The sequence below is a fragment of the Lentzea alba genome (assembly GCF_011067745.1).
GTDB lineage: Bacteria > Actinomycetota > Actinomycetes > Mycobacteriales > Pseudonocardiaceae > Lentzea > Lentzea alba.
Map to the genome: position 1 here is coordinate 559828 of NZ_JAAMPJ010000005.1, position 57671 is coordinate 617498.

Here is a 57671-nt window from a genome sequence, read left to right on the forward strand (position 1 = left end):
TCGCCTCTCGTCAGCACCGAAATTTCGCTTCGATCAGTCGCCGTGCGGGTTCTGGATCGAGACGTGCACGTGGTCGTAGTGGCCAGCGGTCACACCGGTGCCCGCGGTGTAGTTGCGCCAGCCCTCGGAGGCGCGGGCGACGCTCCAGATCTTGCCCTGCCAGATCACGTACCGGACGTCGAGCCGGTTCGCGTGCTTCTGCAGCCAGCGGGCCAGCTTCCAGCCCTGCTCCTTCTGCGCCGCGGACGGGTAGGACCCGATCCGGTTCGAGATCGTGCAGTCGAGCGCGTTGCCGGTGTTGTGGTTGCTCGTCGACGACTCGCCGCTGCGGTAGTCGCCCACCCAGCAGTCCTTCTCGCCGGTCTTCGCCCGGATCTGGTCGTCCACGTGCTGCGTGCGCTTCGTGGCCTGCGGCGCACGGGCGGTCGCCGACGGGTGCGGGTTGGTGACCGGCACGCCGTAGTCGCCGTCCGACGGCGGCGGGCTGCCACCGTCAGCCAGCTTGTGCGAGGCGTTCTCGTTCTTGAGGTCCGAGTTCAGGTTGGCCTTGGCACCGGCCGCGATCGTCTGGTTCGGGCCGGAGTGGCCGCTGTTGAAGTACACCGTGACCGGGCCGCTGGTGCGGTTCCAGACGGCGGCGGCGTTGTTCTTCACGCACTGGCCCTGACCGTTGCCCGCGCTCTTGAACTCGTAGCAGCTCGGCTGGTCGTCGCCGTAGTCGGAAATGGACGTGCCGAAGTCCGAAACCGACCCTTCCTGATTGCTGTTGAAGTACAGGCAGAACTCGCCTGCCTCACAGGATCCGTTTCGGTCCGTCGCCGCGGAGGCGGTGGCCGCACCGAAGGACACGCTGATCAGCGCGCCCATCATGGCCACGAGGGTGAATTTCTTGAGCACGGTGTGTCCTTCGCCTATTCGATCTTTATTCGATTTCCGTTGATCGAAGGATTGCGAGGGTCACTGACAGTTCGCTGACACTCGCCGTCACCGCCAAGTCAGCGCACAAAAGGAGTAGCGCGGGTGCGCGATGATTGATCGCGATGTCCATCCAGCTGGCGTTCGGAGTGACGGCCGGACCTGGGTTGAGCTGCTGGCTCCCCACGTCGGGCGGCAGAGCCGTGCCGGGCGGCGGTGCGCACCCGCCGGGCGCGCCGGTCGCCGTCGGCCCCGCTGACGCGGACCCCGAAGCCGTGCGGGAGGCGACGAGGCAGCTCGCCCTGTTGAGCACCGAGGCGGCCGGAGCGGGTGTCGATCTCGGTGGCGGCTTCACGTCGGCACGCCTGGCGGGTGCCCACGGCGACCGGCGGGACGCGGTGCTCGCCGCCTTGCAGGACCTCGGTGCCGACGGCGCGCACCGGCTGGGCGACCGAACCGCCGGTCTGGTGGCGATGTTCGGGCCTTCCGCGACCAAGCGGGTCGGTGCGGCCGCGCACACCGCGGTCGAAGAACAGCGCTGGGCGGCGTTGCGGCTGGCCTCGGCGGCGTCCGACCTCCTCGGCCCCGAACAGCTGGAACGCGTGCTCGACCTGCGCGCGCCGGACGGCATCGACCCGTTCCCGCGCGGTGCGGCGTCCACGCTGGCCGAACACCTGTCCCGCGCGCTGTCGCGCTATCAACGACCGCGCCGGCTGGCGTTGATCATCAGTCTCTGGGACCACGTCTGCGCGCAACTGGCCGAGCGGCGGCAGCGGAAACGTCTCGCCGCCTCGCAGACCCGCGTGGACCGGATCGACAAGCTGCGCGAACGCTACCGCGTCCACTTCGACGAGCCGATCCTTCAGCACCTGGGCTGGGCGTTCGACGACACTCCGACGCTGGGCGCCGCGGCCCGCTGGCGGCCGCCGAACTGGTGGACCGCGTCGGAACTCCGCCGCCTGATGCACGACGCCGTCGCGGCCACCGCGCTGCTCCGGTTCGCGAGGACGCTGTCCGACGAGGGCCTCCAGGCCGCCGCCGAGAAGCACCGCGCCGAACTGGTCGCCGCCGACGCCTGCCTGAGCGGGAACGCACGGACCAAGGCGGCGCGCCGGCCCGAGGGCGGCTACAGCCACCCGGCGCGGCCTGGATGCTATGTGCACCAACTGGTCGAGGCGCTGACGCCGGAACGGTTGGCCGGCTCGAAGACCCAGAACTACGTGGAGATCCGTGCCGCGATGGCGCGCAACTACGGCGTGGTCGTCTTCGACACCGTGATGGAGGTGCTCCGCAACCTCGACGACCAGCCGCTGCACGAATGCTGGGACACCTGTCGGCCGTGGCAGGCCGCCAACCTGCTGGAGTGGCGCGCCGCGGTGGGTTACCGACGTCCGGCCGGCAGCTGGGAACAGCCGCCGCTCGCCGACGCGCACGCCGACGGGCCGAAGCAGCCGCTCGCGCAACGCCTCGCCGCGGACCCGGACGCCGCGGAGACACCGCACGACCTGCTCTGGTTCGCCGACCTCGCCGACGCGCTGGCGCCCTTCTACGGCAACGAGCACGCCACCGTCCGGCACGAGCAGTCCGCACCGAACCTGGACTACGACACACCGGTGCGATCCGTCCGGCCACCAGCCCACTCCCTCCCGCTCGCGGTCGCCGAGGTCGCGCAACTGGTGATGTTCGGGGCCACCCCGCCGCCCCGCTGCGGGAGCTGGGCGGAGCTGGCCGCCGGGGTCAGAGCGGACGCCGTGATCGCGGAGGCCAGCGTCGGCATCTTCCCGATCCCGCCCGAAGTGTCCGGTGTGGACAAACAGATCGTCGCCGACCTGGCCGTGGAACTGGGCCGTGATCCCAGACAGCTGTCCGAGTGGTCGAGTTACATGGGCAACTGCATCGGCTATCCGTGGTACGCCGACGAAGCACGCAGGGGTCTGTGCGTGCTGATGGCGTTGCGCGACCCCACCACCGGCCGAATCGTGGCCAACCTCGACATCCGCCGCCACACCGGCGGTTGGCACGTGCACGAGTTGCGGGCGCGGTTCAACGACAACGTGACCCCTGCGGTGGAGAAGCAGGTCAAGCAGTGGGTCGACGACATCCCGACCCCCGCGCTGCCCGCCCCCGAACCCCTGCTGCCCGTACCGCCGGTGCGAGTGCGCGGCGGTTCGGCTCGTCGTTCCGCCGCCGGACGTCTCCCCGCCGAGCTCACCCGCGCGCTGACCGTTGCGGTGGAACAGGAACTGGCGTCAGTCGCCTCCGCGCAACGCACCTATGTCACGTTGGCGCGCGGCCTCGGACGTGCCGGCCAGCCCGCCGACTTCGACCCGCAGGCGGCGGTCGTCGCGTTGAAGCGCGTGGGTTCGGCCGATCACGTCGAACTTCTCCGCACAGCACTCGACGCCGGACTCAGCGCGTCCACCCTCTGGCAGGCAACGCGCGTCCGGCCGCTCGCCGCCGCGGTGGCGAGGCTCGATCCCGAACTGCGCGAGTACGACCGCCTCGGCACGCTCACCGACGGTTCCCCGCTCCCCCGGACCCTGCGCGCGCTGGTCCGCCGCCCGGAAATCGCCCCGGCGCACGCGATGGACGTGGTGGCACGAGCCGTCCGCACGGCCATGGGCGCGCTGGCGGGTGACGACGCACTGGCCCGTGCGGTGGCCCGTCGCCCCTCGACCGAGCTGGTGTGCGCTCTGACGATCGCCACGACCTGCTGGTTTCCGTCCACAGAGGACAACAGCGTGCCGGTGTCGGAACCGAAGAAGACGACGGTTCCGGGCTTTCCCGCGACCGACCTGTCCGACGAGCACGGCCCGTGGCAGCACGCCATGACCGCGGCGGCCGAGCTCGGCGCGCCCGTGGAGTTGTTCTGGGAACGCGTCGCCGAGCACGGTCTGCGCGTCCCGGCCACCCTGTTGGGCAAGGGCGGCTGGCCGGCCCTCTGGAGCCGGGCACACCGCTGATCAGGTTGTGCCCGCGGGTCCATAGCGGGCGGCGATTGCAGCCGCGCGGTTGCGGAGCGCATCGCGTAAAGACTGCGGGGCCAGCGCTTCCGCACTCAGACCGAGCTGCCACAGCGCCCACTCCGCGTGCCACGAGTCCTGGTAGGTCACCTCCAGCCGCAACCACCCGTCCGCGTCGGGTTCCTCGGCACGAACCGCCAGCGCGGTGCCCAGCAGCTCCTCCCGCCGCGCCGGGTGCACCCGCACCAGCACGGTGATGTGGTCGGTGGACAGGAACTGCGCGCAACGCTCCCGCCAGACCCGGTCCAGATCGACCTGGCTCGGCCGCTGGGCCGGTTCGTCCAACTCCTCGGCGGCCAGCACCCGCGACAGCCGGTAGGTGCGGTCCGCACCACCTCTCGTGGCCAGCAGATATCCCCTGTCGCGCACCGTGACGAGGCCGATCGGGTCCACCGTGCGCCACTGCGGCTCCTGCCCCGTCGCGGCGTAGTGGATCCGCAGCCGGTGCCCCGCGAGCACCGCACGCCGCACCACGGCCAGCGCCGCACCGGACACCTCCTCGGCCACCGCCCGGCGCGACAGCAGGTCGGTCTCCGGCTCGACGAGAAACCGCTGGGCCACCTCGGTCGCGGTGACCTGGTGGCTTTCGGGCAGCGCGTCCACCACCTTGCGCATGGCGGAAGCCAGCGCCGAGCCGAACACCTGCTCCGCACGCCCCGAGCCGGCGGCCAGCAGCGCGACGGCCTCGTCGTGGTTCAGCCCGGTGAGCTCGGTCCGGAACCCCGGCAGCAACGCGAACCCGCCCCGCCGCCCGCGTTCGGCGTAAACCGGCACCCCTGCTGCGGACAACGCCTCGATGTCGCGCAGGACCGTGCGAGTGGACACCTCCAACTCGCGGGACAGCGCGGTAGCGGTCAACTGTCCGCGTTGCCGCAACAACAACACCAGCGACACCAACCGGTCGGCACGCATGCGAAAACTCTGCCAGAAACACGACAGAGGATGTCGTGTTTCACCCGGAAGCTGATCACCACAACATCAAGTTTCTGGAACGGAGCCGAAGTGGCAGTGGAACGAACGGCGGTCAACCCGTGGCCGTGGTCGGTGGACCTGGGCTACCACCAGGGTGAGGTCGTCGCCGGGCACACCCGGACCCTGTACTGCGCGGGACAGACCGCGATGAGCGCCGAGGGCAAACCCGAGCACGCCGACGACATGGCGGCCCAGTTGGCGCTCAGCCTCGACAACCTGGAAGCCGTGCTCGCCGAGGCCGGCATGTCCCTGACGAACCTGGTCCGGCTCAACGTCTACACCACCGACGTGGACCTGCTGTTCCAGCACTACGGCGTCCTGGCCGCACGCCTGGGCGCCGCCGGGGTCGCGCCGCCCACCACGATGCTGGGCGTGACCCGACTGGCGATCTCCAGCCTGATGGTCGAACTTGAAGGCACAGCCGTCGCCTGACGCGGCACGAGTAGCAGGTGGGTGGTCCGAAATGCTCAAGATGGTGACGATCGGCGTCTACGGTTTCGACGCCGATTCGTTCCTCCACCGACTGCGGCAAGCGGACGTCCACCTGCTGCTCGACGTGCGCCAGCGCCGTGGCGTCCGCGGCGCCGAGTACGCCTGGGCGAACTCGAACCGGCTGCAGGCCGCGCTCGCCGAAGCCGGAATCGCCTACGAACACCACCTCGAACTGGCCCCGACCACCGAGATGCGCCAGCTCCAGTACGCCGAGGACGACCGCCAGGGGGTCGGCAAACGCTCACGCCACGAGCTCGCCGCCGAGTACGTCCGCCGCTACACCGACGAGATCCTCGACCAGGCCGATCTCGCACCGATCGTGTCGGTCTTGTCCCGCAACGGAACCGCCGCGCTGCTCTGCGTCGAGCACGAACCCGAGGCTTGCCACCGCTCGCTGATCGCTCAGCGGCTGGCCGAACAGCACGACGTCACCGTCGAGCACCTGTTGTGAGGCACGGGTTTCACGAGATCCGCCGATCCACGGCGACCCAGTTCGTCTCCCACGTGGTGCCACCGTCACCCGAGAACGCCTGCTCGAACCTGGCCCTGTCCGCGCCCTCGCGGAAGACGAGGAAGCGCACCTTGATCGGACGTCCGCCGAGCTGGTCGTCGCCGTAGAAGGTGCCGACCCCGTCGCGGAACCCGCCGTACACCGCCGGCGTGAGCAAGCCGTCGCGGATGTTGACGAAGGTCAGGCTCCACCGCGTCGCCTGAGGTTCGTACAGCCGCAGGTTCATCCCCTCGATGCGCCCGTTCGTCCCGGAGACCTTGAGCTCGACGACGTTCGCCCGGCGATCCATGAGGGGACGCACGACGCTGGTCCCCGCGAACTGCAACCACTCGTCCGCCGACTCCGACAACGGTTCGGCGAGCACTCGCACCGAAGTGCGCCAGCTGCCGATCTCCCAGTCGAAGTCCCGCTGTCCGTCGACAGCCGCCGAGGCACCACCCGACGCGGCCGTGACGACCAGGACGAGTGCCGAAAGCCCGGCGACGAGGATCTTCTTGTGTGGCACGGTCATGGTTCGACTATCGAAGCGGAGTGCGGCCATGGACAAGAAGGCACCTGCAGGTAACCCCTCGCGCCCCAACCCGCTGCCCGGCTGCCCGATGGCCGCGGCCTTCGCCGCGATCGGCGGCAAGTGGAAGCTGACCCTGCTCTACTGGCTGGCCCACGGCGAGTCCCACTTCGCGGGCCTGCGCCGGCGCAGCGCACCGATCACGCCCAAGGTGCTGGCCGAACAACTGCGCGAACTGGAGGCCGACGGCCTCGTCGAGCGCGTGGAGACCGGACCGGTCCCGGCCCCGGTCATCTACCGCCTCACCGCCTACGGGACCACTGTTCTACCCGTCGTCGAAGGGGTGCGGGTGTGGGGCGAGACCCACCTGCGACGCACTCGGGGTGAGCTCGCACCCGACGCGGCGATGGGCTGCGCGAACTCGATCGCGCAGCCCACCAGCCGCCCGGACTCAGAACTCGCCGCTCACACCTGGAGGTCGGACTCGATGCGCTTGAGCTGATGCCGGGCCATCGCGAGATTCGCGACATCTCTTTCCAGCACCAGGTAGAGGAACAGCGATCCCCTGGCTTTCACGCCGCCCATCAACCGGATCAGGTGGTACTGGCGGTGTAACGTGATCAGAATGTCCTCGATGCTGTCGTTGAGGCCCAGCGTCTGAATCACTCGCAGTTTCGACCGGACGACCTCGGTGTTGCCGGCCGCCGCGATCTCCAGGTTCAGCCACTCGCCGCCACCGCTGTGGCCGAGCGACATTCCGCTGTCGTAGTCGACCAACGCGACGCCGACAGCGCCGGCGATGGACATGGCCTCTTTCAACGCGACATCGATGTTCATCAAATCCCACTTCCCTAGGTCAACTGATGATCGAGACGACTCGGCGTCCAGCCGAATCCCCGATCGTGCACGGACACGTCTCCACACAGACGTCATCGACGAGAGCAATGAACCAAGTGACAGCATTTCCCCGCCCCCTGCCCCGGTGGACGGTGTGTTACGGGGTCAGGATCGAGCCGACCCGCGCGATCACGGGCCGGGATTCGTGGAGAAGGCGTCCGAGGTTCAGCCCTTTGTCTCCAAGTACGACCATCAACGACATGCTGCCGACGGCGTACACGGCCATGTAGCCCTGGCTGCCGAACACCACGGTCTGACTGAGCGCGCCGAGACCGATCACCTCCGCCGCCTGGCGCGCGATTCCGAGATCGGCGGCGGCGAGCGCGGAGATGTGCACAGGCTCGACGTTCTTCGCCACATCGGCGATGATCGGGATTCCGTCTGACGCGGCCACCACGGTGTCGGTCACTCCGGTGACGTTCTCCCGGAGCTTCCGCAGCTCGGCGCCCAGGGCGTCGTAGTCCAACACGCTTCCTCTCTCATGCGGAAAGGCCGAACAGCTCAGCTCGGGCGATCCGGCTCCACCCGCGGCAGCAACGAGCCCAGTCCCCACTGCGAAAAACTGAACGAGGTCTCCGGCGGGGCGATCTCCAGCAGTTCCTCGCCGAGCATCCGGGAAATCTCGACGGTGACCGGGTAAAGACCCCGGCCGACCGCGAAAGCGATGTCCCGCGCACTGCGCCTGCCGGTGGCGTGCTCGATGATCTCCCGCCGTTTCGCGGTCAGAGTGCTCGACTCCAGTTCACGAGCAGGCACCACGCGATCCCGATAAGGCGACAGGGGAAAAGCGAGCGAGGCAACCGCGTCCAACCGGCGAGCCGTCTCCGTCAGCAGCAGGTCCGGGTCGGCCCCGTCCGGCACGAACAGCGACGGTACGTCGATTGATTCGCCGAGTACACAACGTTCGACGGCACCGGCGGCAATGGCGAACGCCCCGTCCTGAACGGCGGCCGCGGCGACGACTTGTGCCTCGGCAGAACCCGAGTGCGGCAGCAGTTCCTTCGCCCCGGGCGAGCCTGGACTTTCCACCGCGACAACCGCACCATCGCGCAGGTGAAAAATTCCGCCCACATCACCCACAACGCACAATGCTCCGGTGACTCGATCCACGTGACATTGCGCCAGGGCATGCGCAAGGACGTCGAACGATCCTCGACAATCGCTTGTCAGCGGTAACTCCGTGTGATTCCGGTGACTACAGTGCGGCGTATCTGACAAACTGGTCATCCAATCGAGCACTTCTCCTCATCGAAAGAGCGACCGCCACCGCTACTTCTTACCCGCCGACATCGCGCCCCCCGAGCGAGGCCACACGAACGAGTGAAATATTCCAGCTGAGAGGACTCGGTCCCCACCGGGAGTGTCGGCCGTTACGCCTCCATCTGGGCGTATTGACCGGTAACGTCGTCCGCGACGTTGATCAAGTCAGGCCGGTGGGGTGACGGTGACAGGCGAAGCCGTGCGGCTGCTGAACAGCTTCGGTCACCGCTATGCCGCCGCCGTGCGCGTCGCGACCCTGCCGCCCATCGCGGCGATCGCACTGCTGCGAGCCTCGACCGACGAGTTCGCGGCCACAGCGCTGACGGTTGCCGTCGCCGTGATCTGGACGTGCGTGCAGGGATGGCTGCGCCGGACGGTCACCGTGCCGGTCGCTTCGGATGTCGTCGTGCTGCTGGGTTTGTGCCTGAGCGTCTTCTGGACCGGCGCGGTGGAGGACAACAACACCGCGTGGCTTCGACTGCTGGTCACGTTCGCGTGCGTGACCTGGCAGTGGCACACCGCACCGCTGCCCGGCATCATCGCCGCACTGGTCACCGGCGGCTCGATGCTCGTCATCTTCGCGCTGGCCGGACAGGGCCCGACCTCGTCGCTGCTGTGGGTGCCGGTCATGGCGGTCATGTCCCGGGCGGCCTGGACGGTCATCACCCGCTCTGCCGAACGAGCCGACCGGGTGGCCGCCGAGGCCGAACGGGCGCGCCGCGAGTCCGCTGTGGTGGCGGCCGTGCGCGCCGAGGAACGTGAGCTCGCGAACTCCCTGCACGACACGGCGGCCACCACGTTGCTGATGGTCGGCACCGGGCAGGTTCCGGCGGGGGCGAGTTGGCTGGCCCCGCAGGCCCGCCGCGACCTGGCCCGGTTGCGGTCCTCCGCCGGTGGGCGCCGACCGGACCAAGCCGATCTCGTCGACCTGCTGCGCGCCGGCCTCGACGCCGGCCACCTGACCGTCGAGCTCGACGCACCGCGCACGCTGCCGTTGCCGTTCGACGTGGCGAACGCGATCACCGGTGCGATCGGGGAAGCCCTCAACAACGTGCGCCGCCACGCCGGGACGGACCGGGCGCTCGTTCGGCTGCACGGCGGCCCGAGCGCAGTGCGGGTCGAGATCTCCGACGACGGCAAGGGATTCGCTGTCGGCGACGATGCGTCGACCTCCCGGCGTGGGCTCCGTGAGTCCGTGCACGGCCGGATGGAACACGTCGGCGGCGTGGCCACGATCATCTCGGCGGAGGGAGCGGGCACGGTGGTGCGGCTCGAGTGGCGGTCCGATGAGTGACGACGAAACCAGGGCGCAGCTGCAGCGGGGTCTGCGGATCGCCACCCTGATCCTCGCCGTGCTGACGGTGGACGTGCTCGGTCTGATCAACCTGGTGCGCGGCCTGGACTCCCACGACTTCCCGGCGGCCCAGTTCGCCGCCTTCGCCGCACTGACCGCGGTGCTGGTCACCGAGGCGGTGCTGGTCGTGCGGCGGCGACCGTGGCGCACCGGGCGCCGGCTCGCCATCGCCGTGGTGCTCGCCGCGTCCGCGCTGTCGTACCTGACCCTGCCGGACGGCAAGACGTCGACCACTGTGGACTGGTTGTTCGGAGCCGCGAACTGGGCCGGGGCCGTGGTGCTGCTCGACCGTCCTTTCAGGACTTTTCTGGCGTTCCTGATGACGCACGAACTGCTCGCGCTGGCGAACCTGGTGGTGTTCCACGAAGTCAACCGGCCGGCGCTGGTGCGGTTCTCCACGGGCTCGGTGACCGTGTTGGGGTTGCCACTGCTCATGGCCGTGGTGGCGGCCGTGCTGGGCGGGATCGCCGCCGAAGCCGCCAGGGCCGCCCGTGAGCTCGAACAGGCACGCACCGCGGAAGCTGCCGCGGCGGCCGCACACCGACGCCGCACCCAGCGGTTCACCGAGTTGAGCGACACGACCGTGCCGCTGCTGACCGGACTCGCCGACGGGTCGCTCGCGCCGTCGGATCCGGTGGTGCAACGCCGATGCGCCATCGAGGCGGCCCGGATGCGCCGGCTGTTCGCCGAGACGGACACGGTCGCGAACCCGCTGCTGCACGAACTGCGCCACTGCGCGGAGATCGCGGACCGCAAGGGCGTCGAGGTCGAACTGGACGCGCGTGGTCACTGGCCGACGCCACCGGTGGCCGTCCGGCGGGACCTGACCGACGCCGCGCTCACCGCACTCGCGACGGCGGGCTCGTGGGCGCGGGTCACCGTGGTCGGCAGCTCCGACTCGGTCTCGGTCAGCGTGGTCGCGGACTGCGCCGAACACGCGGTGCCGTCACCGGCGACGCCGGACGTGCGGATCGAGATCTTCGGCAACGGCGGAACGGTGTGGATGGAGGCCCAGTGGCAGCGGAGCTGATCACGGCGGTGATCGTGGACGACCACGCGGCGATCGCGGCGGGCGTGCGGTACTGGTGCGAGCAGGCCGATCCGCCGATCCGGCTGCTCGACGCGGGCGACCGCCTCGCCGGCGTGTGGACCGGCGAGGGCGCCGACGCCGACGTGGTGATCTTCGACCTGGAGCTGGTGCCCGGCAAACCGGACTTCGGCGAGCTCCGCCGGCTCGTCGACAGCGGCCGGCGCGTGGTCGTGTACTCGCAGCACGCCGACAACGCCACGGCGATCAAATGCATCGACCTCGGCGCGTTGGCGTATCTGACCAAACGCGAAGGCCCCGAGCACCTCGTCCCCGCCGTCCGAGTCGCCGCCCAGGGCCGGGGCTACACCGCGCCCTCGCTGTCCGGTGCGCTCGCCGCCGACGACACCCCGGACCGGCCGCGCCTGTCGCCGCGCGAGGCCGAGGTGCTGCGGGCGTGGTTCGCCTCGTCCTCCAAGGAACTCGTCGCCGCGAAGCTCCACATCACCGCGAAGACCGTCGACACCTACATCGCCAGGGTCCGGGTGAAGTACGCCAACGTCGGACGAGCCGCGAGCACCAAGAGCGAACTCATCACCCGAGCACTCGACGACGGCGTCATCACCCTGGCCGAGCTGAACGAGACCACACCGTAGGCGTCACCCAGCTCGCCCGAGGACAGCACTCGGCACCGGTTCGGGAAAGGCGCCGGTGAGCACACAGCGGTGCAGCTCGCGCAGCACCGCCCCCGGCTCCAGGCCGAGCTCGGACACCAGGGCGTGGCGCGCCCGGCGGTACACGTCCAACGCCTCCGACCGGCGACCGGCGCGGTACAGCGCGGTCATCAGCAGCTCGTGCAACCGCTCCCGCAGCGGATGTTCCCTGGCCAGACCGGAAAGCTCACCGATGACCGCCTCGTGCAGACCGCACGCCAGCTCCGCCTGGTGCAGCGACTCGATCGCGGCGAGGCGGTGCTCGGCCAGCCGACGCCCCCAGTCGGCGAGCACCGGCACCTCCACGCCGGCGAACGGCTCCCCGCGCCACAACGCCATCGCCGACCGCAACAGCCCGATCGCCCGCTGCGGCTCCCGTTCCGTCGCCGCCGCACCCGCTTTGACCAGCACCGCGAACCGTTCCGCGTCGACCTCCTCCGGCCGGGCCCGCAACTGGTAGCCCGCGGCTCCGAACGACAACCGATCCGGCGCACCGAGCGCCGCACGCAGCCGATGCACGTGCAGCTGCAACTTCTGCGGCGCCCGCGGATCCCGCTGCTCTCCCCACAGCGCGTCCGTCAGCACGTCCACCGGCACCGGCCGCCCGGCGCGGACCAGCAGCACGCCGAGCAGCACCCGCCGCAACCGGCCGGCCAGCACCTCGACCCGGTCGGCGCGCCGGACCTCCATCTCCCCCAACACCCGGAACTCCATGCCCCTCCCCCTTCGGTGACTCCATCACAGCCGCCCGGACCGGCCGGGACTGTCAGGCGTTCACCGGACACCGCTCAACGCCACCAACGCGGGCAGCACCACGGACGATCCACCAGGGGGGCACTCCTGGTGGATCGGCCGTGGTCTGGCTGCTGCCGGTGTCCCGGCCCTGCTCATCAGGCGAAGTCGGTCGACCAGGCCGAGCACTTGTCGGGAAGGTTGTTGACGTTCACGCACGCCTTGTACTCGACCTTGGAGCCTTCGGCGAAGTCCTTGTCGTACGAGCCGCTCTTGTTGCATCCGCCGCTGAAGTCGATCCGGTTCTCGGAGCCACCGCGGAGCTTGTACACGAGGTACACGCTGTAGCCGTCGCACTTGTTGTCGTACAGCTTGAAGACCTCACCGTCCGAAGTGAACGTCGCCTTGGCGCCGGCACTGGTGTTGGCGCTGCTGTCCGCGTGCGCCGCCGGCGCGACCATCGCCGCACCACCAATGGCGAGCGCGAGAGCGCCGAGCGTGAGAGCCGCCTTCTTGACCATGTCGTACAACCTCCGAGTTGTTCGATGTCCTTCGACCCGCATGGCCGATGACATGGCAAGACTCTCGGCGGCACTTTCGCCGGACTTTCGCAACGATGAAAGCGTCGGCCCACGTGGACTGTCGCTCGGCCGCAGGTTGCGTCCGTGAGGGTGGAATCACTGGTTCACTACTTCACTAGTGAAAGGTGCTACCTTCGCCGCAGCCGACGACGAAGAGGAGACGGCCATGAACTTGCAAAGACGGCCTGACCAGGTACTTCCGGTCGTAGCCGAAGGCCTGGGCAAGAAGTACCGCAGAGGCTGGGCCCTGCGAGAGACGTCCCTGGTGATCCCGGGCAACCGGGTCGTGGCCCTCGTCGGGCCGAACGGTGCCGGCAAGAGCACGCTGATGGGGCTGATCACCGGGTTGCTGCGTCCGACGACCGGCGCGATCGCCGTCTTCGGCGACCGTCCGGCGGGCAGGGGCCTGCACCCCGCGGTGTCCTACCTGGCCCAGCAGAAGCCGCTGTACCCGCAGTTCACCGTGACCGAGACGCTGACGTTCGGGGCGCGGACCAACCCCACCTGGGACCAGCGCTACGCCGAGCACCTGATCGCACAGGCGGGGGTGCCGATGGGCGCGAAGGTGGGCACCCTGTCCGGCGGACAACGCACCCGCGTTGCTTTGGCGCTGGCCCTGGGCAAGCGTCCGGGCCTGCTGCTGCTCGACGAGCCGCTGGCCGATCTGGACCCGCTCGCCCGCGAGGCCGTGCTGCGCACGCTGCTCACCGAGGCGAGGAGCCAGGGCATCACCGTGGTGTTGTCCTCACACGTGCTGGCAGAACTGGAAGGCGTGTGCGACCACCTCGTCCTGCTCCACAAAGGACGGATCCTGCTGGCCGGCGACGTGAGCCGGCTCAGCGCGAACGGCGTTCCACTCGGCGAACTGGCACTCCGCCACATGCGCGCGGCAGCACAGGGGGAAGCAGCATGATCTGGGCCTCGTGGCGGCAGCAACGCCTGCAACTGATCACTTTGCTCGGCCTGCTGGTCGTCGGCGTGGGCGCCATCGCCCTGCTGCGCTCGAGCATGCTCGACAGCATCACCTCGTCGCAGCTCACCGCCTGCGTGACACAGCCCCTGCAGGACTGCGCGGTGCCCGAAGCGGCGAAGGCCTTCCAGGAGGAGTGGTCGAACCCGCTGGACATGGCGCGGCTGCTGATCATCTGCGTCCCCGCCCTGATCGGCGTCTTCATCGGGGCACCCCTGTTCGCCCGGGAACTGGAACAGGGCACGTACGTGCTCGCCTTCACCCAGTCGGTGAGCCGCACCCGGTGGATGCTCAGCAAGCTGGTCATCGCGCTGGTGCCGGCGTTGGTCGTGTTGATCGCGCTGCAGTACCTGGTCACGTGGTGGCTGTCCGCGGCAGGCACGCTGGGGCCGTTGAAGAACGGTGCGTTCACGGCCCTGAACTTCGGCATCGCGCACGCCTCACCGGTCGGCTACGCGCTGTTCGCCTTCGCGCTCGGCACCTTCCTCGGTGTGGTGTCCCGCCGCACCCTGGTGGCGATGACCGCGGGGCTCGGTGCGTTCGTCGTCGTGCGCTTCGCCTTGTCCGGCCTCGTGAACAGCCTGGTTCCCACCCAGCGCGTGGAGGGCACGCCCGACCGGCAGCTGACCGTGCACGAGGACGGCAGCCTTGTGCTGGCCGACGGCTATCTCGACACCGCCGGGCAACCGGTCCCCGAGGACGAGGTCAACGCGCTGATCCAGGCCTGCAAGACGACGCCGGCCGGGGCGGGAACACCGGAGTCGCAACAGGAGTTCCTGGCGTGCCTGCCGAAGTCCGGTCTCGCCAAGCAGTACGCGGACGTCATCGGAGAAAGTCAGGCCTGGCAGGTACACCTGGCCGACGTGGCGATCTTCGGCGGCCTCGCCGTGCTGCTGCTGGCCGGTACCGCCTGGGTGCTGCGGCGCCAGAACTGAGCGTTGCGGAGGCTCTGAGCTGGGGGAGCACCTATGCTGACCGATGTGATCGAGTTCCGGATCGACCGGCGTTCCGGGGTCTCCACCTACGTGCAGATCATCCAGCAGGTCAAACAAGCCATGCGACTGGGACTGCTGAACCCCGGTGACCGGCTGCCGTCGGCGCGGGAGGTGGTGGAGGCGACCGCCATCAACCCCAACACCGTGCTCAAGGCCTATCGCGAGCTGGAACGGGACGGACTGGCGCAGGGCCGTCGCGGTCTGGGCACCTTCGTGACCAAGTCGCTGTCCTCCGAAGCCACCACCGGTGACGACGCGCCGCTGCGGCAGGAACTGTCCGGCTGGATGGACCGCGCCCAGCAGAGCGGCCTCGTCGTCGAGGACGTGGACGCTCTCTACGTGGCGGTCCGCGACGAGCACTACCCCGCCGAGGAACGATCATGAACTCGTTGACCGCCACCGCCGTGGGCAAGCGATACCGCGCCCGCTGGGCGGTCCGCGACTGCGGTTTCGCCATCCCCGAGGGCAAGGTCGTCGCTCTGGTCGGCCCGAACGGCGCGGGCAAGAGCACCCTGCTGCGCATGGCCGCGGGCCTGTCCCGCCCGACGACCGGTGAGCTGAAGGTGTTCGGCACCCCGGTGCAGGGGCGCATCCATCCGGACGTCGCGTTCCTGGCACAGGAGCGACCGCTCTACCACGACCTGACGGTGCGCGAACTGGTGCGCCTCTGCGCCGCCATGAACGACCGCTGGTCCACCGAGCGGGTCCGCGAGGTGCTCGGACTGCAGGCGGGCGTGGACCACAACGCGAAGGTCGGCAGCCTGTCCGGGGGTGGCCGGACCCAGGTGGCCATCGCACTCGCACTCGGACGGCTCCCCCGGCTGCTGCTCCTGGACGAACCGCTGGCCGACCTGGATCCCCTGGCCCGCGACGAGACGTTGCGGATCATCATGACCGAGGTCGCCGACCGCGGCACCACGGTGGTCATGTCCTCGCATCTGCTGAGCGACCTGCACGAGGTGTGCGACCACATCCTGCTGATCGACGAAGGCCGGGTCCAGGTCGACGGTGACATCCAGGAAGTCCTGGCGCGGCACCGGATCCTGGTGGGCCCGGCCGCCGGCGAGTCCACTGTGGAGGGAACGCTGATCAGCGCGACCCGCACCGAGCGCCAGTCCACCCTGCTGCTGCGGGAGGCCGAGCCGGCACCGCGGGGCTGGGCGAGCACCGAACCCGATCTGGAATCGTTGGTGATGGGTTATCTGCGGGCGTCGCGCGAAAGGCGTAATTCGGCCCAGCACAAATAGCAGCAAAGCTGCGGTGGTCCCGCACACCGAAGCGGACGGAACCACCGCAGGAATTCAACCGGCGAATTGTCAGCTGACCGGCGCCATGAGGTCGGTGACCGTCACGAACTCGCCGAGGTCAGACGGCCACGGGAGCTTCACCAGGTCGCCCAGTCGCCCCTGACCCGGCAGGTTGAAGATGATCCCGGCAGGCGCAAACCTCTGGCCTCCACGCTTCGTGGTCACGTAGACCGCCGCCTCGCGGACACCGTCGACCGGCAGTTCGACGTACTTGCCGTTCTGCCCACCGGTGAGACGGGCACCCACGTCGTTGCCGTTGGTGTCGACAAACCGCACGTTGCTGAGGGTGCCGCCGATCTTGCAGTTGGCACCCTCCTTGGCGGTGAACCTGATCCAGAACAGCTTGTCGGTCTTGCTCGGTGAGTGCGCGTCGTGAGCCTTCACGTCGATGTGCGCGCTGGTGCACCACACGGGGCCGGCGCTCGGCTGCGCGTTGGCCCCTTGAGCGGCGGACGTGACAGCCAGGACAGCGGCGCCGGCCAGCACGGCAGCACTCAGCGTCTTTCGAAACGGGTTCACATGTTCTCCAGAACTTTAGCGAGGGGATTTTCCCCTGCACTTTGACAAACGCTCTCAGCGCACGCGCGGTTGCTTCGGGAAAGCGCGGACAATCAGATTTTTCCCGCCATCACGTCGGTGAGGATCACGCGGGACGACTTGTAGTGCACCACCCCGTACTTCGACGGTTGCGGCGAGTTCTTGGCCGGGAAGGTCTCGTCCCGGATGGGCAGGCCGTTGTCGGCGTTGATGGTGAGCACCGCCGAACCGTCGCCGCCCAGGATTTCGGGGCTCGTGGTGATGGTCAGCGCCCGCTGGCCGTCGACGTCGGTGTTGCCGACGGTCACTTCCTTGATGGTCGCGAGCAGCTTCAGCACACCCGCGCGGACGTCCGCGTTGGCGGCGCCGACGAACAGCGCGTACGTGGTGTTGCTCCACAGGTGGTTGCTGATGAGGTTCTCCAGCTCCTGGCCCGTCGGACGCGGCCTGGGGGCGGGAACCTCCTTGCCGACCTTGCGGAGCATCTCCGCCGTCTTCGCCTGAGCGTCCGCCCAGGCCTTCTCCGCCTCGGCGGGGCTCAGGCCGACCCCCAGGGCGTTGTTGGACGCGGTGACCATCGCGATCCTGGCCTTCTCCACGTCGCCGTTCGCGGCCTGGCGGGCCGCCGCCATCACCTTCTCGTCGTACGGCCGAGCCTGGTTGTCGTTCTTGGTCACCGAGGCCGCCAGGGTCTGCGCCGAGTCTCCCGTGAAGACCTGACCCCTGTCGGTGTAGACGGTGTAGAAGACGTGCGGCGAGCCGTCCGGCGCGGTCTTCGTGCCGATGACCAGCGACGAGTCACCGGACAGCGGGGCACCCGCCTTGACCTCGGACGCCAGCTTCACGAGCGGTGACTCGACCGCCTGCGGGGCCGCCGCGTCGGAGGGCCCGGCCGGGACGTCGCCGCCCGTCGTACCCATCACCACGGCCACCGCGACGGCTGCCGCGCCCACGGCGGCAATGCTCGCCTTGGGCCAGGAGAACCAGCGCTTCGGTCGCACGACGTTGTTCACGGGTTCCGCCATCGCTGTGTGCAGTGCCGTGCGAGCACGGCCATAGGCCTCAGGACTCGGGGACGGCACATCACGCAGGCTCTTCATGAGGTCCATCTCATCCATGGGTTGTCTTTTCACGTTGTCGGGACTTGCAGCAGCGCGGCCACCTCGGGGGACTCGCGCAACGACTTGCGCGCCTGGTGCAACAGGCGCCGTGCCGTACCCGCCGGGATGTCGAGCACTCGCCCGGCCTCCGCGACCGTCAGGTCTTCCCAGGCGACCAGCCCCAGCACTTCCCGCTCTTCCGGTTTGAGCCGAGCCAGTGCCTTGCGCAGCGGCGCCTGCGCGTCCACCCGCGCGTCCACCGTCGGCCAGGGATCCCAGTCGCTCGCCAGGCGGGTCAGGTCCGACGCCGGCTCTTCGGCCGGTTCGGACCGCCAGTGCCGCCGCAGCCTGTTCAGCGCGACGCCGTACAACCAAGCCCTGGCTTCGGGGTACGAACTGTCATAGGTCGCACGGGACTCGTAAGCCGCCACCCACACATCACCGAGGACGTCCTCGGCGGCCTGCCGTCCCACTCTGCGCGCGAGGTAGTTCCCGATCGCGGCTTCGTGGCGACTGATCACTTCCACGAAGGCATCGGTGTCTCCGCGCAGCGATCTGCCGATCAGTTCCGCGTCTGACGACATGAAGCTCCTCGGGGTTTCGCTTCGCCCTTGCACCCCGTATTTGCCAACGCGGACCAAAAGCGTTCAGGTTGCTTCGCCACAGGCCGAACGTCGCTGCTCAGGACCTGGCTGCTGCAGGACTTCGTGCGCGGGAAGGAGCAGGGGCGCCTGCTGTGCCGCAAACCCGCCGGGTTCTCGAAGGTCTACAAAGGATTCAAGGACCGCCGGGGTGCGTGGGTCGCCGTCTCGGCGCTCGCCTTCAGCTGCCGCATCCCGGGGCGTGACGCGTGGGAGGGGCCGGATCGCCCGTCCCCTCCCACCGCACCACCGGATCGTTCCGGGACTTTCGTGGTCATCGTCCGGCAGCCGGCAGACCACAGCGCCCGTTACGATCGCTGCTCATGGCGACGCGCCGTTTCACCGGCACGGTCCGCGCGGAGGGGCGCGGCCGCGTGGTCGTGCCCGTCCCGTTCGACCCCGACCAGGTCTGGGGAGTCAAGTCCCGGCACCACGTCACCGGCACCATCAACGAGGTGCGCATCCGCGGCGTCATCGAGACTTCCGGCGCCGACCGCCGGATCGTCCTCACCGCCGCCTGGCTGCGCGACAACAGCCTGGCGCCCGGCGATGCTGTCGAGGTCGCGTTGTCCCCGGAAGGCCCGCAACGCGCCGACCTCGCCGAGGACATCGCGGCCGCGCTCGACTCCGCGCCCGCGGCCGGCGCGTTCTTCGACTCTCTCGCCCAGTTCTACCGCCGCGCCTACCTGCGCTGGATCGACGGCACCAAACGCCGCCCGGAACTGCGCGCGGCACGGATCGCCGAAATGGTCGACCTTCTCGCCGCCGGAATCAAGCAGCGCCCCAAGAACTGACCGAAAAGAAGAGACTGAACGAGAGTCTCAAGAAATCAGCACGACACCGCGCCGTCGAAACGCGCCGGCCACGGCCGGTACGAGGACAGACTCTCCCCAGGGTCGAGCTCATAGCATGCAGTGTCCGACGCGAAAGACCAGAGAATCTTCGCGTGAATCGTGTAGTTGCAGTGATTGATCACCCATGCGTCCACCTGGTAGCCGTCGTACTCCGCACAGCTGGGCAACGTGCCCAGTGCACCAACGGAAGACGGGACGGCAGCACCGTTCGAGCGGTCCCCGCCCGGCACGGTCTCAGCATTCGCGACCATCCCGGACATGACCACGCCACCGACCGCGAGCAACGCAGCACTCAGCACCAAAGCAGCTTTTCGCAAGTACATCGAATGCCCCCCAATAATCTTGTCAGAATACAATGATCAACCCCCGAAGATCACAATTAATGGTATATCCGGCAAGTGAACGCGTCAAGACGCATCGATACTGATCAAGGCTTCTCGCGTGATCAAGAATTGATCGAATCACCTATATGCGGAACTGTGGCATTTTGCTCGCCCGCCCTGTCAAGCAGGCTGGATGTCGAGCAGGTCGGGTGATGGCAGCTCATCAGGATCCGTCTCCCCGACGGCGCCAAGCGCGGGACTGGGTCAACGGCCTCGGGTGCATGGTGTCGATCGTCCCACCGGCAGCGATGAGTTTCCCCGTGGTGTCCAGTCCGTCTTCCCGTACACCCGATCTCCTGACGCTCTCCGCAGAGCGTCATGGCCACTACGTGCAGGAGGCAAGCGTGAGGCTTCTTCTCACGTCCGCAGGCGTCACGAACCCGAGCATCCGCGGTGCGTTGGTCGACTTGCTGGGCAAGCCGATCGCCGACTCCAGTGCTCTGTGCATCCCTACGGCGCAGTACGGCCATCCCCTGTGTGGGCCGGCCTCGGCCTGGCGCTTCATCACCGGCCAGACGCCACTACCCATGTGCGACCTGGGGTGGAAGTCGCTGGGCGTGCTGGAGCTGACAGCGTTGCCGAGCATCGGCGAGCAGCGGTGGGCCCCCTGGGTGCGAGAGGCTGACGTCCTGCTGGTGGCCGGCGGCGATGCGCTGTACCTGGGCCACTGGATGCGGCAGTCCGGGCTGGCGGACCTCCTGCCTTCGCTGCAGGACACCGTCTGGGTGGGGCTGAGCGCCGGCAGCATGGTGCTGACCCCCAGGATCGGTGACGACTTCGTCGAGTGGACGTCCCCCGACGGGGGTGACAGCACCCTCGGGGTCGTCGATTTCTCGATCTTCCCGCACTTGGGTCTCCTGCCGGACAACACCATGGCTGCTGCCGAGAGATGGGCAGCCGAGATCGCGGGTCCGGCGTACGCGATTGACGACCAGACGGCCATCAAGGTGACCGACGGCACCGTCGAGGTCGTCTCCGAGGGGCACTGGAAGCTGTTCCCCTCATGACCACGGCCAACGTTGCTCGGTGGTCTTGCCTGGCCGACCGGGCAAGACCACCGAGTTCGGTTTACGACGCGTTGGTGAAGGGCAGATGCACTGCCGTCACCGGCCCGAAGTCCACGTTGCCCGTCAGCTCGGTGTCGCTGAGCGCGCGGCGGTGAATCCGGAACTCGTCCAGCGTTCCCTTGAACCGGTTGGTGCCGTCCGGCTTGACCCCGAGACGGATGCCGCCCACGGCGAACGTGTCGCCGTAGGTCAGGGATCCGGCGACCGGGCCGCTGGACCGGTTGTTGTCGACGAGCAGTTCCAGTGTGTTGCCGGAACGGCGGATCGTCACGAGGTGCCAGGCGTTGTCACCGAATCCCGCGGCTGCCGAGGGGTCGGTGACGGCCATTTCGTAGGCGCCGGTGTCGGTCTGGACGTAACCGTAGAACCGGTCCTTGCCGGGTTGGGCCCTCAGCCACATCGACCTTTCCGCGGCGCCGGTGCCGTAGGCCCACAGCACGACCTGGTCCGCGCTTGCGCTGGTGGCGGAGTACTTCACCCAGGTCGAGATCGTGAAGTCACCGTCCGCCAACGCGATGCTCGGACGGTAGGGCAGGTAGGCCTCGTCGTCCGTGCCGTCGAACTGCAGGCCCGTGCCGTACCGGCCCGCGACGACGGCGGGTCCGCCGAGCACCTTGGCGGGGCCGCAGTGCACCGAGGCGTCCGGGGTCTGCGGTCCGGTCACCGGATCGACGACGTCGTGTGCCTGGGTGCTCTGGCCCCCGAACCTCCACCACAGCGCGGGCAGGTCGGCCGGGAACCGGGTCGTGGCCGCCGTGGCGAGCTCGGCGGCGGTCAACGCACGGTGGTACAGCCGGAAGTCGTCCAGCGAGCCCTGCATCACGTCGGTTCCGTCCATTTTGGACCCGAGGCGCAGGCCCTTGATGCCGTCGGCCTGATCGGCGCTCACCGATCCGGTCAGACCCGTTGCCGTCGCAGGGTTTCCACCGTCGACGCTGAGCTGGACCTGACCACCGGCGCGGGTCAGGGCGAGCAGATGCCAGGCGTTGTCGCCGAACGCCGTCCGGCCGGTGGGGGTGTCCGGCAGTGCGACGCCCACGGACGACGTGTCGGTTTCCAGCCAGGCGAACAGCCGGTCCTGGCCTGGTTGTGCCCGCACCCAGACCGAGCGCTTGCCCGGCGTCGTGCCGTACGCCCAGAGCAGAGCCTGGTTGGGCGTCGAAGCCGTGGCGCTGTACTTGAACCAGGCGACCATCGTGAAGTCGTCGGTCCCGAGGTCCAAGGTCGGTGAGAAGGGCGCTTCCACGCCTGGATGTGACGCGTCCACCTTCAGCGCCCTGCTGCCGGGACGTCCGTCTTCGGTCTGGATCCCGCCGAGAACGGTCGCCCTGGCGCAGTGCCCGGAGAGGTCCTCGGTGATCGGCACCGCTGTCCTGCCGGGCACGGCCGCGCCGTCGATCCTGGCCATCGCCAGGTCCAGCACCTGTTTGCCGCCACGGGTCAGCTCGACGTTCCTGATCCGGCCTGCCAACGCGTCGCTGGCGCCCGCGTCCTGTTTGCCACCGAGGCGAATGCCCGTCACGCCGGAACTCACCGACCCCGCGATGCCGCTCGCGGTCGCCGATGCCGAGCCCACCGTGAGCCGCAGCTGGCCGCCGGTCCTGGCCACGGTCAGCTGACGCCAGGTGTTGTCCCCGAAGGCCGCGGTGCCGCTGCTGTCCTTCACCGAGGCGCTGGCGCCACCACCGGAACCCTCGACCCACGCGGTGACCTGGTCGTCGCCGGGTTGCAGGCGCACCCACAGCTGCGGCACACCCGCACCCGCGCCATAGCCCCAGGCCAGGACCTGGTTGCGGGTCGAAGCCGTGGCCTGGTAGCGGAACTGCAGCGAGAGCGTGAAGTCACCGCTGCCCGGATCGATCGTGCGCGTGTACGGCACGTCCGCGTAGTCGCCGGTTCCGTCCAGCAGCAGGCCGTCGTTGATGGTCGCGTTTCCCTTGAGGTACGCGTCATTCGCTTCGGGCGTGCTGTCCGGGGTCGTCGGGCCGGCGCCCTGGGCCGGCTGGCTGGACGGCGTTCCGACGGTCGTGCCCGGCAGCCCCAGCTGAGCCGGGGTGAAGCGGGTGAACCGGATCTCGTCGGCGGAGAACGTGGTCCCGCCCTCGTACAGCAGGCCGATCTCACCGCCGGGCAGCTCGGCGATGTCCGAGTAGCCGGAGCGGTCGTTGGTGACGAGCCCGTTCGGCGCGCCGGCCCAGGTGGTGCCGCGGTCGGTGGAGTACCGGATCCGCATCTGCTTGCGGTCGTCGGGATCGGCCGGAGCGGAGAAGATCAGGACGTCACCGGGTGTGCTCCGGTAGGTGTTCTTCAACGCCAGCACCGAGCCCTGCACGTTCGGCGTGACCAGCGACGGCACCAACGAGAACTTCGGCATCGTGGTGCCGCCGTCGGTGCTGACGGCCCTCGCCCGGTGGTCGCTGTCGTCGACCTCGTTGCGCGCCCCCGCGTACACCGAGCCGTCCGGCAGCTCGGTCACGACGATCTCACCGGGGCTCAGCACACCGTCCACATAGGAGTTCTCGGTTCTGCTGGCCTGCCAGGTCGCGCCGTGGTCGTCGCTGTAGAGCACGCCGGCCAGCACGACGCCGGTGGCCGGCTTCTGGTGCGCGCCGACGATCAGCCGGCCCGCGTGCGCGCCGTGTTCGAGCTGGATGCCGTGCGCCGGGCCGGTGGCGAACCAGCCGTCGTTGGTGCCGTCCATGCTGGCACCCAACGGTTTCGGCGCGGTCCACGTCAGGCCGTCGTCGGAGCTCTCCTGGATCCACGGCAGCCGCTTGCCGGTGGGCGTCGCCTCGTTGGACGTCGTGATCAGCAGGATCTTGCCGGTGGTCCGGTCGATCACCGGCACCGGGTTGCCGCGCGTGAAGGGCGCGAACGGCTCGGTCGGCGTGCCCTGGGCGACGACCCGGATCGGTCCCCAGGTCCGGCCGTCGTTGGTGGAGCGGCGCACCACCAGGTCGATGGCACCGCGGTCGCCGCACGTGGGCGACTTGCGGGCCTCCGCGAACGCCAGCAGCGCACCGGACGCGGTTCTGGACAACACCGGGATCCGGAAACAGCCGTAGCCGTTGGTGCCGCCGCGATACAGCACCTGATGTGCGCCGACGACGCTGACACCGCCGGCACTCGCCACAGCCGGCAGGAAGGGCAGGAGAAGGAGAACAGGTAGGAGAATCCGCAAGAAACGCACTGTCACACCAATCATGACAAAGGCGGGGCCAGGCTTGGCCTGGCCCCGCCTGCACTGTCTGGCCGAGTTACTTCCGGGAGTAGAAGCGTGGAACGCCGTTGATGGTGATGAAGCCGAACATGACGGTCTGGCCGGTGGAGTTGAGGAAGCTCATCGTGGTCGGGTCGCTCGACGCGGGGTCGGAGCTCTCAGCACCGCCGATCTTCTCCGGGGCGCCCCACGTGTTGCTGCCGGTCGCGGTCTCGTAGAACCGGTAGATCTCGTCGTTGGTGCCGCGGTACGACACCGCGATCCTGCCGAGGCCCTGGTCCTTCTCCGCCGTGGGGGCACCCGCGATGACGTTGGTGCCGATGGCCTGCCACTCGGTGGGCCACGCGCCGCTCTGGTCCTGCAGCTTGGTCTGGATCAGGCCGTCGGCCCCGCGCACGAACAGCTGCGGCACGAAACCGGGACGCAGCACCACGTCGGGCTTGCCGTTGAGGCCCTGGCCACCGAGATCGGTCCACGCCGACAGGCCACCGTCGTCGTAGTACTGGATGGTCTTCATCGAACCGCCGCCGGTGACACCGAAGATCCGGACACCGCCCTGCACCTCGACGGTGCGCACGGTGCCGGGCACGAGGTCCTGGTCACCCAGGCTGCGCCAGAACGGAACCGAACCGGTGTGCGCGTACGCCCACAGCCTGCCCGCGCTGTCGGACGCGAACAGCACGACCGTGCCGTTGCCGAGTTTCGCGGCCTCCGGCGGTGCGGCCATCGAGCCGCCCAGGTCCACCCACGGGTCCCACGTGGCGGTGGCCAGCCCGGTCTGCGTGCGGGACCACACGGAACCGTTCGGCCGCAGGGCGAAGATCTTCATCTGGCCGCTGGGCTGCAGCTGGGTGATGGCGGGCTGGCCGGTGAACGACTGCCCTTCGGACAACACCGTCCAGGTGACGGCACCCTCGACGTCCACCTGCGTCTGCAGGCCCCAGCGGATGTCGCCGCCATCGTCCACATAGGTGTGGTGGAGGTAGCCCGCGGGCGCGGTGTCCGTGGGCGCGGCCATCGTCATGGACATCTTGGAGTCCTGCTCGACCGGCACGGTCGGCACCGGGTCGGCGAACCAGCCCTGCAGATCCACGATCACGTGCGCGGGCTGGGAGCTGCCGTTGCGAATGCGGATCTTGCCGTCGGTACCCGGCTTGAGCACCATCATGTTGCCGCGCCAGACGTTCGCCTTGAAGTCCATGACGGTCAGCGCGGGCTCGGTCGTGCCCGCCGGCCACGCCTTGAGGTACCCCGCAGCTTCGGGGGTGACGATGATGTTGATCGCCGCACCGGCCACGCCGTCGGTCGCCATCCCGGTGATGCCGCCGACCTGGACGTCCATGACGGCGTTCGCGCCCAGCGCCACGCCGTTGCCCGCGGTCCGGGTGTTGACCAGGCGCTTGGTCAGGTCGCGCAGGCCGGCGCCGGAGTTGGACACCTTGCCGAAGTAACCCTCGACGTTGACGACCAGGTTGATCGGATCGGGCCCGTTGTTGCGCAACGTCACCTTGCCGTCGGTCGACAGTGCGAGCACCGCGCCGGACTGGGTGGATCCCGCCTCGTGGTTGAACACCGCCCGGTTCACCGAAGTCCCCGGTCCCGCCGACACCCAGCCCGCCTTGGTGGCGCTGGGCACCAGCAGGTTCACGAACGCCGCGGCCGCGCCGGCAGGGATCACGCCACCGGTGAGAGTCACCGTGCGCGAACCGCCGGACGGAATCGTGCCGGTCGTGGTGCCGGTGCCGTTGCGGGTGTCGACCACCCTGGTGTGCGCCACCGGGACGAAGCCGCCGCCGGTCGCGCCCTGTGCGCTGGTGAAGTAGCCCTGCACCTCGGCGACCACGTGGGTCTTACCGGCCGCGTTGTAGACGTTCACCTTGCCCTGCGGGCCGAGTTTCACCACGGCGACGTTGGAGATGTCCTCGCCCACGCCCGCCGAGATCATCGTCGTGCCCGGCCGGGCCTGACCGTCCGGCCACAGCACGGCCCACGTCGCCTCGGTCGGGTTGAGCAGCGAGATGCGCATGACCACCGAGCCGACGCCGGTGGTGGGCACCGCTCCCCCGGTCACCGTGAAGGTGGTCGTGCTGGCCTCGCCGCGCTCACCCGTCGCACCGACGCCACTGCGGGTGTCGAGCACGACCGGCGACGACGGCACGGGCACGTAGTCGCCGCCCTTGCCCGCCGCGTCGGCGTGCGCGACCGGCGCGCCGAGGACCTGCACCACTGTCCCGACCAGACCGGCGACCAGCACGGCCGCCAGTCTGGCTCTCATCTTTCTGAACACGGCGTCACTCTCTCTACTTTGTGTTCTTGATCGGCGCGGGATTTCCCTGGCTGTCGTTGAGCAGCCCGAGGTTGGGCATGCCAAGGGAGTTCCCCCCAGGAGCTCGTGGGTTGTAGAGGACGTTGGGCACGACCTCGTGCCGGTTGATCCCGCCGGGACGGCCGTCCTTGTAGAAGCCCTCGGCGGTCATCTCGAACGCCACCGGAACCGTGCGGTCGCCCGCGTACTGCGGAACCACCTTGTAGTAGACGATCTGGCCGTCTTCGACCGCGTCGGCCGCGCGCTTTTCGAACGCCCGCATGTTGTCCTCGACCCGGCCGTCGCCCCTGACGAAGGTGTTCGCGGCCCGGCTGCAGGTCGCGACGTTCTCGCTCCTGTTCCCCGCACCTCCGAGCACAGCCGCGAGAAGATGACACGAGTTGATCGTCTTGGACGCCGTCACGCCGTAGTTCTGCGATACGTAGTCCTGGGTCCACTTGTAACCCGGACCACGCTTTGCCTTGTTCTCGCCGTGCTTCTTGGTGACACACGCCTCGACACCGGTCGCCCGGTTGCCGTGATCTGCGTCCACCGGCATGTAGTTCGGCGTCGGCAGCGCCTGGCGGCAGTCCCGCCGGTCCCGCTGGTGCTGGTCGGGGATCAGCCGCTGCCGTTCCTGGGTGCCCTCGATCGTCACCACGACAGCCCGGGACGCCGACGACACGGTGTGCAGGAACCGACCGGCACGCTTCAGCGCCTTCTGGTAGATCTCGTCCGCGTCGGTCCGTGTGTCGTTCACGACGTCCCGCGCCGTCCCGACCTTCACTGCCGGTGCCTTCGGTGTGGACGACACCTGTTGGGGCGTCAGCAGGATCGGCTTGGTCGCCCCCGGATCTACCGCGATCGGCGTGTGCTTGGCCGCGTGGGCGTTGTCGGCACGCGCCTTGTCGGAGATCGCCTTGGCCCGCAGGTACGCCGCGATCCTGGCGGCCTCGGCACGAGCCTCGGCGTCGTCCCCCGCGTCGACATCACCGTCGCCGTCGGTGTCAGGGCCGGTTTCCACGTCCGGAAGCGCCCTGGCCCACGGAGAGTCGCCGCCACCACCACATTGGACGGTCCAGGAATGCGTGTCGCAGAACAGTTCTTTCGTCGACGGCCGTTTCTGGAACGCCTTGTCGCACGTCACGCCGTACAAACTCGTACAACTGTCGCCGCGGCCCCCCGCCGGCGTCGGCGCCAGCACATCCAAGAACACCCTCACCGCGAGCCCCAAGGGACTGCTGGACCTCGGGCCTCGGCCCTTCCCGCCCCTGGGCCGAACGGTGGGCGGGCACGGCCGGGCCTTGGTCGGGGTAGCACAGGAATGACCGGTGGGATCCACGTTGGTCACCGGATTCCCGGCGCCGTAGCCATAGCGGTTGGCGTTGACCGCCGATCCACCGCTGGTGTCGACGTCGTCCCGGGAGACGAATCCGCCCGTGCCGGGGTCGTACCAGCGTGCGCCCATGTCGACCTGACCGGTCGCCTGGTCGGTCCAGTCGCCCTGGTAACCGAGCGCGCCGGTGTTCCCGTTCTTCGCGGCCACCTTGCCGAACGGGTCGTAGGTGGTCGAGTCCGGCAGCGCGCCGAGCGTGTCGTCCGCCGGGTCGAAACCGCCGACCACATCGCCGCGCAAGTCCGAAAGGGACAGTCGCTCGGTGGCACCGCGGCTGGTCGCCAGCAGTTCGTCACCCGGACCACGGGCGAACGTCTCGGTGCCGTCCGACACGACCTCGTCGTTCTGGCCCGCGTAGGTGAAGGTCGTGCCGTTGCGGGTGGCTACTCGGTCGAAGCCGTCGTAGGCGTAGTTCTGCGCCCCGTTGGTGATCATCCGGTCGAGCGCGTCGAAGCCGAACTGCTGGGTCTGCGACCCGGTTGTCTTCGACCGCAACGTTCCTCTTGGCGAGTACGCGTAGGTGCTGTCTCCGTCGGACAGAAGCCGGTTCCGCTCGTCGAAGGTGGACACCTTCGACCCGATCTTGGTCCGGTTGCCGGCGTCGTCCCACTCGTAGCCGGTGGTCACTCCGCCGGCCGTGCTGCTCTTGAGGCGAAGTCCCTTGTCGTAGTCGTAGGTCGTGGTTCCGGCGCCCGCGACACCCGTCGTGGTCCGGCTGGCGATCGTGTCGGTGAGGTTGTACCCGTACGTCGTCGAGGCGACCGTGGCGTTGGCGGAGTTCGTCAGGACGTCCGAGCTCAGCCTGCCGAAGTCGTCGTAGCCGAGGGTGCGCTTGCGGCTCGCGCCGAAGTCGATCGTCTTGACCGCTCCGGTGTTGTCGTAACCGAACTTCTGGCTCGTACCGGTGAGGCCGTCGGCCACGGTGTCCAGCCGTCCCTTGTCGTAGGCGTACGCCGCGGTTCCGGCGGCGTCCTTGCGGCTGACGACGCTGCCTTCCTCGTCGTACCGGTACTCCGCGACGCCACCGGGACCTGCCGTGGTGAGAAGGTGCCCGCGGTCGTCGTAGGTGTAGGTGTTCGTGCCGCCCACCGCGCTCACCGACCTGAGCCGGTTGGACAGGTCGTAGCCGTACGTCGTCGCCGCAGTCTCAGCTTCGGCACCCGTACCGGTTTCCGCCTTGGGCCGGTTCGCCGCGTCGTAGTCCCGTTTGGTGACAACGCCTCCCGGCGCGGTCAGCTGGACGGCGTTGCCGTTCTCGTCGTAGCCGGTCGTCCAGGTCCGGTCCGCGGCGCCGGGATGTGCGGTGGTCGACGGATCGATCGTGGACTCGGGCAAGCCGAGGGTGTTGTACGTGGTGATCGTGGAGTTGCCTCGGCCATCGGTGTACCGAGTCCGGTTGCCGGCCGCGTCCACGCCGTACGAGCTGGTGATCGACTTGCCGTCGGCCACCGGTTCGACCTGGTTGATCAGCTGGTTGGCCGAGTTGTAGGTGTAGGTCCGCACGGTCTGGTTCGGGTCCGTGACGGTGATCAGGTTCCCGGCCGGGTCGTAGCCGTACGTCGTGCTCCTCAACGTCGATCCGTCGGCCTTCAGCGCGTTGTCCGCGGTCTTCTGACCGAACAGGTCGTAGGTCGCCTGGGACGTGCGGCCCTGTGCGTCGACAGCGCGGACGGTGTGCCCGGCGAAGTCGTAGCCGTACTGAACCTGCACGCCGTTCGGGTCGACGGACTTGGTCAACTGGTCGAGCGTGTCGAAGGTGTAGGTGGTCGTCGACTGCTTCGGCGAGATCTCGCTGACCACGTTGCCGGCGTCGTCGAAGACGACCCTGCTGGTGAACGCGCCCGCGACCGGGGTGCGCTCGATCGAGGTGGCAGTCACCTGGCGGTCGAGGTCGTCGTAGGTGGCCTCGGTCCGGATCCCCGTGCCGTCCACAGTGGACACGATCTGCCCGGAGCGGGTGTAGCCGAACGTCGTGGCGGCCCGCTCGTCGTTGGTCGACGCGGGTACGTCGACCTTCGCGACCCGGTTCAGCTGGTCGTAGGTGCTCCGCGTGATGTTGCCGCGCGGGTCCTTGACCTCGACGACGTTGCTGTTGCCGTCGTACTTGGTGAAGGTCGTCGGCGTGACGGCCTGCGTCGCACCGGGTGCCCGGTAGGACGGCTTGGCGGAACTCGTCGTCCGGCCGTTGCGGTCGTAGGTCGTGCGGGAGATGTTGCCGAGCTCGTCCTTGTAGTCGGTGATCTCGCCGAACGTGTTGTACCCGGTCGTCGCCGTCGGCGTGGCCGTGCTCGCCGGCTGGCCGCCGCTCTCCACCGACAGCGGTGCCGCGGTCGACGTGACGAGCTGACCGATCTCGTCGTGGACCAGCCGTGCGGTGAACGCGTTCGGGTCGGCCCCGGTGACGTTGCCGCGAGGGGAGATCGTGGACGTCGGCAGCGCGCGCTGGTCGTAGCGGGTCTTGGTGACCCGGGAGGTGGTGCCGCCGGTCACGGTCTGCTGGACGAGGTTGTCGGCGTCGTCGTAGTCGTAGGACACCTGTTCCTGGTTGTTGCCGGTGACCCAGGGGACGTTCGACGGCTTGCCGGTGGTCGTGACGGTCTTGACGTTTCCGTTGGTGTCATAGGTGAACGACGTGCCGCGCATGAGGCCGTTCGGGTCCGTTGTGGACGTCAGTGCCCGGCCCAGCCTGTCGTAGGTGCTGGCCTTGACCGTCTTGCCGTTGTTCCTGACCTGCTTGGTCGGGTTTCCGGCAGCGTCGTAGGTGTTGTCCTCCAGGACGAAGTCGCGGGTGGTGCCGTCGGGGTTGCGGAACTTCTTGAGCACGGCCTTGGCGAGCAGGCCGTCGTCGAAGTACGTGAACTCCGTGCGTCGTCCCATCGCGTCGGTCTCGCTGGCGAGCCGCCCGGCGAAGTCGTAGCTGAACGCCTTGAGCACCAGGTGGTCACCGGTGGCCGGGGCCGGGGTGCCTTCCGGGTCGCTGCGCCAGTCCCGCAGCCGGACCTCGGCAAGCGTGTTGCGGGCGGTGTAGGCGTAGTCGTACCGGTTGCCGTTCGGGTCCGTGGTGGACGTGACGTTGCCGAAGGCGTCGTAGTCGAAGGTGGTCTTGCCGCCTTCCGGGTCCGTGGTCGTGATCGCACGGCCGCGGTCGTCGAGGGTCGACGACGTGGTGCGGGCCTGGTCGTTGCCCAGTGCGTCGGCCTCCTCGACCGAGACGACGATGCCGTCCGGGTCGTAGGTGCTGGTGATCCGCTTCTGGTGCTTGACGTTCGTGACCGCGTTCGTGGTGGCCGGCATCGTCGTCGTGCGCAACCGGGACATGCCGTCGTAGGTGTAGGTGGTCCCCACACCGGCCGGGAAGCTGTCGGAGATGTCCTTCTTGGAGATCATCCGGCCGACCGGGTCGTAGGTGTACTCGGTCGAGCGGCCGGACGGCTCGGTCACCCTCGCCAGGTCGCCGTTGGCGAAGTAGTTGTACTTGGTGATCTTGCCGCGGGCATTGGTGACCGAGTCGACGAGCCCGGCGGGCTGAGTTCCGCCGCCGACCGCGCCTTCGCTGCCCGTCGTGTACTTGTACGAGGTCTGCGCGCCGTCCGGGGTCGTCTGCGTCGCGAGCTGACCGCTCGAGTGGTACGCGTACTGCGTCCGGTAGGTGCTGTCGGTCGCGCTCGTCGAACGCGCGTCCCTGCTCTCGGTCGGCAGGTTGTTGCGCGGGTCGTAGAGGTTCGTGACCGTTGCTGGGTAGGACTTGTAGGACGTCTGGCACTGGTTGGCGTCGGTGTCCCGGCAGGTCTTCGTCGAGGTGACGTTGCCGCGGGCGTCGTACGTCATCGTGGTCGGGTTGCCGTTCTCGTCCCGGACCGTGGTGAGCACGCCGTCGTCGTTGTACTCGAACGTGCGGATGCTGACACCGTCCACTCCGTACCGGACGAACACGGGACCGCCGGAGTCGTCGGGGATGACGGTGCAGAACGCCGGGTCGTTGGCGTCCGGCTGGGTGCACTGCCGCACGGGGTCCGGCGGGGTCTCGGTGGGCTCGCCCGGCTTGTCCTCCGGCCGGGCCTCCATGCCCAGCGGCTGACCGAGGCGCAGCAGCTGACCGCTGATCGCGTCGAACTCGTACAGGCTGGTGCGGTTGCCGGGATCGAGCACCTCGACGCTGCGGCGCAGGTCGGTGTCGCCGCCGTAAACCGTTGGGGCGCCGACCTTCCACACCCCGCCGTTGTTGTCGGTGTACTGCTTGACGCGGTCACGGCCCACGTCGTAGGTGGCGAGGGCGTCGACCCGGCCGCTGGGCAGGGTGACCTTGCTCAGCAAGTCGGCCTGGGTGGTCGCGGCCTTGTAGTGGGCCATGACCGAGGCCGCGCCGAGCGGGCCGGAGTAGATCGCGACCTCGTCGATCAGACCGTCGTAGGACCGCTGCGCCGTCGTGCCCCACTCGGGCCACGAGCCGGGTGTGCTCGCGTAGGCGGCGCCGATCTGGTTGAACGTCAGCAAGGTGTGGTCGATCGTCTTGCCGGTCAGCTCGCCGATCTTCACACCGTCCAGGTACAGCGTCTGGGTGGAACCCATCGACGACAGCACCACGTGGTGCCACTTCCCCACCTCGTTGACCGGGGTCGACGAGGTGATCGGGTTGATCGAGCCGGTCCCGAACTGGCCGCGCAGCTTGCCGTCCCTGCCGACGTACAGCACCGGGACACCGGTCGTGCTCGCCGAGCCCAGCGCCTTGTCCTGGTAGCCGATCAGCGGTCCGCCAGAGCCGGTGATCGAGTTCTTGAACCACAGCTCGATCGCGCCGTCCCTGCTCTTCTTCACCGTGCCCTTGGGCAGGTCGACAGCGGACGTCGTGCCGTTGAAGGACGTGGCGGTGTCGGTCGTGCCGGCGAACTGGCCGGCGGCGCCCAGGGTGACGTTCTTGTAGGTGCCGGTGTCCTTGCCCAGGTTGACCGCGACCTCGCTGGCGGCCGCGGTGCCCTCGTCCTCGCCCAGCCGCCAGTACGACTCCGGCCGCGAGTCGAGCACCGCGCTGCGGTAGTGCGAACCGGCGCTGTACTCGTAGTTCGTGCAGCCCGGTGTCGGACCGCACACCTTGGTGAGCAGATCGCCGGTGTAGCTGTAGGACCAGCTCAACGCGGCGCCGTCGACCGGGTCGGTGTCGAGTTTGGTGACGTGGTTGCCGGTCCAGGTGAAGGTGAGCGAACGCCCGGCGGTGTTGGTCTGGCTGTTGGCGACCTGCGCCTTGCGGAGCTTGCCGTCGAGGTAGGTCAGCACGATCGACCGGTTGGAGATGTCGGTGATCTTCGACAGCTTGCCGGTCAGCGCGAACTGGTAGGTCGTGCCGGACTTGTCCAGCAGCTTCCACGACGTGGTGTCCTGCGTCAGCGAGGCCGTCCGGCCGCCCGGCGCGACGTACGTTCCGTTGGCGTTGCGACCGAATCGGACGGTCTGCCCGTCCGGGTAGGTCACGACCACGCTGCCGGAGCCGTCGTCGTCCGGCACGATCTTCATGTCGTAGACGCTGGTCCAGCCGGCACCGAACAGACCGTCCCGGCGCGGGTCGATGCTGTTGTACGTCCTGGCCACCGACAACGGCGGCCCGGCCGTGCCCACCGTGGCGTCGACCGCGGAGGTGGTGTAGTTGCCGGTCTGCGGGTCGAAGTCCTGCTCCTGCATGCCGTTCGGCGAGGAGGACACGCGGGCGGTGATCTCCGGCTGCGGCACGTTCGCGAGCAGAACCGAGTACGGCGACGGCACCTCGGTCGTGGCGTCCTTCACGAACGCGCGCCACAGGTACGCCTTGGTCCAGCTGAGCGTGCCGGACGGGACGGGCCAGGCCGTCTTGGTCCCGTAGCCGGAGTTCGTGCAGTTGACCGGCTTGCCGGCCGCGTCACGTTCGCAGATCTCGAACTTGAACTGCAGCGACGAGCTCGGCGGTGCGTCGACGTCCAGCGCTCTGGCCCACAGCTGCGGGGTCAGCGTCGGCGCCTGGTATCCGTTGGGCGGGAACAGTTCCTGCAACACCGGCGGGATGTCGAAGACCTGCAGGACGATCCGGCCGGGCGGGACCTGGTGGTCGGTGAACACCGGCCCACCGGTCTTGACCATGGTGAAGTCGAGGAAGTACTTGCCGGGCGGCATCGCCTTGATGGTCGCGTCGAGGGTGACCTTGCCGTTGCGCTGCACCGTCGTGGTCAGACTCGCCGCACGCTGCTGCCCGAAGGCGGTGCCGTCGGCCTTGTACGCGCGGTAAGCCAGGTAGTAGTCAGCCGGAGCCCACGCGGCGGCGCTCTTGTTGGTGACCTGGATCTTGACCTTGCCGTTCTGGTTCTGCAGCACGGGCGGGTTCGGCCGCGGGTCGGTCAGCTTGTAGGTCGCGTTGTACGGGCTGTGCGTGACGTAGAGCTTCGGCGGGTTCGCGGTGCCGCGATCGGTGAACTTCTTGGCGCCGGCGCCGCGGATCGACAGTCCGAAGTTGGACTGCTCGCCGTTCACCCAGCGCTGCACCAGATCGCGGCCGGCGCCGCCGAGGTTGAACAGCTCGCCGGCGCGAGGGCAGGCCGACGAGGACTGCCCGAAGGCGATGTAGCCGTGCGCGAACGACTTGCTGGCCAGCGCACCACCGACCGCAGGTCCCGGATAGGTCCCTGAACCCGACGACCAGTTCTCGGTGACCGGGTGCACGCTGACCTGACGCGGCTCGCAGGACTCGGCCTCGAAGTTCACCATCCACAGCTGAGCACCGAAGATCGTGTGGTACTGCAACCGGTTCACCAGATCGCCGAACTTGATGTACGCGTTGGCGTTCGTCCCGATCGCGAGCTCACCGGAACCGGCCGGCCCCGCGGTCATGCTGGCGTCCGCCGACCCGCTGCCGACCGGCAGTGAGACGGTGGGGTCGACCGCGACCGGGAACGCCCGGCTCGGATCCTTCAGCCAGGCCGCGTCGGCGGTGAGTTCGAGAGCGCCCTGCACCAGCCGGTACGACACGCCCTTCGACACCGCCCCCTTGGCGTCCACCATGTCACCGGGCGGGATGACCGCGCGCGGCGTGCCCTTCTCGTCGGAGAAGACGACCTGGCCGTTGTCGATCTGCGGCGTCAGTCCCTTGAGCCGCAAGGGGAACGTGAAACTAGTCGGTGCGTCGGGCCCCGCCAGCACCAGAGTTTCCTTGACCCCGCCAGGCCTGGATTCGAGTTTGAGATCAACTTTGGGCGCGACCTGCGGGTACACGATCGTGGCGCCGTCGACCTTGGGCGTGGCCGCCGCGGCACCGGCCAGTGCGTACGAAACGGAATGATCGTTGTCGACCGTCAGCGTGACCAGATCGGCCGCGTCGGCCTTCTTCGCGAAGCGCAGACCCACTTCGTCCGCCGCGTTTCGCCACCCGTTGCCCTGATCCTCCACCAGGTTCGGGTCGATCGGCGTCCAAGCGCCGTCCTTGCCGCGGTAGTTGAGCCTGGAGGCGGAGAACTCGGTCGTCTCCGTGCCATCGGGGTTGCTGTACACCCGCTCGTACTCCGAGCGACGCGCCGGCTGTTCCGCGCTGACCTTCTCGTCGAAGCCCTTGACCTCACGGGCCGGCGGCTCAGCCTCGGTGACCGTGTTGTCGACCTGCTGATCCCAGGTCTGCTTGGGGTAACGACTCCGCACGCTCGCAGGCAGCGTCCGGTTCGCCGGTCTGCCCTCGAAATGTCTTCCCGCACCATCGGCCGAGCCCCAGACCTGCCCAGGTCCGTGCAGGGCCGCGTACGCGTTCTCCTGCCCGCCTATGACCGAGTCACCGGTCGTCGTCGTCACCACCATGAGGACCGCGAGGCCGCCTGCGACGACCTTCGCGAAACCGCTGGGCAACAAGAAGAAGCCGAAGATGCCAGCCTTGCGTGTGCGCACGCGATCTCCTCGAATGGACACGAACACTCCGATGAACTCTCTGTCTGCCCGGAACCCCGCGGCGCGTGCCGCGGGGTTCCGGGTCGTCACCACCAGCCGGAGCAGCGGCGGGTGAGGCTGTCGCAGAGGCGGAACGAGATCTTGCTGACGTCGCTGTAGCTGCCCGAGTAGTTCGAGGTCTTCACGACCCCGTCCTCACGGCGCTGCAGGTAGGTGTGCGACGGCAGCGCCGACGGCCCGTTGGTCCACCACTTGCCGTCGTAGTCGTTGCCGTCCCACACCCACGACTTGCACAGCGGCAGGTTGCCGCCCTCCGGGCCCTGCAGGTCGCCGCACTGCTGAGCGGCCGACGCGGGCGAGGCGAGGAGGACGCTCGCACCCGCAATGGTGGCGACGGTGATACCGATTTTCTTGGCAACGTCGAGAAGCACGATTAATCCCTTTTGCCGATGAATGTCAGGCGTCGATCACACGTTCACGAGGTCGAATCAAGTCGCCGAGGATCGTGTCCGCAAGACGAGGCATTCGAGTCCCCCAGTTCCACGATCAGCGCAGGTCAAGCGACTGCGCGGTCAACGTAAGAACCGCCGCTGACATTTCGCTGACACGTGACAGCCGTCACAGTTGTCGGAAATGAGCAGCCCTGAACGGGAGATGAACTGCGCCACCAAGAATTCACCAAAGCGTCATGGGACGCTCACCTGATAGCGGCGAAAAGCCGCGATTCAGACGTGCCCGCGAATCAAACGGGCTGGATGTCGAGCACGTCGGGTGATGGCAGCTCATCAGGATCCGTCTCCCCGACACCGACCCACTCAACGCCACCAAGCACCTCCCCGCGCTGAGAGTCCTCGATCACGTAGAGGAACAGGCCGTCGTAGGACTCCAGGACGGCCGCGTTGACACGTATCGCCATTCCGAGGCCACGACCGTGCTGGAAGTCGATGGACGGGCAGCCGCATCCACACGCACCGACCACAACCACGTCCTGCGCTTGGCACCGCAGGTTCTCGACGCCGTCGAAATCGACGCTCAGCAGCGCGTCGAGCACTCTTCGCTCTCGCTGGGTCAGCGGCCTCGGGTCCATGGCGTCGATCGTCCCACCGGCGGCGGAGTCAATGCCGATTTCCGCGAAGTCAGACCCAGGTCTGACAGACCGCGGCCCGCACCACGACCGCGAGGTTCGGGCCAGAGCCCGATGTGGACAGAGCGGGCGACGCAATTGACTGCGAGGTGACGCGAAGCGCCCAACCGGAAGAAGCCCAGATGCTCAAGATCGACCGGCTCACCAAGCGGCGGGGGTCAGCGCTGATCCTCTCCGACGTCAGTTTCGAAGCGCGCCGAGGCCGGGTGACCGGGTTCCTCGGCCCCAACGGCGCGGGAAAGTCCTCGACCCTGCGGATCCTGCTCGGACTCGACCACCCCACCTCGGGCACCGCGCTGGTCGACGGCGTCAGGTTCGCCGCGTTGCGCGACCCGCTCGCCAAGGTCGGCGCCGTGCTCGACGGTTCCGGCGCGCACCGCTCCCGCACCGGCCGCGCGCACCTGAACTGGGTCGCGGCGGCGGGCGGCATCCCTCGACGCAGGGTGGACGAGGTGCTGGAACTGGTCGAGCTGTCCGGCGCGGCCCGCAAGCGCGTGGGCGGCTACTCGCTCGGCATGGGCAGGCGGCTCGCTCTCGCCGCCGCGCTGCTCGGCGACCCGGAGGCGTTGGTGCTCGACGAGCCGATCAACGGACTCGACCCGGAAGGCATCCGCTGGATCAGGACGTTCCTGCGGGAACGGGCGGCGGCCGGTCACACGGTCCTGCTGTCCAGCCATCTCATGGGCGAGCTGTCCGAGACGGTCGACGACGTGGTGATCATCAACCGCGGTCGCGTCGTCGCACAGGGCACGCTCGCCGAGATCACCGGAGCGCGGCGGAACCTGGAGGACGCGTTCTTCGCGCTCACCAGCGGGTCCGGGCGGTGAGGGCGGTGCGGGCACTGAGCGCCTACCGCGGCGAGCTGAGCAAGCTCGCGTCGCTGCCGTCGGTGTGGGCCGCCTGCCTGGTCGGGGTGGTGGTCCCGGCGGGCGTCGCGATCATCAACGCCAGGTCCACGAGCGTCGACGCCGGCTTCCAGGAACTCGCGTTCGGGGTCGTCGGCGTGATCGTCCTCGGCGTCGTCGCGGCGAGCAGCGAGTACTTCGTGGACGGCGAGGACAACGGGCGCCAGATCACCACGAGCCTCACCGTCGTGCCGTCCAGAACCCGTTTCCTGCTCGCGAAGATCGCGGCGGTGACCACCGTCGCGACCGCGTTGGCGGTGGTGGCCGCGGTGATCACGTTGCTGCTCATCGGCCAGGCGGCCGGCCTTTCGCGCATGTTCGGCGCAGTCGTCTACTGGGTGCTCACCGCATTGCTGGCGTTCGGCATGACCTTGTTGACCCGCAACGGAATCATCCCGCTGGCGTTGCTGATCCTGAACACGTCGGTCGTCACCGTCACGTTCCTGCTCGCGAAGATCACGACGCTCGCGGTCTACTTCCCGGACATGGCGGGCATCCGCATGTTCATCACCGAGGTCGACCTGCCGGTTCGCCTCTCCCCCGTCGCAGGTGGCGCTGTGATGGCGGCGTGGGTCGTCGCGCTGCTCGTCGCCGGGTTCGCGACTTTCCGCCGGAGGGACGCATGAGCCACGACACTCGGCGCTGGATCCACGCCGAGACGACGAAGCTGTGGAGCCTGCCCGCCACGCACCTGACCGCGCTGGGCACGCTGGTGGCGTCGGCGATGCTCGCGATCGCCTTCGGTGCGGCGGGCAGACCGGGCGGCACGACCGTGCTGGACGCCGGACTCGCTCCGGTCGGCTACACCCAGGTGGGGTTCATCATCCTGGGCGTGGTCGCGGTGACGTCCGAGTACAGCGGCGGCCAGCTCCGCACGACGCTCACCGCGATGCCGCGCCGGACCACCCAGCACCTCGCCAAGCTGGTCTCGCTCGCGCAGTTCGCGCTGCTCGCGGCCGTGATCACCGTGCTCGCGAGCATCGTCGTCGCCGGTGTCGTGGTGGGAGACCAGGCTTCGCTCACCGAAGCGTTGCGGGGCATCGGTGGAGCCGCGGGCTACCTGACGCTCACCACGCTGCTGTCCGCCGCGGTCGCCGCCATCGTGCGGCGCACGATTCCCGCGCTGGCCGGGCTGCTCGTCCACTACTTCATCGCCGGGCCGTTGCTGCGCGACCGGACGGACTTCGCGACCTACCTGCCGGACACCGCCGGCTACCGCATGTGGTTCCCCGGTGCGACGGGCCGGCTCGGCGCGTTGAGCCCGCTCACCGGTGCCGCGGTCGTGCTCGCGTGGGTCGTGCTGGCGGTGGCCGTGTCCACGACCGCGTTCCGTCGCAGGGACGCCTGATCAGGAGTGCGGCACCACAAGACCCATGTCGTACGCGGAGATCACGAGCTGTGCGCGGTCGCGGGCCGACAGCTTGCTGAGCAGCCTGCCCACGTGCGACTTGACCGTCTTGATCGAGATGACCAGCACGTCGGCGATCTCGGTGTTGGACAGGCCGCGGCCGACGAGGGTCAGGATCTCGACCTCGCGCTGCGTCAACCCGTTCGGCTGCGCGGCGCGATGCCGTGGCGTGGCCAGGTAGTGCTCGACCAGGTGCGTGAGAACCGTTGGTGCGAAAAGGGATTCGCCCGCATGTGTGCGCCGGACGGCGTCGATCAGGTCGTCCGGCTCGGTGTCCTTGAGCAGAAAGCCGCTCGCACCGGCCCGCAACGCCTCGTAGACGTACTCGTCGAGCTCGAACATGGTCAGCACCAGCACCTTCGTGCCCGCGAGCTCCGGTGTCGCGGTGATCTCCCGGGTGGTGGTGATGCCGTCCTGGCCGGGCATCCGGATGTCCATCAGCACGACGTCCGGGCGCAGTTCCCGGGCCCTGGCCAGCGCCTGCTCACCGTCTTCGGCCTGACCGACGACCTCCACGTCCGGGGAGTCGCCGATGATGATGGCCAGGCTGTGCCGCAACAACATCTGGTCGTCGACGAGCAGCACGCGGGTGGTCATCGACGTCCTCCGTCCGGCAGGCGAGCGATGACGTGAAAGCCTCTTTCCCCGTTGTGCACGACCAGTTCCCCACCCAACGCGTCGACCCGCTCCCGCAACCCGACCAGCCCATGACCCGCGCCGCGCAGCGGCTGCCAGTGTTCAGGAGGCCCACCATCCTCGATGCTCACGACCACCACGTCCCCCTCGCGCACAAGCCCGATCCGAACCTCCGCCGGACCTGCGTAACGCGCCGCGTTGGTCACGGCTTCCCGCACCACCGCACACGCGGTCGCCTGCACCCCTGGGGAAACGTCACCGAGATCGGCGATCTCCAACCGCGGCCGCAAACCCGTGGCACGGGCGGCTTCGACGACCGCGGGAATGTCCGCCAGGCTCTGCGCGGGTCGTAGCGGCGCGGCGCGTTCACCGTTGTCGCGCAACACGGACAGCATGCGCCGCAGTTCGGCGACGGCCTCCCGCCCCGTCCGCTCTATGTCGGCGAGCGCCTGGTCACGTTCGGCTTCCCGCCCGTCACCGCGCACCCGGCGCGCGGCTGTGGCTCGGACGACGATGACGCCGAGGCCGTGAGACACGATGTCGTGCAGCTCTCTGGCGATCCGGAGCCGTTCGTGGTGCGCGGCCTGTTCCGCGGCCCAGGAGGTGAGGCGTGCCTCGTACGCGAGCCGCTGCCGGCGGGAGCGGATCACCGTCCAGGTGGTCGTGGCAACGGCCAGCGCGACGATCACCACCGGTATGACGACGGAACCCGGCCCGTTCTTGCCGACCATCAGCAACGCGGCGGTGAGCACGAGGAGCACGGCGCCACCGACGAGCCACGTGCGCAACGGGCGTGTTGGTCTGGTCATTTCCTCAGGTACGCGAGCACCGCGAGCACTCGACGGTGGCCCGCGTCGGTGGTCGGCAGGCCGAGCTTGGTGAAGATGTTGCCGATGTGCTTGTGGACGGCGCCGTCGCTGATCACCAGCAGGGTGCCGATCGTGGAGTTCGAGTGGCCCTCGGCCATCAGCCCGAGCACCTCGCGTTCGCGTGGCGTCAGCTGTCGCAACGGGTCGTCCGCCCGGCGGCGCACGAGCAGCTGGGCGACCACCTCCGGGTCCATCGCGGTGCCTCCGGCGGCGACGCGGTTCAGCGCGTCGAGGAAGTCGGCGACCTTGCCCACCCGTTCCTTGAGCAGATAACCCACGCCGCCGCTGCCGTCGGCCAGCAGCTGGGTCGCGTAGCTCTCCTCGACGTGCGCCGACAGCACGAGCACGGCGAGCCCCGGCCACTTCGCGCGGGCCTCGACCGCAGCTCGCAGGCCCTCGTCGCGGAACGTGGGTGGCATTCGCACGTCCACCAACGCGACGTCCGGGCGGTCGGTCGCGATGGCCGACAGCAGGTCGTCAGGGGTGTCGACGGCGGAGGTGACGTCCAGGCCCTCGGCACGGAGCAGGTGCGTGAGGCCTTCCCGCAGCAGGGTGTCGTCCTCAGCGATCACAATGCGCACGCTTCATGTTCCCGCAGGGATGACCACCCGTACGACAGTGGGGCCGCCCAGCGGGCTGTCGATCTTGGTCGTGCCGTCGAACGCGGCGATCCGGTGATGGATTCCGCGCAGGCCGGTGCCCTGCCCGTCGTCGGCGCCGCCGTGGCCGTTGTCGGTGACCTCCACGACGAGTACACCGTCCTCGGCACGCAGGCTCACGGTGATCTGGTCGGCCCCGCTGTGCTTGACGGCGTTGGTCAACGCCTCGGCCACGACGAAGTAAGCCGCCGCCTCGACCGCCGCGGGTGCCCGCGGCAGCGGATGTTCGTCGAGCGTGCACGGGATCGCGCACTGCGCCGCCAGCGAGGCCACCGCATCGGAAAGACCCCGTTCGGCCAGCACCGGCGGATAGATGCTGCGCACCACCTGACGCAGTTCGGCGAGCGCGTCGGTGGCCGCGTTCTGGGCGGTGAGCACCGAGGGCAACGCCGCGGCGGGATCGCGCGAGAGGGCTCGTTCCACCGCGCCCAGTTGCATCACCACCGCGACAAGGCGGTTCTGGGTGCCGTCGTGCAGGCTGCGTTCGATGCGCTGCAACTCGGTGCCGTGCGCCTCCAACGCGGCCGCCCGGGTCGCCGTGACCTCGGCGAGGCGTTCGGCGAGCGACTGCACCGGCGGCGCCAGCCGGGCAGCGCTGACTTTCGCGTACCACCGAGCCAAGGGCGGCACCACGAGGACGCCCAAAAGGCCGTACGCGGCAGCCGTGACCAGCGTGAGGCCCGCGTCGCCCCACGACCGCACCGGCATGTCCAACGTGGAGGCGGCATCGGGGATGAACGGCCAGAACGCGGCGATCACCACGTTCTGCGCCACACCGGTCACCGACCCCACCGGCAGCAGCCCCGCCAGAATTCCGCCGGTGGCCTGCAATGCGAGCCACCGGACGTCCCGGCGAACGGTCGTGGCACTGTCCTCTGTGGAGGGTACCGGGACCGGGATGGCCAGGAATCGGCCGACGCGGTCGCGTTCGTTCGCGGCGAGCCGGCCGACGGCCTCCATGACGCGGGGCAGGTGCGGCAACGCCATCCCGACCAGCAAGCCCAGTGCCCGCAGCCCCACGACCACACCGAAGGCGAGGAAACGCCATGCCTTCGGCCCTGGCTGGTTCGTCACAGTGACTCCTTCTCGATCAACCCGGGGTGCGGGCAATGGTGACACCGACGGATGTTTGACGGTGACCACGGCTTGCCCCGGTGCCGCAGGTCTTGGTCACGGCGTGCATCCGCAGTGCGTGGTCATTCGCCGGCCCTCACCGTCTGCCGGACAGCGGCGCCGTGGCCGAGCTTGGCGCGGGTGGCGGCGATCACGATGGCGGAGAGCAGGCCGAGGCCGAGCGCGGGACCCCAGAGCCAGCGGGGATCGTCTCCCGGGAAGACCTCGGACCACACGAGCGACTGGAAGTTGTTGATGGAACAGTGCAGGAGCATGACCAGCGGCACGCTCTGCCGTCCCTTGTTGTAGACCAGCGTGATCAGAACGCTCATCTCCAACGCCACCACGGTGAACAACGCGATCGTCTCGGCGCCCACGTTCGGCCCGCCCCACGGCGTGAGGAACAGCGGCACGTGCCAGCCGGCCCACAGGACACCGAGGATGAGCGTCGCCACCAGCGGGTGGTGCCGGTTCTGCAGACGAGTCAACGCGAAGTCGCGCCAGCCGGGCTCCTCGGCGAGACCGGTCGTCAGGACCTGTGCCACGAGCGCGGGAACGTAGACGGCCAGCACCATCAACGACGGCAGCCGCACGGCCTCCTCGGCACCCTCCATCGCCAGCGTGCCGAGCAGGATCGCGATCGGGACCGCGAGCAGCGCGAACGCGTACCACCGCACACCGGCGCGGAACTGGAACAGCCGCCTGCGCCAGCGGCGCAACCCTTCCCGCCCCTCGGTGACCGCGGTGACGGTGAACGCCGCGGTCAGCGGCCCGAGGTACGCGCCGGGCAGGATCGCTGTCAGCTGGTTGCCGATGAGGAAGTCCGGGTAGCGGAAGTTCAGCACGCCGAGCCCGTCCAGCGACAGGACGTACGGCGTCCAGGCGAGCCAGCTGATGCCGAAGGCGAGCGTGAAGAACGTGATCAGCGGGTAGCGGAGGACCAGTGCGCGTGCGGCGGTGGTGTCCGTTGAAGTCATGGCACAAAGCTAGAAACCGCAGGTCCGCGAGTCAGTCGAGGCAGGGGGCCTCTTGATGGTGGAGCCCACTCCACCATGCTCGTTCCCGGACTGCCGGCGGGCGGACCGGCGGCGTCCCGCCACGAGCACCAAGCCCAGCAGCACGAAGGCGTGACGCGCGGCAGGTCTCGGCCCCCCGCGTCAGGTACTCGACGGTGACCAGCACCGGTGCGACGCCGTGCAAGAGAACCGTGGCGATGCGCACCAGCCCGAGAGAACGTGAGGTGCTGAGGATGTACGCCACCGGCAACACCCTCAGCAGCACAGCGCGCAGGCTCGGTGGCTCCTGACTCGTCGAGGCGGCGCCCACAAAGACGATCGAGACGCAGCATCTGCTCCATAAGCGACACTTGCGTCATGGCGTTGCAGGATCTCGGCGCGGAGGTGCGCCGGTTGCGCGAGAACACGGAGCCCGCCGCGATCGGGTTGCCGGTCGGCAGGCGGCGGGCTCGTGGCGTGCGGCGGGAGGAGCTCGCCGAGCTGGCCGGGGTGTCGGCGGACTACGTGCGGCGGCTGGAACAGGGCCGCCGTCACCCTTCGGCCGCCGTGGTGAACGCGATCGCCCGTGCGTTGTGCGTGAGGCCGGCCGAGTACGAACGGCTTTGCGCGCTGGCCGGGTATGCCGCGGCGGACGGGCAGGTGCCGCGCGCGGCCGGGTCCGGTGCGATGCGGTTGCTCGAGCGGTTCGCTGACACGCCCGTGTTCCTGACGGATGCGGCGTGGAACGTCGTCGCCGTCAACGGTGCGTGGATGGCGCTCGGAGCGGGAGCGTCGAACCGGCAGGCCCGGGACTGGAACGTCGCATGGCGCACGTTCTCCCACGCCCACCGCGAGATCAGCCGCGATGACGACCACGCGGCCGCGTTCCGGGCGACGCTCGCCGCCCGGTTGCACAGCACGTCCCTGCGCTACCCCGCCGACGAGCCGCTCGCCGAGCTCGTGGACGAGCTGCGGACCACGAGCCGTTCGTTCGACAGCCTGTGGCGTGCACCAAGAACCGTTGCCGATCATGGGAATCGAGCCGTGTTCCGACATGCGGGCGTGGGTGACATCGCGCTCGACGGCACGCTGCTGCAGGTGCCCGGCGACAACCTCCAGGCGGTGGTACTCACCGCCGCACCGGGTTCGGCTGACGCGGGACGGCTCGACGAGGTCGTCCGCGCCTCCACCGGGCCTGCCGTCGTCAGGGTGGGACAAGCTGGCCCAGGCTGACCGGTCCGCAGGCGGCGATCCTGGGGCCCATGTCGATCAACGTGGACCTGGGCTTGGCGGGCCGGCTGGCCGCGGCGCGAGCAGGAGCGTTGGTGGGCAGGGACTCCGAGCGGTCGGTGCTCGACCGGATGCTGACCGGGGCGGCCGACGCTCCGCTCGTGGCGTACGTCCACGGTCCCGGCGGCATCGGCAAGTCCTCGCTGTTGCGCTACGCCGCCGCGCAGGCGGAGCTCGCTGGTCGCGAGGTCGTGCGGGTCGACTCGCGGTTCCTGAACACGGATCCGCGTCGCCTGGAGGAAACCGCCGCGCTGGCGTGCGTCGAACCCGGTGCGGTGCTCCTCTTCGACAATTTCGAGCGCTCCCAACAACTTGAGCCGTGGTTGCGCGACACCTTCTTGCTGCGGCTCGGGGAGGGAGCGATCGTCGTGCTCGCGAGCAGGATCGCCCCCGACGCCGAGTGGACGCTGGATCCCGGCTGGGCGCAGGTGTTCACCGAACTGGCCCTGCGACCGCTCGACGCCGTCCAGTCCGATTCCCTTCTCGCCACACGGAACGTCGCACCGGACCACCGCGCCGCCATCGTCGCCTTCGCGGGCGGCAGCCCGCTCGTTCTCTCCCTCGCCGCGGCCGGTGAGCCCACCGGTGAGGTGCTGACCACCTTGGTGGAACGGCTGGTGGGCGATCTGCCGAGTGATGCGCACCGACGCGCCCTCGACGTCCTCGCGCAGGCTCATGTCACACGTGAGGACCTGCTGCGCGCGGTGCTCGGCGACGAGGACGCCGCGACGGTGTTCTCCTGGCTGCGCCGGCAGCCCTACGTCGAGACCACGCCCCGAGGACTGCATCCGCACGTCGCGGTGCGATCCACGCTCGCAGCCGATCTGCGGTGGCGAGACCCCGAGCGCTACCAGGAAGTACGCACGCGCATCTCGGTCGCATGCTTGAGCGCGCTGCGCCGGGCTGCCGAGGACGACGCACCGCAGCGCGCCGCGGAGTGGATGTTCCTCTTCCGCGACCAGGCCGGCCCGCCCGACCTGGACGACTGGCGGGCCCATCCCCACGTCGAGGACACACCTCTCGACTCCGCCGACATACCCCACATCTTGCGCATGGCCGGTGAGTCCGCGGTCGCGCACTGGATCCGACGCCAGCCGGAGGGATTTCGCGTCTACCGCTCGGCGGGCAGGCTGCTGGGGTTCATGGCCGTCCTGCGGCTGGAGGCGCCGTCACCCGACGACCTGGCCGCCGACCCGGTGATCGCGGCGCTGTGGAAGCACGTCGAGGCGGTCGCTCCCCTGCGCCAGGGCGAGCACTTGGGCGTCCGCCGCTTCGCGGTGCAGTTCGGCGGGCACCAACGGCCATCGCCGCTGATGGATCTCATCGGCCGGCGCATCGTCGCGGCCGAGATGCGGACCCCGGGACGGGCGGTGACCTTCACCGTCTTCCATGACGCCGAACGGTGGCGGCACCACCTCGCCGCCGCCGGGCTGCACGAGGTGGTGACGGTGGAGGCCGACGGGCTCAGGCAGCACGTCTTCGGCAGGGGCCCGAGATCGGCCGATCTCCTGCCGCGCAAGGCGTTCGAGAAGGGCGTGCTCGAAGCACTGCGCACGTGGCGTGCTCCCCGCGAGTTCGCGACGAGCGTCCTGCTGCGGTCGCACCTGGTGCCACAAGGGTCGGCCGATCCCGTTGCGCACCTGCGCGATGCCATCACGTCGGCCCTCGACGCGCTACGGGTCGACCCCGCCGGCGTCAAAGCACACGACGCCCTGACCGCCACCTACATCTCGGCGTCAGGCACCCACGAGGCGACGGCGCGACGGCTGGGCGTGCCGTACGGCACCTACCGGCGCCACCTCGCCCTGGCCAAGGAGCGACTCGTCGCACATCTCCTGGCCAGGTGACGTCAGCTCTTGCGGCGGCGAGGTGCTGCCGAACGCGGCGGCGCTGATCGCATGTGGTCGCGCACCGGCGCCAGCAGTTCTGCGAGGGTGTGAACATCATCGCGCGACAGCGGTTCGAAGAGCAGCCCGCTGACGACCTCGACGTGCCCGGGCAACACCGCCGCGAGCAACGTGCGTCCGGCACCGGTGATGGTGACCGTGACGCTCCGCTCGTCGTCGGCGGACGGCGAGCGTTCGACCAGACCCGCCTTCTCCAGCAGTGCCACTTGGTAGGTCAGGCCGCTGCGGCTGTAGACGACCCCGTCGGCCAGGTCGGTCATGCGGTGGCTGCCCGTCGGCGAGTCCCCGAGCCGCGCCAGCAGCTGGAACTGCACGTAGCTCAGGTCACCAGCTTCCTTCAGCTGCTGCTCGACCGCGTGGCGCAGCAGGCTGGTCACCTCGACGAGGGCGAAGTAGGCGCCGAGCTGGACGGGGTCGAGCGACGGCGGTGAGTCGGCCATGGCCGCAGCCTACTGCTTCGAATTCGAAGGAGCGCTCGGGAACGCTCCTGAGCAGCGCTGGACACAGGTGAGCACCGCAGGACGTGGCAGCTGAGCAGCGGCACACAACAGGGTCTCCAGGCAGGAGGACGGCGCCGCCGTCCCCACTGACCCCGAGGACGACCTTGAGCATCCCCCACCTCTCCCAGCGGGAGGACCAGCAACAGCTCGAATGGATCGGCGGGAGCGTGTTCAGCGTCCTGCTCGACGCCGAGGCGACCGGAGGGCAGCTGACCGTCGGGCGCTTCGACGCGGGCCTCGGTGAAGCGCCGCCGTGGCACATGCACAACAACGAGGACGAGGTTTTCCTCCTGCTGTCCGGTTCCGCGCTGGTGTGGGCCGGCGACGAAGAGCACGAACTGCGCGAAGGCGGCATCGTCTTCCTGCCTCGCCGCATTCCGCACAGCTACCGGATCACCTCCGAGAAGGCCGACCTGCTGCTCATCTCGACTCCTGGCGGACTGGAGAAGATGTTCCGCCATGCCGGTCGCGACCTGCGCGAACCGCGACCCGAGGGGTTCGAGATCCCGCTGTCGCTGCTCGCGGAAGCCGCCGAGATCTCCGGCAACGTCCTGCTCGGCCCTCCCCGCTGAGCCCAGGCAGAGACGTGCCGCACATCACTTTGCTTCGAATTCGAAGCAGGTCTACTCTCAGATCCAGATGCTTCGAGTTCGAAGCAAACAACAAAGGAGAGTTGCCATGAAGGCAGTGCGTTTCCACGAGTTCGGCGGCCCCGAGGTCCTGCGGTACGAGGACGTGGAGCAGCCCGTCGCCGGAGCCGGCGAGGTCCTGGTCCGCGTCGCGGCCACGACGTTCAACCCCGTCGAGGGCAACATCCGCCTGGGCGTCATGCAGGGCCAGATCCCGGTCGAGCTGCCGCACACCCCCGGCCTCGACGTCGCCGGCACGGTCGACGCAGTGGGCGAGGGCGTCGAGGGCTTCGCGGTCGGCGACGAGGTCGTCGGCTTCCTGCCGATGACCAAGCCCGGCGCGGCGGCCGAGTACGTCATCGCACCGGCCGTCGCCCTGACCCTGGCTCCCAAGGGCATCCCGCTGGCCGACGCCGCCGCGTTGCCGCTGGTGGGCCTCACCGCCTACCAGGCGCTCTTCGACCACGGTCAGCTGAAGGCCGGGCAGCGCGTGCTGGTCAACGGCGCGGGCGGACCGGTCGGCGGCTACGCCGTCCAGCTGGCCAAGGAGGCCGGTGCCCACGTGATCGCCACGGCCAGCCCGCGCAGTGCCGAGGCCGTGCGGACCGCCGGCGCCGACGAGGTCGTCGACCACACCACCACCAGCGTGCTCTCGGCGGTGACCGAGGAGGTCGACCTCGTGCTCAACCTCGCGCCGGTCGACCCGGCGGTCCTGGCCGAGCTGGTGACGGTGGTCCGTCCTGGCGGAGTCGTCGTCAACACGACGATCTGGATGCCCGCGCCGACCGACGAAGAACGCGACGTGCGCGGCATCAACCTCTACGTCCGCAGCGACGCCGAACAGCTGGCGAAGCTCGTGGCGCTGGTCGACTCCGGCGACCTGCGGGTCGACGTCGCCCAGCGCGTGCCGTTGACCGAACTGCCGGGGATCCACGTCCAGGCTGCGTCGGGCGCGGTCCGCGGCAAGGTCGTCTTCCTCGTCTCCGGCGTCTGACAACCCACAACAGAGAGAAGCAGACCATGTCACTCGGGCTGGATCCCGAGATCGCCATCGCACTGGCTCCGATGGCCGGTGCGATGGCGGACGCCACCCCTGCGGCGGTGGGCGACGTCGGGGCGCGCAGGGCCAGGTGGGAGCCGATCATCGGCGCCGCCGGAACGGCCCAGCCGATCCCGGCCGACGTGACCACCACCGACCACCACGCCACTGCGGACGACGGCGCACGGATCACGATGCGCTGGTACACCAAGGAAGGCGCGACGCCAGGCCCGGCCGTGCTGTTCTTCCACGGCGGCGGGTACATCTTCGGCCACATCGACCTGTTCGACGGGCCGGTCTCCCGGTACGTGTCCGCGAGCGGCGTGCCGATGCTGTCCGTCGAGTACCGCCGGGCGCCCGAACACCCCTTCCCCACCCCGCTCGAAGACGCCTGCACGGCGCTGCGCTGGCTGCATGACAACGCCGCCGCACTCGGCGTCGACCCCGCCCGAATCGGCGTGATGGGCGACAGTGCCGGAGGCGGGATGGCGGCGGCGCTGTCGATCCTCGCCCGTGACCGCGGCGGCCCGGCCATCGCCCGTCAGATCCTGATCATGCCGATGCTCGACGACCGCACCACCGAGGTCGACCCGCACATCGCGCCGTATGCGTTGTGGTCCTACGACGACAACCTGACCGCGTGGCCCGCACTGCTCGGCGACGCCGCCGGCGGGCCCGACGTCCCGGCCACCGCGGCACCCGCCCGGCTCGAGGACGCGTCCGGCCTGCCACCGGCCTACGTCGAGGTCGGCCAGCTCGACGTCTTCCGCGACGAGGACCTGGCCTACGCGACGAAGCTCAGCCGCGCCGGCGTACCGGTCGAGTTCCACCTGCACCCCGGCGCACCGCACGAGTTCGACTCGATCGCCTTCGACTCCGACGTGGCCAGGCGCGCCATCGCCGACCGCGTCCGAGTCCTCAGGTCGATCTAGTGGTGCACGGCGAGACCGCGAAGGTATGTACTGACAGGTGTCTGCCTCGGGCGGGCACGGCCCGTGATGCTCTTGGCATGACGAAAAAGAGCGTTCCGATCACCGTCTTCGCCCGTACGACGTCCAGCCCCGCCCACACCCACCGGGTCATCGTGCCGATCCACTTCCCTCAGGTGTTCAAGCCGTGGGGACCGTTCCCCGGCGTCGCGGAGGTGCGCGGCCAGACGAACGCAACCTCGCCCGCGCCCTCTTCGGCACGGGCGAGGGCCGCTGGCACCTGCGCCCGGTCACCTCGACAGCCGGACCGTACGCGTTCGAGACCGCGATCGTCGCGGACCTGCGCGAAGCACTCTCCCGCTACCCGGCCGACCCAGAACTGGCGGCGCTCGTCGACGGCTTGCGGGCGGCCTCACCCTTCTTCGCTGAACTGTGGTCGGTGGCGGGCATGGGACAGCTCACCGGCGATCTCAAGACGATCAGCCATCCCGAGCTGGGTGACGTCACGCTGGACTGCGACGTGCTGACCGTGCCCGGCGTCGACCTGCGCATCGTCACCTACACGGCAGCCCCGGGAACCAGCGGCGCCGACCAGCTCGACCTCCTGCGCGCGTCCCGGCTCAGCGAGGCTCGCGCACGACCCGCGGGCACCACAGCGGCGACGCTCTAATCCTGGCCTCAGGTTGATCGAGGACGATGAGCGGCAAAAGCATCGACTGGAGGGGCAAGCCGGCGTGCGGATCATGATCGCGGATGACGAGGCGGCCATCCGCGAGTCGCTGGAGCGGGTGCTTCAGGTCGAGGGTTACGAGACCAGCACCGTCGCCAACGGTCTCGCCGTGCTCGACGGGATCGGCGGCGACGAGCCGGATCTGCTGATCCTCGACGTGATGATGCCCCGCCTCGGCGGGGTGGAGACCTGTCGGCGGTTGCGGGCGGCGGGCCGGGATCTGCCGGTGCTGATGCTGACCGCCCGGGATCAGATCTCCGACCGGGTCGCGGGACTGGACGCGGGCGCCGACGACTATCTGCCCAAGCCGTTCGCCACCGAGGAGTTGCTGGCCAGGGTCCGGGCCCTGCTGCGCCGCCACACGCCGGGCGACGACGAGTCGCAGATCCTGACCTTCGCCGACGTCCGGGTCGATCCCGACAGGTTCGAGGCGTGGCGGGGCGGGCGGCCGCTCCACCTGACCCGGACCGAGTTCTTCCTGCTGGAGGTCCTCGTGCGCAACGCGACCAGGGTGCTGACCCGAGGCGCGCTGTCCGAGGCGATCTGGGGCTTCGACATGAGCGTCACCTCCAACAACCTCCAGGTGTACGTGAGCTACCTGCGCCGCAAGATGGAGGCCGAGGGTGAGCCGCGATTGATCTACACGCGACGCGGCCTGGGGTACACGTTGCGGGAGACTCCTCCGTGAGCAGGCCCGCCGGCCGGGAACCGCGCCGGCTGACCCGTTGGTGGCGCCGGCGGTCCCTGCGGACCAGGCTGACGGTGATCGCGGCGACGGCCATCGCGGTCAGCGTGTTCCTGACCTTCCAGGTGGCCAGCGAGCTGCTGGACTGGGAGCTGCAGGCCGCCGCGGAAGATCAGCTGCGCGCCGACTCCCGCTTCCTGGCGGCGAACGCGGAGCGCGCCGGTCTGGCGCAGGTCGAGCTACCGCCGTATCCCGGATCGGGTCGGCTGGTGCGGGTCGTCCTGCCCGACGGCTCGGTTCGGACGCCGGTCGGCCAGCCCGCCCTGCCCCCGGTCAGCGAGCTCGCCGGGCGCGTGGCGCAGGGTGGGCCGGCCGACCTGATGGAGTCGCGCGACAGCGACGACGACGGCTACCTCGTCTACACGCTGCGGACGGGCGGCGGCGCGGTCCAGGTGGCCCGCGCCGCCGACGACAGCCCGGTCAACCAGTTCGGGTTCGGCATGCTGCTGATCGGGCTGTTCTGCGTGGCCTGCGGTGCCCTTGTCGGGCGGGCCGTGGCGCGGACCGGGCTGGCACCGATCGACCGGCTGACCGCCGCCGCGGTACGCGTCGCGCACACCCGGGATCTCGACGCCGACATCCCGGACGAGGGCGGTGGGGAGATCCGGCAGCTGATCCGGTCGATCAACGACATGCTCGCCGCGCTCCGGGACTCCCGGCAGGCCCAGCGGCTGCTCGCCGAGGACGCCGCCCACGAGCTCAAGACCCCGCTCACCAGCCTGCGCGTCAACATCGAGCTGCTGATCCGGCTCGATCGGCGCGGCGCCCTGGACAGCGCACTGCCCTCGGAAAGCCGGACCCGGCTGCTCAACGACCTCGGCGCCCAGGTGGTCGAGTTGAGCACCCTTGCCGCCGAGCTGACCGACCTGGCGCGCGGTGACGTCAGCGACGAGAACACCGAACTGCTCGACCTCGCCGACGTGGTGGTGGCCGCCGCGGCCAAGGCGAGTTCCCGCGTGCCCGACATCGAGATCGCGCTCGACGTGACCTCCGTGTGGGTGAGCGGGCGTCCCGCTGCACTCCAACGGGCGGTGCTCAACCTCATCGACAACGCCGGCAAGTGGTCCCCCGCGGACCAGCCGGTCCAGGTCCGGCTCCGTGCCCAAGGCGCTTCGGCGGTGCTCGAGGTCGACGACGCCGGGCCGGGCATCGACGCCGCCGACGTACCGCGGGTGTTCGACCGGTTCTACCGTGCCGACAGCGCCAGGGCGTTGCCGGGATCCGGTCTGGGGCTGTCGATCGTGCAGCGGGTCGTCGACGCCCACGGCGGCCGGGCCACCGTCGCCCGCTCCCCACGCGGTGGCGCGCTGCTTCGGGTCGACCTTCCGGCCGCCTTGATCGCGTCGGGCCCGTGAAAAATCCGGGACGGGGCTTGGGCCCGTCCCGGATCTCGTCCGTGCCGCCGCGCTCACCGTTGCAGCGCGGGCTCCTCGTCGTCGGCGAGCGGCCGTTGCACGTCCGGCAGCTCCACCGGTCGGGACAGCCGGCTCGGCCACCACATCCGCGGGCCGATCAGCAGCGTGAGGGCGGGCACCAGAATCGACCGCACCAGCAGGGCGTCGAGCAGCACGCCGAAGGCGACCAGGAACCCGACCTCGATCAGCATCACCAGCGGAAGCGAGACGAGGACACCGAACGTGGCCGCCAGGACCAGGCCTGCCGAGGTGATCACACCACCGGTGGCGGACAGGGCTTTGAGCATGCCCACTCGGGTGCCCAGACGCACTGCCTCCTCCCGTGCCCGGCTGGCCAGGAAGATGTTGTAGTCGACACCGAGCGCCACCAGGAACAGGAACGCCAGCAACGGCACCGAGTAGTCGATGCCCTTGAACCCGAGGATCGTGTCGAAGACGAACACGCTGCCGCCGAAGGCCGCCGCGAACGAGACGACCACGGTGGCCATCAGGACCAGCGGGGCCACCACCGCTCGCAGCAGCAGCGCGAGAACGATCAGGACGACGACGAGCACCAACGGGATCACCAGCTTCTCGTCGCGGCTGGTGGTCTCCTCGGTGTCGAGGTGCTCCGCACTCGGCCCGCCGACGATCGCCTCCGCCCCGCTCACCGCGTGCACGGCGGTGCGCACCCGCTTGATCGTGTCGTACTCCGCGACGGTGTCCGGCGCGTCCTTCGGGAACACCGAGATGTCGGTCCAGCCACCGCTGGTCTGACCCGGGACGGCCACCGCCACACCGGGAACGCCCTTGACGACGTCGAGCACCCGCTCCTGGTGCGCCGGCCGCGTGAAGATCGTCATCGGCTGGCCGCCGAGCTCCGGGAAGTGCTGGCGCAGAACGGTGAAGCCGGTGACCGACTCCGGCGCGGACACGAACTGGTCCTGCTCCCGCAGGGGGCCGGTGTTGCCCGTCAGCCCGAGGGCGAGAACGCCGAGGACTCCGAGCGAGCCGAGCGTCGCCACCCACCGGCGGCGGCTGATGGCGGCGCCGAGCCGCACCCACAGTCCCGGCTTCTCCTCCACGGCAGTGCTGAACCGCGGGATGGCCGGCCAGAAGATCCGCCTGCCGAGCACCACCAGCAGCGCCGGGAACAGCGTCAGCATGGCCACCAGCGCGCACAGGATGCCGGCCGCGCCGATCGGGCCCAGCCCGCTGGTGCTGTTGAGGTCCGCGACGAGCAGGCAGAGCAGGCCGGCGATCACGGTGGCCGCGGACGCGACGATGGCCGGTGCCGCGCCGCGCAGTGCGTGGATCATCGCGACCCGGACATTTTCGTGGTGGTGCAACGCTTCCCGATATCGGGCGATGAGCAACAGCGCGTAGTCCGTGCCGACGCCGAACACCAGGATCGTCAGCAGCGCCGAGTTCTGGTCGTTGACCACGATGCCGAAGCCCTTGACGAGCAGGTAGACGGTCGCCATCGAAGTCAGTGCGGCCGCGCCCACGGCCACCAGCGGGATGAGCCACAACACCGGGCTGCGGTAGGTGATGATCAGCAGGAGCGTGACGACGACGATAGTGGTGAGGAGGACCTGCAGGTCGATGCCGTCGAAGACGGCGTCCATGTCGCCCTCGACCGCGGCCGGGCCGGTCACGTCCAGTTCGAGGCCCGTGGGGCGGTCCTTCGCGGCGTCGCGCAACGGGCCGACGATGGCCTCCGGTGCGCCGTAGGTCGTGCTCACGTCGAGGGTGAACATCATCGCCTTGCCGTCGGTGGAGGGCGTCCACTGCGGGCCCTCGTCGTCCTCGCCGGCCGGGGTCACCACCTTGGGCGGGTACCGCTTGGCGAGGGTGTCGTAGTGGCGCTCGACCGTCGCGCGGTCGGCGTCGGTCATGCCGCTGTCACGGTGGTACACAAAGACGAACGTGTTGTCGTTCCCGCCGGGGAGACTGTCCTCCAGCACGGCGACCTTGGTGGACTCGGCGCCGGCCGGCAGGGTGTCCGCGGCTTTGTCGGTGGTGACCGAACTCAGCTTTCCGCTCAACGGCCCCATGACGACCGTCAGCACCAACCACAAGCCGATCACCAGCCACGGCACCCAGCGGCCTGCCAGCCGACCGGCCGGTGTCTTCCCGGACGGCGCTGCGTTGACTGCCATTCACGAGCCTCCTGCATACGTGTCACTTCGCCTGTCTGGTGACGACTTCCTACCGAGCGAATATGAGAGGACCGTTAATGCGGTGCTCAGGACCGCCGGTAGTCCTAAGAGGACTCAACGGAGTAGTACCGTCGTACCGCCTCCCTCCCGAAGTGACGACCGCGGTACGACGAAACGGGACGGATTTCGGCCTAGCGTTCCGGACATGACGAAATCTGGTAGTCCACTGTGGAGGTTCGGGGCGGCCGCCGTGGCGCTGGCGACGGCGTTCACCGTCGTCGCCTGTGGGTCGAACGCCGGCAACGGTGCGGCACCCGTTCCGACTGGCCCGCACAACGGGCACGCGGCCCAGCCGCCGGCCCCACCGCAGCCGCTGCGCGCCGGTGAGCGGTTCGTCGACCTGAAGATGGCCGAGGCCTACACGCCCACGCCGTCGGGGGACAGCGGCACGGACGAGTACCGGTGCCAGGTGATCGATCCGGGCCTGACCAAGGCGGCGTTCCTGACCGGGACTCAGGTCACGCCGGAGAACGTCGCCCTCGCGCACCACGCCATCGTGTACGCGGTGCCGGCGCGCAGCGCTGCCCTGGTGCGAGAGCAGGACGCGAAGACCCCCGGCGTCGGCTGGCAGTGTTTCAGCGGGACCGGCGTGAAGGGCGCCGACGTGGAGGAAGACGAGCCGGGCGCGACGTGGGTGGACACCTGGGCGCCCGGCGCCTCGGAGACGCTGTTCACCCAGGACGTCGGTTTCAAGCTGGAGCCGGGCAGCCTCATTGTCCTCCAGATGCACTACAACCTGCTCGCGACCGACGGCAAACCGGCCGGGTCGGACCGCTCGGCGGTGCGGCTGCGGCTGACGGACGGCACGCCGCAGACCCGGGAACTCGACACGTTTCCACTCGACGCACCGACCGACCTGCCCTGCGCCGCCGACGAGTCGGGTCCGCTCTGCGACCGGGCGGCCTCGATCGCGGACGTGACGAAGCGGTTCGGGCCGGAGGTCGGTGGCACCGCGGACGAGCAGCTGGAGGAGTGCGGCCAGAGCGCGCCGAAGCCCGGTAACACCCAGACCTGCGACCAAGAGGTGCCGGCACCGATGACGCTGTTCGCCGGTTTCGGCCACATGCACCTGCTCGGGCGGTCCATCAAGGTCGAACTCAACCCCGGCAAGCCGAACGCCAAGGTCGTGCTGGACGTGCCGCAGTTCGACTTCGACAACCAGCGGCTGGTGAAGCTGCCGGAGCCGGTGGAGATCGGTCCGGGGGACACGCTGCGGGTGACGTGCACGCACGACGCGGGGCTGCGCAAAAAGCTGCCGCAGCTGAGCAAGCTGCCGCCTCGCTACGTGGTGTGGGGCGACGGCACCAGCGACGAGATGTGCACGGGCATCATGACGGTCTCCCCCCACAAGTCCTGACGTGAGGGTCGAACATGCGTGAACTCACTGAGGTGTCGCAGCCCACGACGGTGTGCTCGGCCACGACATGACCCGGCTGCGTTTGGATTCCCCGTGGCGGTCGCCGGTCTGGGTATTGCTGCCGCTACGTGCTTTTCTAGGTGGCACCTTCGCCTACGCCGGTCTCTCGAAGCTCCTCGACACGCACTACTTGGACGACACCTCCCCACTCGGTGTCCACGCGCAGATGGTGAACGCCGCCACGACCTCCCCGATCGGCCCGCTGGTCTCGCTGGCCGCCGACCACGCGACCGTCGCCGGACTGGCGATCGCTTTCGGGGAGATCGCGGTCGGGCTCGGCACTCTGCTCGGGCTGTTCACCAGGCTCGCCGCACTCGGCGGTGTCCTCCTCTCGCTCAGCTTCTTCCTGGCGGTGAGCTGGACGACTCGGCCGTACTACGTCGGGGCCGACATCGTGTTCGCCGTCGCCTGGACCCCGTTGCTGATCGCGGGCGACGCCGGGGTGTTGTCACTGACTGCCCGGCTGCGCGCGAAGGTGCGGCACAGACTCGGCCTGCCGGTGCACCCCACGCCGGAAGAAAGCGGGACAGCACAGGACGACGTCGAGCGACGTACCGTGCTGCGGGGCGGTCTGATCGCGGCGACGGCGACCGCTGCCGGAGTCACCGCGGGCAGCGCGCTGGCGCTCGCCCGGCGCCCTGCCGGCTCGCCAGCGGCCTCGGCAAACCACGGCCCGGTGATCGCTGCCGTCGACGACATCGTCGTCGGCTCGTCGAAGAGCTTCACCACGCCGAACGGGACGCCCGCCTATCTCCTGCGCCCGGCGCCGGACACCTTCCTGGCGTTCAACGCCACCTGCCGTCATCAAGGCTGCCCGGTCTCCTACGTCGGCCCTGGCTTCCGGTGCCCTTGCCACGGCGCCACCTACGACGAGAACGGACAGGTGACCGGAGGGCCGGCGCCCGCACCGCTGACCAAAATCCCGATCAAGGTAGTTGAGGGCCAGGTGATGCTCGCCTGATCTTCAGCGCTTCATCTCGCGCCCGTTGGACGCGCGAGATGAAGCGCTGACCGGCCGGGTGATTCTCAGGTCGTAGGCGAGGATGACGGCCTGGACCCGGTCCCGTGCACCGATCTTGGCGAGGACCCGCCCGACGTGGGTCTTCACCGTCGACTCCGACAGCGTGAACCGTTGCGCGATCTCGCCATTGGTGAGCCCTTGGCCGATGGCGACGAGGATCTCGCGCTCGCGGCCGGTCAGGGAGCCCAGCCGGGGATCCTCCCGCGCAGGCCCGCAGAGGTCGTCGTCGAGATGGTCGGCGAACGCGTCGAGCAACCGCCGAGTCAGCGTCGGCGCGATCACCGTGTCCCCGGCGGCGACGGCCCGGATGCCGGCGAGCAGCTCCTCAGGACGGGTGTCCTTGAGCAGGAACCCGCTCGCCCCGGCCCGCAGCACGGCGAACGCGTACCTGTCCACGTCGAACGTCGTCAGCACCAGGATCCGCGAACGCCCACTGGCGGCGGCGATGCGCCGGGTGGCCTCGATCCCG

Annotated in this window: 51 protein-coding genes and 1 pseudogene (1 of these 52 running past the window's edge); 27 read left to right on the top strand and 25 right to left on the bottom strand. The window is 69.2% G+C overall.

Features of this window, described 5'->3' with window-relative positions; translation table 11 throughout:
* Positions 1–33: 33 nt before the first annotated feature.
* Complete coding sequence (locus G7043_RS21765; RefSeq protein WP_313888010.1) at positions 34–897, bottom strand: peptidase inhibitor family I36 protein; 864 nt, start codon at positions 895–897, stop codon at positions 34–36.
* A gap of 143 nt (positions 898–1040) precedes the next feature.
* On the opposite strand from G7043_RS21765, the gene G7043_RS21770 reads away from it, so the two are divergent.
* Positions 1041–3878, top strand: coding sequence for a hypothetical protein (locus G7043_RS21770; RefSeq protein WP_166048080.1), 2838 nt, complete (start codon positions 1041–1043; stop codon positions 3876–3878).
* Here the strand turns inward: G7043_RS21770 and G7043_RS21775 are convergent, their stop codons facing one another.
* A complete protein-coding gene (locus G7043_RS21775; protein ID WP_166048081.1) occupies positions 3879–4850 on the bottom strand; it encodes a helix-turn-helix transcriptional regulator in 972 nt (323 codons plus the stop codon).
* A gap of 96 nt (positions 4851–4946) precedes the next feature.
* Between G7043_RS21775 and G7043_RS21780 the strand changes: the two genes are divergently transcribed.
* Positions 4947–5342 carry a RidA family protein gene (locus tag G7043_RS21780; protein WP_166048299.1) on the top strand — a complete coding sequence of 132 codons (396 nt, stop codon included), beginning with the start codon at positions 4947–4949 and terminating at the stop codon, positions 5340–5342.
* A gap of 31 nt (positions 5343–5373) precedes the next feature.
* Positions 5374–5853, top strand: a complete 480-nt coding sequence (locus G7043_RS21785) for a DUF488 domain-containing protein (RefSeq protein ID WP_166048082.1) — start codon at positions 5374–5376, stop codon at positions 5851–5853.
* Positions 5854–5863: 10 nt separating this feature from the next.
* Here G7043_RS21785 and G7043_RS21790 read toward each other — a convergent pair whose 3' ends face one another.
* Positions 5864–6424, bottom strand: a complete 561-nt coding sequence (locus G7043_RS21790) for a hypothetical protein (protein WP_207311461.1) — start codon at positions 6422–6424, stop codon at positions 5864–5866.
* Positions 6425–6452: 28 nt separating this feature from the next.
* Between G7043_RS21790 and G7043_RS21795 the strand changes: the two genes are divergently transcribed.
* Positions 6453–6923 (top strand): winged helix-turn-helix transcriptional regulator, encoded by a 471-nt coding sequence (locus G7043_RS21795; RefSeq protein ID WP_242642476.1) that lies wholly within the window; start codon positions 6453–6455, stop codon positions 6921–6923.
* Here G7043_RS21795 and G7043_RS21800 read toward each other — a convergent pair.
* From G7043_RS21800 to G7043_RS21810, 3 genes are all read right to left on the bottom strand, one after another.
* Positions 6887–7258, bottom strand: coding sequence for a hypothetical protein (locus G7043_RS21800; protein ID WP_166048083.1), 372 nt, complete (start codon positions 7256–7258; stop codon positions 6887–6889). The genes G7043_RS21795 and G7043_RS21800 overlap by 37 nt on opposite strands.
* Positions 7259–7415: 157 nt before the next feature.
* The gene (locus G7043_RS21805; protein ID WP_313888011.1) at positions 7416–7787 is read right to left on the bottom strand and encodes a roadblock/LC7 domain-containing protein; all 372 of its coding nucleotides are present in this window, start codon (positions 7785–7787) and stop codon (positions 7416–7418) included.
* 32 nt (positions 7788–7819) lie between these two features.
* On the bottom strand, positions 7820–8557 hold the full coding sequence (locus tag G7043_RS21810; protein ID WP_166048085.1) for a hypothetical protein: 738 nt from the start codon (positions 8555–8557) through the stop codon (positions 7820–7822).
* A gap of 205 nt (positions 8558–8762) precedes the next feature.
* Here G7043_RS21810 and G7043_RS21815 point away from each other — a divergent pair, with 205 nt between their 5' ends.
* The 3 genes from G7043_RS21815 to G7043_RS48450 are packed head-to-tail and all read left to right on the top strand — an operon-like array spanning position 8763 to position 11615.
* Positions 8763–9872 (top strand): sensor histidine kinase, encoded by a 1110-nt coding sequence (locus G7043_RS21815; RefSeq protein WP_166048087.1) that lies wholly within the window; start codon positions 8763–8765, stop codon positions 9870–9872.
* Entirely contained in the window at positions 9865–10962 is a 1098-nt protein-coding gene (locus G7043_RS48445; RefSeq protein WP_242642477.1) for a hypothetical protein, read from the top strand. Before G7043_RS21815 ends, G7043_RS48445 begins: the two co-directional genes overlap by 8 nt.
* Positions 10947–11615, top strand: coding sequence for a response regulator transcription factor (locus tag G7043_RS48450; protein ID WP_313888012.1), 669 nt, complete (start codon positions 10947–10949; stop codon positions 11613–11615). The genes G7043_RS48445 and G7043_RS48450 overlap by 16 nt, the downstream gene beginning before the upstream one ends.
* Positions 11616–11618: 3 nt before the next feature.
* On the opposite strand, the gene G7043_RS21825 is transcribed toward G7043_RS48450, so the two are convergent.
* Positions 11619–12386: an AfsR/SARP family transcriptional regulator gene (locus G7043_RS21825; protein WP_166048091.1), complete on the bottom strand. Its 768-nt coding sequence runs from the start codon at positions 12384–12386 to the stop codon at positions 11619–11621.
* A 176-nt stretch (positions 12387–12562) separates the two neighbouring features.
* Complete coding sequence (locus G7043_RS21830) at positions 12563–12925, bottom strand: hypothetical protein (RefSeq protein ID WP_166048093.1); 363 nt, start codon at positions 12923–12925, stop codon at positions 12563–12565.
* A 226-nt stretch (positions 12926–13151) separates the two neighbouring features.
* On the opposite strand from G7043_RS21830, the pseudogene G7043_RS21835 reads away from it, so the two are divergent.
* The 4 genes and pseudogenes from G7043_RS21835 to G7043_RS21850 all read left to right on the top strand — a co-directional run.
* Positions 13152–13670 (top strand): annotated as a pseudogene (locus G7043_RS21835) (ATP-binding cassette domain-containing protein); the annotation flags it as partial.
* Positions 13671–13894: 224 nt separating this feature from the next.
* Complete coding sequence (locus G7043_RS21840) at positions 13895–14890, top strand: ABC transporter permease (RefSeq protein WP_166048096.1); 996 nt, start codon at positions 13895–13897, stop codon at positions 14888–14890.
* Between the two features lie 45 nt (positions 14891–14935).
* Positions 14936–15334, top strand: a complete 399-nt coding sequence (locus G7043_RS21845; RefSeq protein WP_313888018.1) for a GntR family transcriptional regulator — start codon at positions 14936–14938, stop codon at positions 15332–15334.
* Entirely contained in the window at positions 15331–16197 is an 867-nt protein-coding gene (locus G7043_RS21850; protein WP_166048100.1) for an ABC transporter ATP-binding protein, read from the top strand. Before G7043_RS21845 ends, G7043_RS21850 begins: the two co-directional genes overlap by 4 nt.
* 69 nt (positions 16198–16266) lie before the next feature.
* Here the strand turns inward: G7043_RS21850 and G7043_RS21855 are convergent, their stop codons facing one another.
* The 3 genes from G7043_RS21855 to G7043_RS21865 form a co-directional block, all read right to left on the bottom strand.
* The gene (locus G7043_RS21855) at positions 16267–16776 is read right to left on the bottom strand and encodes a hypothetical protein (protein ID WP_166048102.1); all 510 of its coding nucleotides are present in this window, start codon (positions 16774–16776) and stop codon (positions 16267–16269) included.
* Positions 16777–16868: 92 nt separating this feature from the next.
* Positions 16869–17894 carry a hypothetical protein gene (locus G7043_RS21860; RefSeq protein WP_242642478.1) on the bottom strand — a complete coding sequence of 342 codons (1026 nt, stop codon included), beginning with the start codon at positions 17892–17894 and terminating at the stop codon, positions 16869–16871.
* Positions 17895–17923: 29 nt separating this feature from the next.
* Positions 17924–18478, bottom strand: coding sequence for an RNA polymerase sigma factor (locus tag G7043_RS21865; RefSeq protein ID WP_166048104.1), 555 nt, complete (start codon positions 18476–18478; stop codon positions 17924–17926).
* A 380-nt stretch (positions 18479–18858) separates the two neighbouring features.
* Here G7043_RS21865 and G7043_RS21870 point away from each other — a divergent pair, with 380 nt between their 5' ends.
* A complete protein-coding gene (locus tag G7043_RS21870; protein ID WP_166048106.1) occupies positions 18859–19329 on the top strand; it encodes a YdeI/OmpD-associated family protein in 471 nt (156 codons plus the stop codon).
* A gap of 35 nt (positions 19330–19364) precedes the next feature.
* Here G7043_RS21870 and G7043_RS21875 read toward each other — a convergent pair whose 3' ends face one another.
* The gene (locus G7043_RS21875) at positions 19365–19712 is read right to left on the bottom strand and encodes a hypothetical protein (protein WP_207311462.1); all 348 of its coding nucleotides are present in this window, start codon (positions 19710–19712) and stop codon (positions 19365–19367) included.
* A 404-nt stretch (positions 19713–20116) separates the two neighbouring features.
* Between G7043_RS21875 and G7043_RS21880 the strand changes: the two genes are divergently transcribed.
* On the top strand, positions 20117–20779 hold the full coding sequence (locus G7043_RS21880; RefSeq protein WP_166048110.1) for a Type 1 glutamine amidotransferase-like domain-containing protein: 663 nt from the start codon (positions 20117–20119) through the stop codon (positions 20777–20779).
* Positions 20780–20840: 61 nt separating this feature from the next.
* Here the strand turns inward: G7043_RS21880 and G7043_RS21885 are convergent, their stop codons facing one another.
* The 5 genes from G7043_RS21885 to G7043_RS21905 all read right to left on the bottom strand — a co-directional run bounded on the left by G7043_RS21885 (position 20841) and on the right by G7043_RS21905 (position 36737).
* Entirely contained in the window at positions 20841–24035 is a 3195-nt protein-coding gene (locus G7043_RS21885) for a LamG-like jellyroll fold domain-containing protein (protein ID WP_166048112.1), read from the bottom strand.
* A 61-nt stretch (positions 24036–24096) separates the two neighbouring features.
* Positions 24097–26334, bottom strand: coding sequence for a hypothetical protein (locus G7043_RS21890; protein ID WP_166048114.1), 2238 nt, complete (start codon positions 26332–26334; stop codon positions 24097–24099).
* Positions 26335–26359: 25 nt separating this feature from the next.
* Entirely contained in the window at positions 26360–35650 is a 9291-nt protein-coding gene (locus G7043_RS21895) for an RHS repeat-associated core domain-containing protein (RefSeq protein ID WP_166048117.1), read from the bottom strand.
* Positions 35651–35736: 86 nt separating this feature from the next.
* A complete protein-coding gene (locus G7043_RS21900; protein ID WP_166048119.1) occupies positions 35737–36081 on the bottom strand; it encodes a hypothetical protein in 345 nt (114 codons plus the stop codon).
* A gap of 311 nt (positions 36082–36392) precedes the next feature.
* Positions 36393–36737, bottom strand: a complete 345-nt coding sequence (locus G7043_RS21905; RefSeq protein ID WP_166048121.1) for a hypothetical protein — start codon at positions 36735–36737, stop codon at positions 36393–36395.
* A gap of 179 nt (positions 36738–36916) precedes the next feature.
* Between G7043_RS21905 and G7043_RS21910 the strand changes: the two genes are divergently transcribed.
* From G7043_RS21910 to G7043_RS21920, 3 genes are read left to right on the top strand one after another with little or no spacing between them, the layout of a single operon-like run.
* Positions 36917–37621 (top strand): ABC transporter ATP-binding protein, encoded by a 705-nt coding sequence (locus G7043_RS21910; protein WP_166048123.1) that lies wholly within the window; start codon positions 36917–36919, stop codon positions 37619–37621.
* 5 nt (positions 37622–37626) lie between these two features.
* Positions 37627–38325 (top strand): ABC transporter permease, encoded by a 699-nt coding sequence (locus G7043_RS21915; protein ID WP_313888013.1) that lies wholly within the window; start codon positions 37627–37629, stop codon positions 38323–38325.
* Complete coding sequence (locus G7043_RS21920) at positions 38322–39047, top strand: hypothetical protein (protein ID WP_166048124.1); 726 nt, start codon at positions 38322–38324, stop codon at positions 39045–39047. The genes G7043_RS21915 and G7043_RS21920 overlap by 4 nt, the downstream gene beginning before the upstream one ends.
* Here G7043_RS21920 and G7043_RS21925 read toward each other — a convergent pair whose 3' ends face one another.
* The 5 genes from G7043_RS21925 to G7043_RS21945 form a co-directional block, all read right to left on the bottom strand.
* Positions 39048–39704, bottom strand: coding sequence for a response regulator transcription factor (locus tag G7043_RS21925; RefSeq protein WP_166048126.1), 657 nt, complete (start codon positions 39702–39704; stop codon positions 39048–39050). It lies immediately after the preceding gene.
* The gene (locus G7043_RS21930) at positions 39701–40552 is read right to left on the bottom strand and encodes a sensor histidine kinase (protein WP_166048128.1); all 852 of its coding nucleotides are present in this window, start codon (positions 40550–40552) and stop codon (positions 39701–39703) included. Before G7043_RS21930 ends, G7043_RS21925 begins: the two co-directional genes overlap by 4 nt.
* A complete protein-coding gene (locus tag G7043_RS21935) occupies positions 40549–41193 on the bottom strand; it encodes a response regulator (protein ID WP_166048130.1) in 645 nt (214 codons plus the stop codon). Before G7043_RS21935 ends, G7043_RS21930 begins: the two co-directional genes overlap by 4 nt.
* 3 nt (positions 41194–41196) lie before the next feature.
* The gene (locus G7043_RS21940; protein ID WP_166048132.1) at positions 41197–42345 is read right to left on the bottom strand and encodes a sensor histidine kinase; all 1149 of its coding nucleotides are present in this window, start codon (positions 42343–42345) and stop codon (positions 41197–41199) included.
* 122 nt (positions 42346–42467) lie between these two features.
* Complete coding sequence (locus G7043_RS21945) at positions 42468–43361, bottom strand: CPBP family intramembrane glutamic endopeptidase (RefSeq protein ID WP_166048135.1); 894 nt, start codon at positions 43359–43361, stop codon at positions 42468–42470.
* Positions 43362–43555: 194 nt separating this feature from the next.
* On the opposite strand from G7043_RS21945, the gene G7043_RS49445 reads away from it, so the two are divergent.
* The 3 genes from G7043_RS49445 (at position 43556) to G7043_RS21955 (ending at position 46516) form a co-directional block, all read left to right on the top strand.
* Positions 43556–43690, top strand: coding sequence for a hypothetical protein (locus G7043_RS49445; RefSeq protein WP_278185807.1), 135 nt, complete (start codon positions 43556–43558; stop codon positions 43688–43690).
* A 67-nt stretch (positions 43691–43757) separates the two neighbouring features.
* The gene (locus G7043_RS21950) at positions 43758–44612 is read left to right on the top strand and encodes a helix-turn-helix domain-containing protein (RefSeq protein WP_166048136.1); all 855 of its coding nucleotides are present in this window, start codon (positions 43758–43760) and stop codon (positions 44610–44612) included.
* A gap of 29 nt (positions 44613–44641) precedes the next feature.
* The gene (locus tag G7043_RS21955) at positions 44642–46516 is read left to right on the top strand and encodes an ATP-binding protein (RefSeq protein ID WP_242642481.1); all 1875 of its coding nucleotides are present in this window, start codon (positions 44642–44644) and stop codon (positions 46514–46516) included.
* A 2-nt stretch (positions 46517–46518) separates the two neighbouring features.
* Here G7043_RS21955 and G7043_RS21960 read toward each other — a convergent pair whose 3' ends face one another.
* Positions 46519–47016, bottom strand: coding sequence for a MarR family winged helix-turn-helix transcriptional regulator (locus G7043_RS21960; protein ID WP_166048138.1), 498 nt, complete (start codon positions 47014–47016; stop codon positions 46519–46521).
* 164 nt (positions 47017–47180) lie between these two features.
* Between G7043_RS21960 and G7043_RS21965 the strand changes: the two genes are divergently transcribed.
* The 6 genes from G7043_RS21965 to G7043_RS21990 all read left to right on the top strand — a co-directional run bounded on the left by G7043_RS21965 (position 47181) and on the right by G7043_RS21990 (position 52503).
* On the top strand, positions 47181–47648 hold the full coding sequence (locus G7043_RS21965) for a cupin domain-containing protein (RefSeq protein ID WP_166048140.1): 468 nt from the start codon (positions 47181–47183) through the stop codon (positions 47646–47648).
* A 106-nt stretch (positions 47649–47754) separates the two neighbouring features.
* Complete coding sequence (locus G7043_RS21970) at positions 47755–48699, top strand: NADP-dependent oxidoreductase (RefSeq protein WP_166048142.1); 945 nt, start codon at positions 47755–47757, stop codon at positions 48697–48699.
* Positions 48700–48725: 26 nt separating this feature from the next.
* A complete protein-coding gene (locus tag G7043_RS21975) occupies positions 48726–49676 on the top strand; it encodes an alpha/beta hydrolase (RefSeq protein WP_166048144.1) in 951 nt (316 codons plus the stop codon).
* Positions 49677–49860: 184 nt separating this feature from the next.
* Positions 49861–50343 (top strand): MmyB family transcriptional regulator, encoded by a 483-nt coding sequence (locus G7043_RS21980; RefSeq protein ID WP_313888014.1) that lies wholly within the window; start codon positions 49861–49863, stop codon positions 50341–50343.
* A gap of 64 nt (positions 50344–50407) precedes the next feature.
* Positions 50408–51091, top strand: coding sequence for a response regulator transcription factor (locus G7043_RS21985; protein ID WP_166048146.1), 684 nt, complete (start codon positions 50408–50410; stop codon positions 51089–51091).
* Entirely contained in the window at positions 51088–52503 is a 1416-nt protein-coding gene (locus G7043_RS21990) for a HAMP domain-containing sensor histidine kinase (RefSeq protein WP_166048148.1), read from the top strand. Before G7043_RS21985 ends, G7043_RS21990 begins: the two co-directional genes overlap by 4 nt.
* A 53-nt stretch (positions 52504–52556) precedes the next feature.
* Here the strand turns inward: G7043_RS21990 and G7043_RS21995 are convergent, their stop codons facing one another.
* Positions 52557–54704 (bottom strand): MMPL family transporter, encoded by a 2148-nt coding sequence (locus G7043_RS21995; protein WP_166048150.1) that lies wholly within the window; start codon positions 54702–54704, stop codon positions 52557–52559.
* A 205-nt stretch (positions 54705–54909) separates the two neighbouring features.
* Here G7043_RS21995 and G7043_RS22000 point away from each other — a divergent pair, with 205 nt between their 5' ends.
* Positions 54910–56121 (top strand): monooxygenase, encoded by a 1212-nt coding sequence (locus G7043_RS22000; RefSeq protein WP_166048152.1) that lies wholly within the window; start codon positions 54910–54912, stop codon positions 56119–56121.
* A 67-nt stretch (positions 56122–56188) separates the two neighbouring features.
* A complete protein-coding gene (locus tag G7043_RS22005; RefSeq protein WP_166048154.1) occupies positions 56189–57142 on the top strand; it encodes a Rieske 2Fe-2S domain-containing protein in 954 nt (317 codons plus the stop codon).
* Positions 57143–57145: 3 nt separating this feature from the next.
* Here G7043_RS22005 and G7043_RS22010 read toward each other — a convergent pair whose 3' ends face one another.
* On the bottom strand, positions 57146–57671 hold the 3' portion of the coding sequence (locus G7043_RS22010) for a response regulator (RefSeq protein ID WP_166048156.1). It continues 182 nt past the right edge of the window; the window shows 526 of its 708 coding nt (coding positions 183–708); the start codon falls outside the window, past its right edge; its stop codon occupies positions 57146–57148.

Excerpts from the sequence above, each read along its gene's own strand:
- G7043_RS21790 (WP_207311461.1), bottom strand. The coding sequence starts at position 6,424 with ATGACCGTGCCACACAAGAAGATCCTCGTCGCCGGGCTTTCGGCACTC.
- G7043_RS21860 (WP_242642478.1), bottom strand. The coding sequence starts at position 17,894 with ATGAAGAGCCTGCGTGATGTGCCGTCCCCGAGTCCTGAGGCCTATGGC.
- G7043_RS21865 (WP_166048104.1), bottom strand. The coding sequence starts at position 18,478 with ATGTCGTCAGACGCGGAACTGATCGGCAGATCGCTGCGCGGAGACACC.
- G7043_RS21945 (WP_166048135.1), bottom strand. The coding sequence starts at position 43,361 with ATGACTTCAACGGACACCACCGCCGCACGCGCACTGGTCCTCCGCTAC.
- G7043_RS21800 (WP_166048083.1), bottom strand. The coding sequence starts at position 7,258 with ATGAACATCGATGTCGCGTTGAAAGAGGCCATGTCCATCGCCGGCGCT.
- G7043_RS21905 (WP_166048121.1), bottom strand. The coding sequence starts at position 36,737 with ATGGACCCGAGGCCGCTGACCCAGCGAGAGCGAAGAGTGCTCGACGCG.
- G7043_RS21910 (WP_166048123.1), top strand. The coding sequence starts at position 36,917 with ATGCTCAAGATCGACCGGCTCACCAAGCGGCGGGGGTCAGCGCTGATC.
- G7043_RS21920 (WP_166048124.1), top strand. The coding sequence starts at position 38,322 with ATGAGCCACGACACTCGGCGCTGGATCCACGCCGAGACGACGAAGCTG.
- G7043_RS48445 (WP_242642477.1), top strand. The coding sequence starts at position 9,865 with ATGAGTGACGACGAAACCAGGGCGCAGCTGCAGCGGGGTCTGCGGATC.
- G7043_RS22000 (WP_166048152.1), top strand. The coding sequence starts at position 54,910 with ATGACGAAATCTGGTAGTCCACTGTGGAGGTTCGGGGCGGCCGCCGTG.
- G7043_RS21795 (WP_242642476.1), top strand. The coding sequence starts at position 6,453 with ATGGACAAGAAGGCACCTGCAGGTAACCCCTCGCGCCCCAACCCGCTG.
- G7043_RS21785 (WP_166048082.1), top strand. The coding sequence starts at position 5,374 with ATGCTCAAGATGGTGACGATCGGCGTCTACGGTTTCGACGCCGATTCG.
- G7043_RS21975 (WP_166048144.1), top strand. The coding sequence starts at position 48,726 with ATGTCACTCGGGCTGGATCCCGAGATCGCCATCGCACTGGCTCCGATG.
- G7043_RS21925 (WP_166048126.1), bottom strand. The coding sequence starts at position 39,704 with ATGACCACCCGCGTGCTGCTCGTCGACGACCAGATGTTGTTGCGGCAC.
- G7043_RS21890 (WP_166048114.1), bottom strand. The coding sequence starts at position 26,334 with ATGAGAGCCAGACTGGCGGCCGTGCTGGTCGCCGGTCTGGTCGGGACA.
- G7043_RS21960 (WP_166048138.1), bottom strand. The coding sequence starts at position 47,016 with ATGGCCGACTCACCGCCGTCGCTCGACCCCGTCCAGCTCGGCGCCTAC.
- G7043_RS21770 (WP_166048080.1), top strand. The coding sequence starts at position 1,041 with ATGTCCATCCAGCTGGCGTTCGGAGTGACGGCCGGACCTGGGTTGAGC.
- G7043_RS21870 (WP_166048106.1), top strand. The coding sequence starts at position 18,859 with ATGGCGACGCGCCGTTTCACCGGCACGGTCCGCGCGGAGGGGCGCGGC.
- G7043_RS21875 (WP_207311462.1), bottom strand. The coding sequence starts at position 19,712 with ATGTACTTGCGAAAAGCTGCTTTGGTGCTGAGTGCTGCGTTGCTCGCG.
- G7043_RS21840 (WP_166048096.1), top strand. The coding sequence starts at position 13,895 with ATGATCTGGGCCTCGTGGCGGCAGCAACGCCTGCAACTGATCACTTTG.
- G7043_RS21825 (WP_166048091.1), bottom strand. The coding sequence starts at position 12,386 with ATGGAGTTCCGGGTGTTGGGGGAGATGGAGGTCCGGCGCGCCGACCGG.
- G7043_RS21930 (WP_166048128.1), bottom strand. The coding sequence starts at position 40,552 with ATGACCAGACCAACACGCCCGTTGCGCACGTGGCTCGTCGGTGGCGCC.
- G7043_RS22005 (WP_166048154.1), top strand. The coding sequence starts at position 56,189 with ATGACCCGGCTGCGTTTGGATTCCCCGTGGCGGTCGCCGGTCTGGGTA.
- G7043_RS21970 (WP_166048142.1), top strand. The coding sequence starts at position 47,755 with ATGAAGGCAGTGCGTTTCCACGAGTTCGGCGGCCCCGAGGTCCTGCGG.
- G7043_RS21995 (WP_166048150.1), bottom strand. The coding sequence starts at position 54,704 with ATGGCAGTCAACGCAGCGCCGTCCGGGAAGACACCGGCCGGTCGGCTG.
- G7043_RS21830 (WP_166048093.1), bottom strand. The coding sequence starts at position 12,925 with ATGGTCAAGAAGGCGGCTCTCACGCTCGGCGCTCTCGCGCTCGCCATT.
- G7043_RS21955 (WP_242642481.1), top strand. The coding sequence starts at position 44,642 with ATGTCGATCAACGTGGACCTGGGCTTGGCGGGCCGGCTGGCCGCGGCG.
- G7043_RS21950 (WP_166048136.1), top strand. The coding sequence starts at position 43,758 with ATGGCGTTGCAGGATCTCGGCGCGGAGGTGCGCCGGTTGCGCGAGAAC.
- G7043_RS21850 (WP_166048100.1), top strand. The coding sequence starts at position 15,331 with ATGAACTCGTTGACCGCCACCGCCGTGGGCAAGCGATACCGCGCCCGC.
- G7043_RS21775 (WP_166048081.1), bottom strand. The coding sequence starts at position 4,850 with ATGCGTGCCGACCGGTTGGTGTCGCTGGTGTTGTTGTTGCGGCAACGC.